Here is a 56933-nt window from a genome sequence, read left to right as displayed (position 1 = left end):
GGTTGGTCGGGCCGGTGCCGGGCGGCTGGGCGTGCGCCTTGACCTCCAGCAGGCCGACCGAGGCAGCGCCACTTTGCAGCAGCACCCGCAGCCGGGTGGTGCTGACCTGGTTCCCGGAGGTGACCAACCATGCCCTCTTCCGCCCTGTCCCGCCGCGCGCTGTTGCAGACCGGGGCCGCCGTCGCGGTCGGCACCGCCGTCGCCGGAACGCTGCCGGCCGCGCCGGCCGCCGCCGCCCGGACCGACATCGGCGTATCCGCGTACCCGTTTCCGCTCTCCGCGGTCACCCTGCTCGCCGGCCCGTTCCAGGCGAACGCCGGCCGCACCCAGGCGTACCTGACCTTCCTCGACCCGGACCGACTGCTGCACACCTTCCGGCTCAACTACGGGCTCTCCTCGTCGGCGACCCCCTGCGGCGGCTGGGAGTCGCCCAGCACCGAACTGCGCGGCCACTCCACCGGACACCTGCTGACCGCGCTGGCCCAGGCGTACGCGAACACCGGGCAGGCGGCGTTCCGGACCAGCGGCGACTACCTGGTGGCGCAGCTGGCGATCTGCCAGAACCGGGCCACCGCCGCCGGGTACAACGCCGGCTACCTGTCGGCGTACCCGGAGGGCTTCATCGACCGGGTGGAGGCCCGGCAGCAGGTCTGGGCGCCGTACTACACGCTGCACAAGATCATGGCGGGCCTGCTCGACATGCACCTGCTGGCCGGCAACGCACAGGCGCTCGACGTGCTGACCCGGATGGCGTCCTGGGTCAAGTTCCGCAACGACCGGCTGAGCCAGACCCAGCGGCAGAACATGCTGGACACCGAGTTCGGCGGGATGAACGAGGTGCTGACCAACCTCTACCAGCTCACCGGGAACCCGGACCACCTGAGCACGGCCCGCTACTTCGACCACGCGGAGATCTTCGACCCGCTGGCCGCGAACACCGACGCGCTGAACAACTACCACGCCAACACCCAGATCCCGAAGATCCTCGGCGCGATCCGCGAATACCACGCCACCGGCATCACCCGGTACCGCGACATCGCAGTCAACTTCTGGGACATCGTGGTCGGCCGGCACACGTACGTGATCGGCGGCAACTCCAACGGGGAGTACTTCAAGGCGCCGAACCGGATCGCCAGCGAGCTGTCGGACAGCACCTGCGAGTGCTGCAACACGTACAACATGCTGAAGCTGACCCGGCAGCTCTTCTGCACCGACCCGGCCCGGCTGGACTACCTCGACTACTACGAGCGGGCGCTCTGGAACCACCTGATCGGGGCGCAGAACCCGAACTCGTCGCACGGCTTCCACTGCTACTACGTGCCGCTGCGGGCCGGTGGGACCAAGACCTACAGCAACGACTACAGCAACTTCACCTGCTGCCACGGCACCGGCATGGAGACGCACACCAAGCTCGCCGACAGCGTCTACTTCCACAACGGCGAGATCCTCTACGTCAACCTCTTCACCGCCTCCCGGCTGGTCTGGCCGGGGCGGGGGATCACGGTGCAGCAGGAGACCAACTTCCCGGAGTCGTCCACGAGCCGGCTCACCGTGACCGGCTCCGGCCGGATCGACCTGCGGATCCGGATCCCCGGCTGGGCCGGCGGGGCGCAGGTGCGGGTCAACGGTGCGGTGCAGCCCGGGGTGCCCGCCGGCAACTTCGCCCGGATCGACCGGAGCTGGGCCTCCGGCGACGTGGTCGAGATCAGCCTGCCGATGGCGCTGACCCGGGAGGCGACCCCGGACAACAGCACCGTGCAGGCGGTCAGGCACGGGCCGATCGTGCTCGCCGGGGCGTACGGCACGACGAACCTCTCCGCGCTGCCCACCCTGGACCCGGCCAGTCTGCGCCCGACCTCGAACCCGTTGCGGTACACCGGGACCGCCAGCACCGGCACGGTCACGCTGCTGCCGTTCTACCAGATGCACGGCCAGCGCTACACGGTCTACTGGACGGTGACCGGCACCCCGCCGGCACCGTTCGTCGCGCACTACCGGTTCGACGAGACCGCCGGCACCGCCGCCGCCGACGCCACCGGCAACGGCCGGACCGGCACCCTGACCGGCGGCGCCGGCTGGACCACCGGCCGGACCGGCAACGCGGTCAGCCTGAACGGCACGAGCGGGCACGTCAGCCTGCCGGCCGGGCTGCTCGCCGGAGCCACCGCCTTCACCGTCGCGACCTGGGTACGCCGGACCGCCGCCGCGACCTGGGCCCGGGTCTTCGACTTCGGCACCGGGACCGGGACGTACCTCTTCCTCACCCCGCAGAGCAGCGCCGGCACGGTCCGGTTCGCCGTCACCACCGGCGGCGCCGGAGCCGAGCAGCAGCTCAACGGCCCGGCCGCGCTGCCGGTCGACACCTGGACGCACGTCGCGGTCACCCAGACCGGCAACACCGGCGTGCTTTACGTGGGCGGCGTCGAGGTGGCCCGGAACACCGCGCTGACGGTACGCCCGTCCGCGCTCGGTTCGACCACCAACAACTGGATCGGCCGGTCGCAGTACGCCGGCGACCCCTACCTGGCCGGGGCGGTGGACGGCTTCCGGGTCTACGCCCGGGCGCTGAGCGCGGCCGAGGTCGCCGAGCTGCACTCGACCGGCCAGTGACCCCCCGCCCGTCCCGCCTGACCACCACCCCCACACCGAACAGGAGAGCAGACAGTGCGCAGCAGACGATGGTTCCGGGTCGCGGCCGGCGGGGTCGCCGGGTTGCTGGTCGGGGCCGGCCTGGCGATCCCGGCCGGTCCCGCCTCGGCGGCGAACCCGATCATCACCAGCATCTACACCGCCGACCCGGCGCCGCTGGTCGTCGGCAACACCATGTACATCTACGCCGGCCGGGACGAGGCGCCGGTCGGGGACAACAACTTCCGGATGCGGGAGTGGCACGTCCTCTCCTCGACCGACGCCAACACCTGGACCCAGCACGGTGCCCGGGCCTCGATCGCCACCTTCGGATGGGCCGGCGCGGACGCCTGGGCCAGCGAGGTCGAGCCGCGCAACGGCCGCTACTACTGGTACACCTCGGTCAACGGCCGGGGCGCCGGCTGGATGGACATCGGGGTCGCGGTCGCCGACAGCCCGCTCGGCCCGTTCACCGACGCCAAGGGCGGGCCGCTGATCAGCGACAGCACCCCGAACTCCTCCGGGCTGAACATCGACCCGACGGTCTTCGTCGACGACGACGGGCAGGCGTACATCTACTGGGGTGGCTACTGGGGTGCCCGGGCGGCCCGGCTGAAGTCGAACATGATCGAGCTGGACGGGCCGGTGGTCACGCCGCAGGGCCTGACCAACTTCTGGGAGGCCCCGTGGATGTTCAAGCGCAACGGCCTCTACTACCTGATGTACGCCGCCAACGACACCAACGGCTGCGTCACCTCGTCCAGCTACGCCTGCCAGCGGTACGCCACCGCGACCAACCCGATGGGGCCGTGGACGCACCGGGGCATCGTGCTCGGTCAGGTCTCCTCGACCACCAACCACGCCGGCGTGGTGGAGTTCAACGGCCAGTGGTACATCGTCTACCACACCGCCGACGCGCCCGGCGGGGGCAACTTCCGCCGCTCGGTAGCGGTGGACCGGCTCTACTTCAACGCCGACGGCACCATGCAGCGGGTGGTGCAGACCGGGCCCGGTCCCGGCCCCGGTCCGGGCGGGCCGCCGGCCGGCACCAACCTGGCCACCTCGGCGACCGTCACCACCTCGTACGTCTCGGCCTGGGAGAGCCTGGCGGCGCTGAACAACGGCGGCGTACCGGCGAACTCGGCCGACCGGAGCAACCTGGCGTACGGCAACTGGCCGCAGCAGGGCACCCAGTGGGTCGAGTACACCTGGCCGTCGGCCCGCACGCTGAACCGGATCGCCACGTACTGGTTCGACGACGACCAGGGCATCGACCTACCCGCCTCCTGCCAGGTGCAGTACTGGACCGGTAGCGGGTACGCGAACGTGCCCGGCCAGTCGAGCTGCGGGGTGGCCGGCAACACCTACAACGTCACCACCTTCGACTCCGTCACCACCACCCGGCTGCGGTTGAACATCACCTCCCGGTCCGGCTTCTCCACCGGCCTGCTGGAGTGGCTCGCCTACCAGCCCTGACCCCGGCCCGTCGCGGGACAGACCCCCTCCGCCCCGCGGCGGGCCGGTCCATCCCCCCACCACCGACCCCCTTTGGAGGTGACCCGATGCGGTTCGCACCGGGAAGCAAGCGGAGATCCTGGGCCGCCGGACTGGCGGTCGTGCTGGCCACCGGCGCCCTGGTGGCGCCGGGCGCGCCGGCCACGGCCGCGCAGACCATCGGCTTTCCCACGTTCTCCGGACCGGCCGTCCCGGCCCCGCCGGTCGGCTACCGCACCGGCAACACCATGCAGGCGATCTACGACGCCGAGAGCGGCGGCACCGACTTCTGGCTGGACCGGCTGCTGGCCCGGCCCGGCAACGACCCGGCCGGCACCTGGCTGATGACCAGGGGCCGGGGCATGTTCATGTACACCCACAACCCGTCGGTGATCGGCTTCGGCGGCAACGCCGCCTACTGGGACAACATCAGCAGCCAGCCCGCGTACACGGTCGTGGTCAGCCCGGGCACCTTCACCGAGCAGGTCTCCAGCCGGTGGCAGTCGCCGAGCCACTGGCGGGGCGTCTACACCAGCGGGTCGGTCCGGGTCGAGGTGTCGAAGTTCATCACCGCGCAGAACGTCGCGGTGACCAACCTGACGGTGCGGAACACCGGCTCCGGCTCGACCACCGTGCAGCTGCGGGCCACCTCGCCGTACGCCACCTCGGGCAGCGGCAGCGAGCTGACCGGGACCAGGGCGGTGAAGAACAACCTGAGCACGCTCTATCCGCGGCTGTCCGGGGACGGGTTCACGGTCAGCTCCGGCGGGCTGAACCGGTCGGTGACGCTCGCCGCCGGGCAGTCGGTGAGCACGAAGGTGCAGCTCGGGTTCGTCGCCAACGAAATACCGGAGTCGTTGACCGAGTACACCGCCTACCGGGGCTACACCCCGGCGACGGCGTTCGCCACCCACGTGCGGGCGTACAACCGGTGGTGGGCGGAGAACATCCCCTACATCGACGTGCCGGACGCGGCGATCAAGAAGAACATCTACTACCGCTGGTGGTTGATGCGCTTCAACTATCTCGACGTGGACATCCCGGGCCAGGACTTCCAGTTCCCGACCTCTGTGGAGGGGGCGCTCGGCTACAACAACGCGATCGTGCTCACCCAGCCGATGCACATCGACGACCTGAAGTACCTGCGCAACCCGATCTACTCGTACGGGCCGTGGACCTCGATCGGCCAGGTCTCCCGCAACGGCCGGTTCACCGACAATCCGGGTGACCCGGAGAACTGGTCGAACTCCTACACCCAGTACGTCTCCGAGGCGGCCTGGCGCAGCTACCAGATCCACGGCGGCCAGCCGGCGATCGTGGCGAACCTGGCCCGCTACGCCGAGCAGGACGTCAAGGGGCAGCTCGCCACCTACGACACCAACAACAACGGTGTGATCGAGTACGACTGGGGCGCGATGACCGGCAACGACGCCGACGCGGTGTCGTTCCACTGGCGTTCCGGCAACCTGGACCGGGCCGAGGGCGCGTACGTCTGGAGCAACGCCATGGCGGCGGTGCAGGCGTACACCCTGCTGGGCAACACGGCCAAGGCGAACGAGATGCAGGCGATCGCCGACCGGATCCGCACCGGCATCGTCAACGTGCTGTGGAACCCGTCCCGGCAACTACTGGAGCACAAGCACGTCTCGACGAACACGCACGTGCCGTGGAAGGAGATCAACAACTACTACCCGTACTCGGTCGGGCTGATGCCGAACACCGACCAGTACCGGCAGGCGCTGCGGCTCTTCGACGATCCGGCCGAGTACCCGATCTTCCCGTTCTTCACCGCCAACCAGCGGGACAAGGCCGCGGCGGCGGCCGCCGGGCAGCCGGGCAGCAACAACTTCTCCACCATCAACTCGACCGTGCAGTTCCGGCTCTACTCCTCGGTGCTGCGCAACTACCCCAACCAGTGGATGACGGCCGAGAACTACAAGCAGCTGCTCTACTGGAACGCCTGGGCGCAGTACATCGGCGGCAACACCCAGTGGCCGGACGCGAACGAGTTCTGGGCGGACTGGAACCCGTCGGGCCGGACCATCAACTACCGGTCCTGGATCCACCACAACATCCTCGGCAGCAGCAACTGGACGGTGATCGAGGACGTCGCCGGGCTCCGGCCACGCACCGACAACACCATCGAACTCTCCCCGATCGACATCAACTGGTCGCACTTCGCCGTGAACAACCTGCGGTACCGCAACATGGACCTCAGCGTGGTCTGGGACGACCCGGCCGACGGGGTGACCCGGTACTCCGGCGTCCCGCAGGGCTACTCGGTCTATCTGAACGGCACCAGGGCGTTCACCGTGGACCGGCTGACCCGGGTGCTGTTCAACCCGGCGACCGGCGCGGTCACCCTGCCGGCCGGCGGCACGACCAACTTCAGCACCGCCGTGCCCGGGCTGCAACTGCCGCAGCAGGTGGTGCAGAACAGCGCCCGGATGGTGGACATCTTCGCCAAGGCCGGCGCCGACCTCAGCTCGACCACGCCGAACCTGGCCCAGGGGGCGACGGCGACCGCCTCGTACACCGCCGCCGGCACCTCCACCGGGGCGGCGATCGACGGCTTCCCGATCAACGAACCGATCTGGGGCGCCTACGGGACGCCGAACGGCACCGACTCGTACGAGCTGAACCTCGGCCAGGCCCGAGCGGTCGACGAGGTGCGGCTCTGGTTCCGCAACGACCGGGCGACGAACCGGTACCGGCCACCGGCCTCGTACAACGTGCAGTACCACAACGGCAGCGCCTGGGTGAACGCCGCCGCCCAGGCGAAGACCCCGGGCACGCCGCAGTCCAACTACAACCGGGTCAGCTTCACCCCGGTCAGCACCTCCCGGCTGCGGGTGCAGTTCACCCACGCCGCCGGATCGGCCAGGACCGGGCTGACCGAGATCAAGGTCTACCACCGGGGCGGCACCGACCCGGATCCGGACCCCGAGCCGGGTGGCAACGTGGCGGGGGCGGCGACGCCGTCCGCGTCGTACACCTCGCCCTGGGAGTCGGTGGCCGCGCTGAACGACGGGATCGACCCGCCGAGCTCCAACGACACCGTCAACCCGCGCTGGGGCACCTGGCCGAACACCGGCGCCCAGTGGGCGGAGTTGACTTGGCCGACCAGCCGCACCCTGAACGCCGCCGAGATCTACTTCTTCGACGACAACGGCGGGGTACGCCTGCCGGCCTCCTGGAAGCTCCAGTACTGGACCGGCAGCGCGTACGCCGACGTGCCGGGTGCCAGCGGCTACCCGATCGCGGTCGACCGATACAACCGGGTGACCTTTCCCGACCTCGACACCACCCGGTTGCGGGTGGCGCTGACCAGTGGCCAGGGCTCGGTGGGGCTGTTGGAGGTGAAAGCCTTCAGCCCCTGACCCCGGCACCGACGAACCGACCCCGCACAGGGGCGCCCGGACCGCCCACCACCCGGGGGCGGTCCGGGCGACCCGGGGCGGGGTCGGCGGCCATGACCTGCTGTCCCTCACGGTCAGGCCTCTACGCTACGGGGAACCGCATGTCACCATTGCCGCCGGACGAAGGAGGCACGGATGACCGAACCGGAGGCGGGCCCGGCCGCTGAGCCGGACGCCCACGAGGGCGGAGCGGCCTGTGGCGAGCACGTCCGGGCCTGCACGGTTCGTGAGGTTCTGGACCGGGTGGGCGGAAAGTGGAGCATCGGGATCATCATCGAGGCGAGCCGGGGACCGGTCCGCTTCACCGAACTGGAACGCTCGGTCGAGGGGATCAGCCGACGGATGCTCGCCCTCACCCTGCGCAACCTCGAACGCGACGGGCTGCTGATCCGGACCACCTATCCCACCGTTCCACCCCGGGTCGAGTACGTCGCCACCGAGATGGCCCGGGAACTCTACGACTCCCTGCTCGTGCTGACCGGCTGGGCGGAACGGCACCGGCGGGCGATCGCCGCCGCCCGGGAGGCGTACGACCGCCGCAACGCCGGCACACACTGAGTCAGGTGCCCCTCTTGTTGCTTCCTCCACAAGAGGGGCCCTTCCTGGCACCGCAGGCGGGTCAGCGCTCGCTCGGGTCGATCCGGGCGCGTACCTCGGCGTGCTCGGCCAGCAGGTGCAGCAGGTTGGAGCCGTCGATCAGCTCCAGCGGCTTGCCGGAGGCGAACTCGAACGAGTCGGGGCCGTAGCCGCTGGTCGTCACGAGGATGCCCTTGGTCGCCCCCTCGCCGAGCACGGTGCCGAAGAGGCCCCGCACCGCCGAGACGTCCATGGTGCCCGGAGGGCGCCGGGCCTGGATCACCACCTTGCCGCCGAAGATCGGGCGGGGGTCGAACGCCACGCAGTCGACCCCGCCGTCCGGCGCCGTCCGGGTCGTCCGGGTCTCCAGGCCGAGCTTGCCGAAGAGGTTCCGGATCAGGTCCTCGAACTCGGTCGGGCTCAACCTGAGCAGGTTGGGTCGGTGGTCCAGATCGGCCAGTACGTCCACCTCGTCGACGAAGCGCTTGTCGACGACGTCGAACTCGAGCACCGGGCGCACCGGCACCAGCTCCTCCGGCCGGGCGGAGAGGGTGGCCCGCAGGTGTCGCAGGCAGGCCGTCGGGTCGACCTTGGCCAGATTGATCGCGGTGAAGGCGTCCCGGCTGGTCCGCAGGGTCACCAGGCAGGGCCGGACCGCCTGCCCCGTGCCCGGGTGGGTGGTCTCGACGATGCCGTTGAAGACGATCGTCTCCACCAGGCGGGTACGGTCGGCCTCGAAGAGCTCGTGCACCGTACGCAGCGCCACCTGGATGATGATGTTCGTGTACCGCTGCCGGATCTCGTCCGCCGGGCGGGCCACCGTCTGCACCTCGTCGTCGGCCTTGACGTAGCGGTACTCCCGAACCTTCGGCACCACCGCGACGGTCGGCAGCAGGTACTCCACGACGATCAGCCGGGAGTCCGGGACGTAGGCGAGGCGGTAGCGCTGCGGAAAGTCCTCCGGGTAGACCGAGTTGCCGAGCACCAGCCCGAAGTACTTCACCACGGCGTTCGGTTCGGCGGCGGCCAGCGCGGCGCCGAACCTGTCGATCCCGGCGTTGTGGTCGGCGACCTGGGCGTCGAGTTGCCGGCAGTGCTGGTCGTACTTCCGTCGGGCCTGGGCGAGCCGCTGCTGCCGGGCCGTCTCACCGGCCGCGTGCTTGGCCTTGGCCTTCTCGAACGCCTGCTCCGCCTCGGTCAGCAACTGTTGGTAGCGGGTTTCGCCGCCGAACATCTTGCCGAGCGCGTTCGGCGGGGGCGGCGCGAACCGTCGCCAGTCCGGCGCCCGCAGCGGCATGCCGAGCTCGCCCGGTGTGAACTCCGGATAGCTGGCCCGCTTCTTCAGGCGTTCGAGGTCGATGTGGTCGTCGATGGCGAGGGTCGTCTGGAGCAGGTTGTCCAGCTCGTCCAGCTGGGACTGGAGGTTTGCGTTGGCGGCCTTGACCCGGGCCGTCCGGGCCTCCAGGTAGAGCCGTCGGCGTTCCCGCTCGTCCGCCTCCGCCGCCCGTTCGGCGGCCCGCCGGGCGTGCTCGGCCTCCCAGAGCATCTGCTGGTGCTGTTGGTACGGGGTGGTCGACGCTCTTTGCTGCGCGTGCACCTGTTGTGCGTGCGCCCGCTGCATCTGCCCCATGATGCCCATGTACGTCCCCGATCACCGTCCAGCACCGTTCACCGTCGGTGACCGGTGGCGTCCCATCCCCCGCGCTGCCGTCCCCTCTTCCGGCCCGCCGTCGACCGTCATCGCTTCGATGCACATTTTGGTCCCGGTCCGACGGGTCCGTCCAGCGGGGACCCCAGGGTAACGTGCGGGGCGAACCGCCGATCGGGGCCGAAAACACCCCTGGTGGCGGCGGGGGTGGCCGGACCGGCGGCCAGGTCCGTCGGTGCTAGGGTGCCCCGGGTGACCGACGCAGATGTGTACCTCGTCGCCCAGCCGCGCCTCGACACCGTCGTGACGGAGTTCTCCGCAGACGCGCGGCGGCTGCGCAGCGACTACGCCGGGATGGCCTGGATCGGCGACCGCCCGGATCCCGACAGCGGCCAGTTGGGGCCCGACTACCGGCAGCGGGAGGTGGACTCGCAGCTCTTCCTGCCTGACACCCACTGGTACGACGTGGACGGGCTCGACGACGTCGAGGTGCAGGTCACCGCGGCTCTGCTCCAGGTGGCCAGCACCGCGATGCGGACCCAGGGGCTGGTCGGGGCGATCGCCGAGCCGGTGGTCGAGTTCTTCGAGCACCCCGAGGGACTGCCGGGGGTGGGGCTCTGCCTCGACCTGCGGGGCCAGATCTTCTCCAACCTCGGCGTCTCCTACCGGGTGACCGTGCTCTGCGCCCCCGAGGCCGTACTCCGGCGCGGCGAGTCCGCACAGCCGGACGAGGAGACCGATCAGCCGGACGAGGAGACCGCGTAGGGCTGGATTCGGGGCGGCGGCCAGCCGGTCCTCCCCGTCGTCGGTGCGGGCTTCACTCGCGTAGCCGCCACCGCCTCACTCGTGCAGCCGCCACGCCCGGCCGCCGCTCGCCGCCCGCTTGCCGGAGGGTGCACCGGAGGCTGCCGGGTCGGCAGGCGTGCCGGCCGCCGGCTCCGTCGGGGAGGAATCGCCGTCGGACGCGGCCGACGCGGTCTCCGCCCGGTCGGCGTCGGTGGCCCCGCGCCGGGGACGGCGCAGGTACAGCCAGGCGGCGACGGCCAGCCCGAGGATCAGCCCGGCGACCAGGCCGGTGGTCAACGAGCCGAGGCCCTGGTCCGGCTCGTCAACCGCCGCGTCGCTCCCCGGCGGACCCGCCCCGGGCGCCGCTGCGGCGGTCGGGCCGGCTGCGGCGGCGGGCGGGGCCAGGGTCAGCACCGGCGCCGGGAAGTCCGGCTGCGGGACCTCGGCCGACGGCGGCTGGTTCCAGTTCGTGACATGACCGTCCGAGTACGTCTGTACCAGGTGGAACGTCATCTGATCGGTCCGGGGCAGCGGGCCGAGCGAGACGACCAGCTCGGCCGGGCCGCCACCCGGCGCGGGTGCACCGGCCCGGGTCCAGACGATGCTGCCGACCACCTCGGTGACCTGCCCGTGGTGCACACCGTCGAGCGTCTGGTCGACCTTGCGCATCGTCATCCGGGGCGCCCACTGCGGGTCCGACATCGGGTACGTCTCCGCGACCGGAGCCGACTCCGGCATCAACAGCTCGATCTTGGTGGTGTACGCCGGCGCCCGGTCCTCGGTGACCCGGAAGACCAGCTTCGCCGCATCACCCTGTACCGCCTGTCCGGGGGTCACCGTCACGTCGGCGATCGCCGCCCCGGCGCCCAGGGTGGTACCCGCGACCATGGCGGTGACCAGGGCGACGATCCAGCACATTGCCCTGTGACGCACAGTGATGTCCCTTCGTCCGGCCGACACCCTGTGGTTCGGCTGTGGGGCGAGAAAGGTTCAACCAACGGGCCGGAATGTTACGCCGTCCACGCGCGGTGTCTCCGCGGCCGGTGACGAACTATCCTCGAAGCTCCGAGTTTCTTCCGTTAGTCGCCGGACGGCCCGGATCCTGGGCGGAGGCCCGACGTTATGCAGAACGTGCATCGAAACGTACGCCCTCTCGCCGTCGCGGCCGTCTCGGTGGCCGCCATCCTCCTCACCAGTTCCTGCGGGACCGACCCGGAAGCCGGCTCGGCGCCGCCGACGCCGACCACCGCCGCCGGCACGCACGGTGGACCGCACGGCACGGTCGACATTCCCCCGGCCGCGCCGCTGCGGCCGGGGGAGCGGTTCGTCAACCTGGGCATGGCGCGGCCGTACCGTCCGGCGGCACCGAACGGCGGCACCGACGAATACCGCTGTTTCCTGGTAGACCCGGACCTGACCGAGCCCGCCTTCCTGACCGGCAGCCAGTTCCTGCCGCAGAACGGCGACATGGTGCACCACGCCATCTTCTTCCGGCTCGATCCGGCGGAGGTGGAGGCGGCCCGCAAGCTGGACGGGGAGACCCCCGGCGACGGCTGGACCTGCTTCGGCGACGCCGGGATCGGCGACGCGGCCTGGGTGGCGCACTGGGCGCCGGGCGCGAACGAGACACTGCTCGCACCCGGTCTCGGCTATCCGATGCCGCCCGGCAGCCAGCTGGTGATGCAGGTGCACTACAACCTGATGGGCGTCCGGGCCGGCGCCGACGACACCGACCGGTCCGGCATCCGGCTCCGCCTCGTCCACGGCGCCGAGAAGGTCAACCCGCTCTCCACCGAGCTGCTACCGGCCCCGGTCGAGCTGCCCTGCGCGGCCGACGAACGGGGCGAACTGTGCCAGCGCGAGTCCGCGGTCCGGGACGTGGCGCAGCGGTTCGGCGCCGAGGCTGGTGCGCAGGCGGAACAGCTCAACCGGTACTGCAACCAGGGGCGTGCCCCGGCGGCCGGCGACACGCAGCACTGCGACCACCAGGTCAGGGAGGCCGGAGTGGTGCAGGCGGTCGCCGGCCACATGCACCTGCTCGGCAGGGCGATCAGGATCGAACTCAACCCGGGCACCCCGAAGGCGCGGACGCTGCTCGACATCCCGACGTACAACTTCGACGAGCAGGCCAACCGGCCGCTGCCGCAACCGGTCGCGGTCAGGCCCGGCGACGTCTACCGGGTCACCTGCACGCACGATGTCACGCTGCGGCAGCGCCTGCCCCAACTGCGCAACCTGCCGCCCCGGTACGTCGTCTGGGGCGAGGGCACCAGCGACGAGATGTGCCTCGGCATCGTCATCCTGTCCCGACCGGCCTGAGCTGCTGCCTCCGGTCCCGCCGCAGCATTGAGCGCGCCGTGGCTGGACCCCGAGGCGTCCCGGGCCTCGGTCGGCGATCTGCGGCAGCGCCAGGGGATGCGTCGCGCCTCCCGGTGCCGCCAGCGGGCCGGCAGGACCGCCAACACCCGGTCGGAGAGGACCAGGTGGGCGCCGTCCACCTCGGCCGTCGCCATCGTCAGTGCCAGGCGGCGCTGGTAGCCGTCGCCGGCGCGCAACTGCGCCAGTACGCCGGCGAGGGTGCCGTCACCGGCTATCGCCCCGGACGGCCGGAGCCAGCCGGCGGAGTCGCTCCGGGTACGGCAGTGGGTCCAGTTCGCGGAGCAACCGCTCGGTAGGGGTGGACACGGTGATCCATTGTGCCGACCCGGACCGGCGATGTGTAACCGGCACCGGGTTTCTAGCATGGTGGGGACCTGCCGCCGTACCGGCGGTGTCGGAGGCGGCGAGCGGATGTTACGGACCGAGGGACAGATGGCACAGACCGGTGGCGGGGGACGTCCGTCGACACGATCCACCCGGCTTCCCGCCGAGCCGGCGGCGAGCGGCGGGATCATCGAGCGGGCCGGTCGCATCGCCCGGCCCCACCAGCGGCTCGGCCAGCTCGTGCCGCGCCGCCCCGGGGGCATCACCGGCAATCAGTGGAACGCGGCGAGCCGGGGTCTCTTCGACTTCGTCGTCTCCGACCCGGACGGCCGGACGGCGCCGTACGCGGTCGAGTTGGTCGACACCAGCTTGCAGACTGCGCAGACGCAGCGGGACGAGCGGATGAAACACGCCGTCTGCGACGCGGTCGGCCTGGAACTGCTCCGGATTGAGTCGGCGACGCTGCAGCCGGCCACGCACGGCCGGCGGATCGTCGAGTACGTCATCGACGCCCGCGCCTTCCTGGCGGCGACCGGCGACCCGGCCGAGTATGCCGACCTCGCCCCGGACGCCCCGCGCAGCTACCGGGACATCGTCGGTCGGCTGCCGGACGGCAGCGACGGCCACGTCAACGACCTCGGGGCGGTCGCCCGGACGTCCGCGGTGGACGCCTACGTCAACCGGGAACTGGTCGACCCGATCCTGCGCAGCCTGCACCTGGACTGGAAGGACGGCTCGGCCGAGGGCTGGGCCTGGCTCCAGGTGCGGCCGGGGGCATACCTCTTCGAACGGGTCCGGGTCTGGCAGCACCGCTTCTCCTGCGGGGTCGAGCCGGGCCGGTTCGCCGAGGATCTGGCCACGATGGCGGTGGGGGAACGGCTCCGGCTGCGCGAGACCGTCGAGTTGCCGCTGACCGGCCGGGAGCGGTTGGCCGGCGAACTCGACGGGTTGCGCCGGCGCCGTGACGAGCTGCTCAACCCGTACGCCTTCGAGCACGTCTCGTTCGATTGACATCCTCTGGCGCGCTTGCCGGCCGGGACCCGGCCCGCTGGGGCGGGGGCCGGGTCGCCGCGGACCCGGCCGGAGGGATCAGGTGGCGGTGCAGGTCAGGGTCGGTACGGCGTTGCTGCCGGTCTGCGACCCGAGGAAGCCGAAGCTGGTGCTGGCACCGGCGGCGAGACTCCCGTTGTAGTCGGTGTTCCGGGCGGTGACACTGGATCCGCTGGTGGTGACCGTCGCACCCCAGGAGTTGCTGATCTGTTGCCCGTTGGCGAAGGTCCAGGTCACCGTCCAGCCCCGGATCGCGGCGCTGCCGGCGGTGACCCGTACGTCGGCCTGGAAGCCACCCGACCAGCTACCGGTGACGGCGTACGTCGCCGAGCAGCTACCCGTGCCGCCGGCCGGCGGGGTGCGGGTCGGAGTGGTCGTCGGCGGCGGGGTGGTGCGGGTCGGCGTCGGGGTGGGGGTACGGGTCGGGGTGGCGGTCGGCTGCGGGTTGCTGCCGCCGAAGTTCACGTCGCTGCACCAGTAGTAGTTCTGGTCGGCGTGGCTGGCCTTCCAGATCACGAACACGATGTGCCGGCCGGTCCGGCCCGGCGCGCTCACCGGCATCGTGATGGAGACGCCGTTCAGCACGGGGTCGCCGTTCTCCCGGGTGCCCTCGCCCGGGGCGTACCGGCCGGTCTCCCGGACAAGTTCGAGGTTGCTCCAGCCCAACCGCTGGGTGAGCGGGTTGAACCCCTGCCGGGTGACGTAGATCAGGAAGTAGTCCGCCCCGTGCAGCGCCTGGTCGTGCACGGTGACGTTGAAGTTGGTGCCGACGTTGGTGGCCTGCCAGTTGCCCGGGTTGTCCAGTGCGGCGTACCGGACGCCGCCGGTCTCGCCGGCACTGCAGAGTTGGCCGCTCGGCACGGCGGCCTGGTGGTTGCCGTTCACGCCTTCCCGGTAGAGGCCGTTCCAGTTCCACATGGCGTTCGGGTCGGCCTGCCAGGCCTGCCAGCACATTGGGTCCTGGGTGGCCATCGCCGGGTTCTGGAAGTCGTTGCCCCAACGCTTCCAGCAGCCGTAGTTGCGTGAGGCCGGGTTGATCGTCGAGCCGTGCGCGCTCGCGGTGTCCTGAGTGATCGCGAACGCGGTGGCGAGGAGGACGACCGCGGTCGCCGCGACCGCGAGGATCCGCAGGACCATCGGGGTGCGGTGCCGGGCCGGATTCAGAGGTTGGGCGAGTGAAGACATGGGATCCCCAGACGTCGATTGCACGAGCGAGCGAGAACGCGGGAGGCTGCCCGGTGCTCCCGCACCATTCACCCGGCTCCGGCGATGGTGTCCCTGGAGAGAGATTCACATCGCTGAATGGTGCTTGTCAATAGTTTGGGATGCCAACAAAATGCGTTCGACGCGGGCTCAGGGGCGGGGCTGGCCGCGCCGCTGCGCGGTGCGCTGGCGTACCTCGTCGAGGTGTTCGTTCATCGCGGCGACCCGGGCCGCGAGCCCCGGATGGTCGGCCCGGAGGTGCCGCTGGGCGTCCGAGAGCGGCCGGACCAGTGCGTTCGGGTCGGTGCCGCCGAGGGCGTCGTGCAGCCGGTCCAGGCTGGACCGGGCCGCCGAGCCGAGATCGGTCAGTGCGGTGATCTGCCCGGCGAGCTGGCGCAGGTCGGCGCCGTTGTCCCGGGCCCAGCGGGCCGCCGCGCGGTCACCGGCCCGGCGGTCCCGCTCGGCGCGTACCCGGTCGTCCCGGGTCTGCGGCGCGGCGTCCTCCTCGGCCGGACGGAGTCGCAGGTAGCGGCGCTCGGCGGCCTGCCGGCTCGCCACGCCGAGGGCGGGGGCCAGCTCTGCCCAGCTCGCACCGCGCTGCCGGGCGGCGACGATGAGCCGTGGCTCCCAGGACTCGAGTTCCGTGCGCAGGTGCCGGAGCAGGGCGAGCGCGGTGAGCACCTGGTCGAGCGTCACGGCGACCTCGCCGGTGTCCGTGCCGGTGCCCTCGCCGACCCGGGTGGTGACATCCTGCACCCGATCGAACGCCGTACCGGTCGGCGTCTGCTGGTCCATCCCGCTCCCGTCCTCGATTGACGTCATCGGTTAGATGACGATTCCCCTTGTCATCGTTACGACGACATGATACAACCGAGGTGTCGCGCATTGACAGCACTGTCGCCAGCACTAGGAGGTGGATCCGATGTTGATGCGCAGCGACACCTTCCGCGAGCTCGACCGGTTCGCGCAGCAGGCCCTCGGCACGCTGAGTTCGGGAACCTGGTCCCGGCCGACGGCCATTCCGATGGATGCTTACCGCAACGACGAGGAGTTCGTCGTCGCGTTCGACCTGCCCGGGGTCGCCCCGGACGCGATCGAGATCAACGTCGAGCGCAACCTGCTGACCGTCCGCGCCGAGCGCCGGCCGCCGAACCTCGGCGAAGGCGCCCGCATCCAGGTCGCAGAGAGGCCGCTCGGGGTCTTCTCCCGGCAGCTCTTCCTCGGCGACGGACTGGACACCGACCGGATCGAGGCCAGCCACGAGAACGGTGTGCTGGCCGTACGGATTCCGGTGAAGGAGCAGGCGAAGCCGCGCCGGGTGGCGATCACCTCCGGCGGATCCCGGCAGAAGGTCATCAGCGCCTGACAGACACAGCCCAGCCGGACCGGCGGTTCGCCGGGCTCCGGCGCGATCGGCGGTGGGGGTGACGGGGAGATGCGCAGCGGCGTACGACATGGGGTCTCGACACCCCGTTCGGTCCACGAGGCATTCGTCGAGCTGGTGCAGCGGGACGACGACCTCATGCGGGCAGAGTTCGAGGCGCTCGTCGACGCGTGCTGGAACCAGCCTCCTCCTCCGCCGCCGGCTCGGCCACAACCGGGGCCACGCCCGCCACTGTGGCCCGTCGGACCGCCCGATGGCGTGCGGTTCGTTGCCGTCGAAGCAGGTCCCGCCGCCAACCGATGGCGCCGGCAGCGGGGCCCTCCGGGAACTCGGACGGGCCCACCGGCAGACTGAACCTTTTTCAACCTGACCGCGCGGCGCTCAGACACCGCGTCCGACCTTGCGCTCCGACGGACCGCAAGGGGAGGTTGAAAGGTTCACTGAGGCAGGTGATGACTCGACCGTATCTCTCGTCGGCTTTCTCTCCCTGGGTGCCGGCGGACGGCAGCTCCGGAGGCGCGGCGGCGGTCCCAGACACCGCGCCAGGCGCGTAGGCGTACGGCCGTGCCGGCACCCGACAACAACCATCGGCCCGGTCCTCCTCGGGAGGGCCGGGCCGATGCGCTTGTCCGGCCACTTCCGGACGTCGCCACCGGATAGGGTGGGGCCGTGCGCCTGGTGCTGATGGCGGACACCCACGTGCCGAAGCGCGCCCGAGACCTTCCGCCGCAGCTGTGGGCGGCGGTCGACGAGGCCGATGTGGTCATCCACGCCGGGGACTGGGTGCACGAACCGCTGCTCGACGCGGTGGAGTCCCGCGCCACCCGACTCGTCGGGGTCTACGGCAACAACGACGGCCCCGAGCTGCGGGCCCGACTGCCGGAGATCGCCCGGGTCGAGCTGGCCGGCCTGCGGGTTGCCGTGGTGCACGAGACCGGTCCGGCCGGTGGCCGGGAACGCCGGTGCGCGGCCCGGTTCACCGACTGCGACCTGCTGGTCTTCGGCCACTCCCACATCCCCTGGGACAGCGAGGCCCCGGGCGGGCTGCGGCTGCTCAACCCCGGCTCGCCGACCGACCGGCGCCGCCAGCCGTACGCCACCTATCTGACCGCCGCGATCTCGGGCGGCCGGCTCGACGACGTCGTACTGCACCGCCTGCCACGCCGGACCTGACCCGGAGAGGAGTCGACCGTGCATGCCGAACTAATCGGGTACGCACGGCAGGTGCTCGGCTCCGCGCAGGTGGTCGCGGACCGGTCGTGGCGGCACGGTGCGGCGGGCGTGCTGGAGGTGCGGGACGGCAATGGAACCGTCTGGTTCGTGAAGGGACACGGCGACCCGGAGCGCTACCGGCGGGAGCTGACGGCGTACCAGCGCTGGGTGTCGGGGCTCGGCGGATGCGCACCGAGACTGCGGGCGTACGACGACGAGCGGCTCGCGCTGGTGCTCTCGGTGGTGCCGGGCGAGCCCGGCACCGCGTACGTGACGGATCCGGAGGTGCAGCGCGAGGCGGGGGTACTGCTACGCCGGCTGCACGAGACCGAGGCGCTGCCGCCGTGGACCGACCTGGTCGACTGCAAACTCGACGAACTGGACCGGCTCTCGGTCCGGGCGCACGGGCTGCTCGAACCCCGGGAACTCGACTTCGTCCGGGCCGAGCTGCGCAACCTCTCCGGTGTTCCGGCACCGCCCCGGGTGCCGTGCCATCTCGACTACAGCCCGCGCAACTGGCTCGTCGCTCGGGACGCCCGGCACCGGCCCGAGGGCCGGGTGCAGGTCATCGATTTTGAGTGGACCGCGCCGGAGGTCTGGGTCAACGACCTGAACCGACTCTACTTCGGACCGTGGCGGGACCGGCCGGATCTCGCCGACGCGTTCCTGGCCGGCTACGGGCGTACCCTCGACGACGCCGACCGGGCGGTGCTGCACGCCTGCGGGGCGCTGACCGCGGTCTTCATCGTGGTCTGGGCGCACGGGCGCGGGGACCCCGGTTTCGCGCAGGCGTGGCGGCAGAACCTGCACCGGTTGATGGACGGGTGGCGGTGAACGGGTGGCCGCGCAGGGTAACCGGCCGATCGGCCCGGAGCGGTCCGATCACCGGTTTGCCAGACTGTAGGGATGCATGACTTCGACGTGCTGGTGATGGGTTCGGGACCGGGTGGCCAGAAGGCCGCGATCGCGGCGGCCAAGCTCGGCCGCCGGGTGGCGGTGGTGGAGCGGCAGCACATGGTCGGCGGGGTGTGCATCAACACCGGGACCGTCCCGTCGAAGACGCTGCGCGAGGCGGTGCTCTATCTGACCGGGCTCAGCCAGCGGGAGGTGTACGGCCAGAGCTACCGGCTCAAGGACGAGATCACCGTCGCCGACCTGACGGCGCGGACCCAGCACGTCATCGGCCGGGAGATCGACGTGGTCCGCAGCCAGCTGACCCGCAACCGGGTACGCCTGATCACCGGTACCGCCCGGTTCGCCGACCCGCACACGGTCACCGTGACCGACCCGGCCGGGCGCGAGTCGAAGGTGACCGCCGAGAAGATCATCGTCGCCGTCGGTACCCGGCCGGCGCGACCGGCCAGTGTGGACTTCGACGAGCGTACGATCGTCGACTCGGACGGCATCATCAACCTGGAACGGGTGCCGAACTCGATGGTCGTGGTCGGTGCCGGGGTGATCGGCATCGAGTACGCCTCGATGTTCGCCGCGCTGGGCACCGAGGTCACCGTGGTCGAGCGGCGCGCCAACATGCTCGACTTCTGCGACCTGGAGATCGTGGAGGCGTTGAAGTACCACCTCCGGGACCGGGCGGTGACGCTCCGGTTCGGTGAGACGGTGGCGGCGGTCGAGCGGCACTCCCGAGGTGCCATCGCGGTGCTGGAGAGCGGCAAGCGGATCGCCACCGACACGGTGATGTACTCGGCCGGCCGGCAGGGGCTGGGCAGTGAACTCGACCTGGAGAACGCCGGTCTGGCCGCCGACGCGCGGGGTCGGATCGAGGTCGACGCGGAGTTCCGGACGGCGGTGCCGCACATCTACGCGGTCGGGGACGTGATCGGCTTTCCGGCCCTCGCCTCCACCTCGATGGAGCAGGGCCGGCTGGCGGCGCACCACGCCTGTGACGAGCCGGTGCGGGCCCTCTCCGAGGTGCAGCCGATCGGCATCTACACGATTCCGGAGATCAGCTTCGTCGGCCGGACCGAGGACGAGCTCACCCGGGACAGGGTGCCGTTCGAGGTGGGCATCTCCCGCTACCGGGAACTCGCCCGGGGCACGATCAGTGGCGACTCGTACGGGATGTTGAAGCTGCTGGTCGCCCCCGACAGCGGTCGGCTGCTCGGGGTGCACATCTTCGGCAGCGGAGCCACCGAACTCGTGCACATCGGACAGGCCGTGATGGGCTGCCAGGGCACCGTCGACTACCTGGTCGACACGGTCTTCAACTACCCGACGCTCTCCGAGGCGTACAAGGTCGCCGCGCTGGACGCGATGAACAAGATCCGGCACCTCGCCCGACTCCGAGACTAGGTTGTGGACGGCACGGAGGCTGTCGAGCTGGGTGCATGGATGGGGCACGCGGCGCCGGAGTTGCCGCCCCAGGCGGCGACGACCTGGATGGGCGACGACCTGGGGCGGGCCGTCATCCCGACCCGGCGTCCTGTCCACGATCTGTCACCTGACTGTCGTGTCGCGGCTGGCGTTGGCCAGTTGCATCGGGTGACGGGCATTGGCCGTAGCGGACCGGGGAGGCGCGACGATGATGATCCGACGGTACGGCGTGGTGGCCTCCGTGGTGGCATTGCTGGCCGCCGGGGCGGGAACGGCCCGGATCGCCTCCGGCAACGCCGAGCGCAACGACGACGACCCGGAGCGCCGAGGCGTCCTGCGGGAACGGCTGACCGGCTACCAGGAGGACCCGTTAGCGATCTCGACAAGTGGCGACGGTGGGTTCCGCCTCGCCGTGGACGAGGCGGGGCAGGAGCTGACCTACCGGCTGCACTACCGGGCGTTGGAGGGAGAGGTCACCCAGGCGCACATCCACGTCGGTGGCTGGGCCCGCAGCGGCGGGATCAGTGCCTTCCTCTGCACCAACCTCGGCAACGGTCCGGTGGGCACCCAGCCCTGCCCCGCCGCGCCGGCCACGATCAGCGGTACGGTCCGACCGGCCGACGTGATCGGGCCGACGGCCCAGGGGATCGCGCCGGGAGAGTTCGGCGAACTGGTCGCGGCGGTACGGGCCGGTGTCACGTACGTCAACGTGCACAGCTCGCGCCATCCCGGTGGCGAGATCCGGGCCCAGCTCTGGCGGCATCGGCACTGACCGGCACGCGCTACCATCGTCGGCCGCCCCGGGCACGCCGGCCCGGTAGCCACCAGTTCCGGTCCCCGAGAAGCTGCATGGCCGCCGGTACCAGCACCAGCCGGACGATCGTGGCGTCCACCAGTACGGCGGCGGCCCGCCCGACCCCCATCGCCTGCAGTGCGCGGTCGTCGAAGGCGTCGAACGCGGCGAAGACGCAGACCATGATCGCGGTAGCGGGGGTGATCACCCGGGCCGTCGCGGAGAGCCCGTCGGCGACCGAGCTGGCGTTGTCGCGGGTACGCAGGTACTCCTCCCGGATCTGGGAGAGCAGGAACACCTCGTAGTCCATCGACAGTCCGAAGACCACCACGAAGAGCATCGTCGGTACCCAGGCGTCGACCGGGCCACCGTCGCCGGTGCCGAGCGGCCCGGCCAGCCAGCCCCCACTGGAAGATCGCGACGATCACCCCGTACGCCGCGCCGACCAAGCGCAGGTTCACCAGCACCGCCTTGAGCGGTACCAGCAGGCTGCGGAAGACGACGGTGAGCAGCAGGAACGAGGCGACGAGTACCGTACCGGCCAGCCACGGCAGCCGCCGGACGGTCAGTTCGGCGAAGTCGATCCCGGCCGCGTTGGCGCCGGTGACCAGGATCGGAGAACCGGGCTCGGCGAGGCGGCCCGCAGCCCGGTCGTCCCGGCAACGTCGGTCGGGTCAGTGCCGGCGGGCGGGTCGGCGGCGACCAGCAGCAGCGGACCGTTCGCCCCCGGTCCGAAGCCGGCGGTGACCAGGTCGTACGCCCGCCGGGTGGTGTCCGGCTCGCCCGGGCCGCCGCCCACGACGTGTAGGCCTGCAACACGCCGACGCCGAGTACCGGACCGGTGTCCACGGCCCAGGCCGGTGCGGTCAGCCCCCGCTCTCAGTCCACCTCCGCACCGTAGCCAGCGTCGGCACCGCCGGCATCAGCCGCCCGGCGTACCGCCGCTACCGCCGTCGCGGTACGCCCTGACCTGCTCACCTGCGGCACGCGGGGCAGGTTACCCGGGCCGGGTCCGTGGACGTTCCCTCCGTCGGCGACAGCTTCGCCACCACCTCACCGCAGGCCGTCCGCCGGGCGCCGGCCGCCTGAATCCGGTGCACAACCATCCCGGGTCTCCTCTCGTCAGTCAACGCCGGACCAACTGGATCACACCAGCCGTCCGAGCGTGGGCCGGAGACCGGTCTCCTCGGCGTCGACCCGGCGGCGTACCGCGCCGAGCAGCGCCAGGCAGCCGCCCCGGGGCGCACAATCGCGACACCGGCCGCCGCCCCGGTGCTGGCGTTCGACCTCGACGTCGGCCCGCCACCGGGCTTCGATGTCGTCCACGTAGTTCCCCTTCTGGTACGTGGCGCCCCGGGATCCCGGATCACTGGACGCTGGCGGCCTCGCCAATCTCCGGCACATCGCCCGGCCTGGGGTCGGTAGCTCCGGAGAGGCAGGCGGGTGCTCGTGTCGTTTGCTCGGCCTACCGCTCGCGGTCATCGTGCTGACGAGTTGGCGCACCTGCAGCGCTGGGAGTTGCATCCCGCTCCCTACCGACGTAGTCCGGAGGCTTTCGCAAGGTGGACGCGCCGCACTCCGGGCACCACCGCTCTTTGACCTTGAGGCTGAACAGTCCTGCCAGGAATCCCAGCATTATGGCGCTGATCAGAGCACCAAGCGTCATCACGGGTCACCCTTCGCCTGCTTGAGGGTGGCTGCCGGACGGACACCGTTGCCGCAGGCCGTCCGGCAGCCTCGAGAGAACCTCGTCACCGAACGGACAGACGTTTGGTACGTCCGTTCTACCGAAGTTCCGACATGACGGTATGAGCGGGCCGTCAACGGCGTCCATGATGTTGCGAAGTATTGCGACCCTACTTGCCAGGTTGGTCGATCGTGCGGCTGATCAGCGCCCGTGCCTCGGGGCCGTACAGGGCCGACACCTGAAGGCGGTCGAACATCCGGGCATACAGCTCGATCTCATGTGGCCGGGTTACCTCGATACTCGCCGTGGGCGTCTCCAAGGCAACCAGCAGGTTGTCGAACATCCAGAAGCCGGTGGAAGCGACCGCAGGGCGTTCGGTCATCAGGGGAATGATGCCCACCGAAACGTTCGGCAAGGACATCACCGCGAGCAGCCGGTCCAGCTGCCCGGCCTGGGTGGCGGCGTCCCCGAACCAGGTACGCAGTGCCTGTTCCTCCAGCACCACAACGAACCGTTTGCCGCGCTGGTAGAGCACCCGCTGACGTTCCATCCGCACCGCCACGGCCTCGTCCAGATCGTTGGGTGTTTCCAGGAAGTCGATCCAGAACGACAGCATCGCCGCCGTGTAGTCGGCGGTCTGGAACAGCCCGGGGATGGCGTTGTGCTCGTAGATCCGGAACACCGACGTCTGCTCGTACAGGGCAACGGTGTGCGCGCCAAGCACCCGCTTCATGCCCGCCCGGCTGTGGCGCCGGAACTCCAGGTACGCCGACTCCACCGCGCGCAGCGTGGCGGTCAGATCCGGGATTTGGTCCTCGGCGTTGCACGCCCGGCACCAGGCGCGGATGTCACTGTCGGTCGGCGGCTGGACGCCATGCTCGATCTTGCTGACCCGCGTGAAGTGCTGGTCGGTCAAGGCCGCCAGCGCCCGCCCCGTGAGCCCTGCTTCCTTGCGCAGCTCACGGAGGCGGACACCGAGCGCCTCTTGGCCCTGGCGGGCAGCGCTAGACGGGTTGGTAGTCACGGTGCGGGATGGCCAACTTCCATACATCCTCGAACGCCGACCGGCACAGCCGCAGGTCGTGGGGATCGGTGGATGCCACCCGGTCGACGGCCAGGCCGTTGCCCGCGTAGATAAGGAAGACCGCCAAGCGATCGTCGAACAGGTAGTAGTCGTTGCCCGGCAACGCCAGCGAGGACACCAGGCGACGCGGCACCCAGCGGATGCACTCGCCCGCGTCCACCATGGGCGCAGCGATGCTGTACGACCAGCGCTGATAGTCGCTCAGCGGCTCGGAGACAATACGCGCCCGGCGCACCGATCTACCTGCCTTGACGTGCTCGCGCAGGCTTTTGCACCAGCCCTCCAGCCACGTCAGGTCATCCGGCTCGCCGGCGGCCCACTTGGCCATGTACGGCAGCTCGACCGCAGTGCCGTACGCATCGCGCGTCTCCAGGTGGATGGCATCGCGTTCGAAGCTCACCAGCAGCCGCTCGAACTCGTCCTCACTGATCGAGGTCACGATCCCCCTGCCTGAAGAACTGGAGCATCCGGTCCGGGATCTCCACGCAGGACTCACCCTCCGGGATGCTCATCTGTGCCAACGCCGCTGGATCCGACACCACCCAACCCTGCACCACCCAGCTCTCCCGGTCGGTGCGGTACACCGTGGGCGAGCCGGTCGGGTTCGACTCCGGATCCTTACCGATCAACGTTAGGCGCATGGTCCACTCCCTGTCCTGCTGATTGCGGGATGTTGCGACGTGGCCATCCTGAGGGTAGGGGCGCAAGACGTCAAGGAGTGACTTTCGACTTACGGATAGCGATGGGTGGGTGGGGCGCTTCGCCGCGCAGCCCGTCGCGCCACGACACGACGCGCGGACCGATCCCATCACGCACAGTGCCCTCCCAGGTCACGGCTGGGGTCGTTGCGGCCGGTAGGGGCTGGCCTCCGCCGTTCCGGCGGAATTGACGCCGGTCACACTGATGCTCTTGACGGAACGTGGCGCCGTGGTTAATGTCCGGTAACTTTGTGACCCGCGCCACAACCGAGAACCGGGGGTTCCCGGATGCTGCAGGTGCGCAATCTGGAGGTCGTCTACGACGACGTGATGCTGGTGCTGCGCGGGGTGAGCCTCGCCGTGCCGCCCGGCGGGATCGTCGCGCTGCTCGGCGCGAACGGCGCCGGCAAGACCACCCTGCTGCGGGCGGTCAGCGGCCTGCTCGGCGTCCACGACGGCGCGGTCACCAAGGGCACGGTCACGCTCGACGGGGAGCCGATCCACCGGCTCCGCCCGGCCGCCGTGGTCCGCCGAGGCGTCTGCCAGGTGATGGAGGGACGCCGGATCTTCGCCGAGCTGACCGTGGAGGAGAACCTGCGGCTCGGCGGGCACACCGCGCACCGGCAGGTCCCGACCCGACTGGAGTACGTCTTCGGGCTCTTCCCGGCGCTGGCCCGGCGCCGCCGGCACACCGCCGGATACCTCTCCGGCGGCGAGCAGCAGATGCTCGCGATGGGCCGGGCGCTGATGGCGCAACCGCGCTACCTGCTGCTCGACGAGCCCAGCCTCGGGCTCGCCCCCCGGCTGGTCGACCAGGTCCGGGAACTGATCACGGCGATCAACTCGACCGGTGCCGGAATCCTGCTGGTCGAGCAGAACGCCACCATGGCACTCTCGCTGGCCACCCACGGCTACGTGCTGGAGACCGGCCAGGTGGTGCTGGACAAGCCGGCCGAACAGTTGCTGGCCGACGACGACATCCGGGAGTTCTATCTCGGGCTCGGAGCCGCCGCCGGTGCCGGCCGGCGGTCGTTCCGGGAGGTCAAGCACTACCGGCGGCGCAAGCGGTGGTTGTCGTGACGACCGGGGCGGCGACCGGCCGGGCGGCGGGCCGGGCCGAGCAGACCGGCAACCAACGCGTCGACGGCGACGCGGACCCGATCCTGCGCTTCGAGGACGTCCGGCTGCACTTCGCGGGCGTACGGGCGATCGACGGAGTGAGCTTCACCGTCGGCCGGCACGAACTCTTCGCCATCATCGGGCCGAACGGCTCGGGCAAGACCTCCATCTTCAACGTCCTCTCCGGGGTCTACCGGCCGCAGACCGGGCGGGTCCTCTTCGACGGGATGGATCTGGTCGGCCTCCGGCCGCACGCCATCGCGGCGCTGGGCATGGCCCGGACCTTCCAGAACGTCGAACTCTTCGGCAACCTCACCGTGCTGGACAACCTGCTGCTCGGCCGGCACCCCCACATCGGCTACGGCCCGCTCGCCGCGATCGCCTGGCTGGGCCGGGCCCGCCGGTCCGAGATCGCCAACCGGGCCGCGGTCGAGGAGATCGTGGACTTCCTCGAACTCCAACGGTGGCGGCGGATGCCGGTCGGACTGCTGCCGTACGGGGTGCAGAAGCGGGTCGAACTGGGCCGGGCCCTGGCGATGGAGCCGAAACTCCTGCTGCTGGACGAGCCGGTCGCCGGGATGAACCTGGAGGAGACCGAGGACATGGCCCGGTTCGTCCTCGACATCCGCGACGAGTTGGACATCCCGATCGTGCTGGTCGAGCACGACATGGGTCTGGTGATGGACCTCGCCGACCGGGTGCTGGTGGTCGACTTCGGCCAGGTCGTCGCGACCGGCGACCCGGCGGAGATCCCGCACCACCCGGACGTCGTACGGGCCTACCTCGGCGGGACCGGCGACATCCGACGGGAGGAGCCGCGATGAAGGAGCCCGGCGGTGCCCCGGCCACCACCATCGCGGTACGGGTCCGCGACCGCGCTCTCGCCACCCCGGAAGCCGTGGCGATGCGGGAGAAGGACCGGGGTATCTGGCAGGAGGTCACCTGGGCCGGCTACTGGGACGCGGTGCAGACCGTGGCGCACGGGCTGCTGGCCCTCGGCGTGCAGCCGGGCGACCGGGTGGCGATCCACGCGGAGAACCGTCGGGAGTGGCTCTTCACCGACGTGGCGGCCGTGGCGCTGCGGGCGATGACGGTCGGCCTCTATCCGACCAACCCGGCGCCGGAGGTCGGCTACCTGCTCTCCCACTCCGGTGCCCGGGTCCTGGTCGCCGAGGACCAGGAGCAGGTCGACAAGGCGCTGGAGGTCATCGGCGACTGTCCGGAACTGGAGCGGATCGTCTATCTCGAACCGCGCGGCATCCGGCACCGCTACCGGCACCCCGCCCTGCTCGGCTGGGACGAGCTGCTGGCGATCGGTGCCGAGCACCGGGCGGCCGAGCCCGGGGCGGTGGCCGCGCGGATGGCGGCGGCCACCGCCGAGGACGTCGCCACCCTGATCTACACCTCCGGCACCACAGGTCCGGCCAAGGGCGCGATGCTCACCGTCGCCAACGTGGACTTCGCGATCCGGGTACTGGTCGACGGCGGCGGGTTCGCCGACCCGCCGCCGGGGCCGGACGACCTGCTCCTGTCGTACCTTCCGCTCTGCCACGTCGCGGAGCGGATCTTCACCACCTGGTTCAACGCCGGTGCCGGGGTGCAGGTGGCGTTCGCCGAGTCGATCGACACGGTGCAGCCGAACCTGCGGGAGGTGCAGCCGACGATTCTGTTCGGGGTGCCCCGGATCTGGGAGAAGATCCTCGCCGGGGTGACCATCCGGCTGGCCAACGCCTCACCGGTCAAGCGCTGGAACGCCCGGCTCTGGCTCGGGGTCGCCGACCGGATCGCCGGAACGCTGGTCCGGACCGGTGGCCGGCACACCGTCGGCACCCGGGCGGCGTACGGGATCGGCTGGCTCTTCTGCTACCGGGCCCTGCGGGTGCGGATCGGGATGCGCCGGGTCCGGTACGCCGCCTCCGGCGCCGCCCCGATCGCCCCGGACGTGCTGCGGTTCTTCATGGGCATCGGCGTCCGGATGCACGAGGTGTACGGGATGACCGAGAACACCGCGGTGGCCACCGGAAACCGGCCGGGCCGGGTCCGGCTCGGCACGGTCGGCGAGCCGCACCCCGGCGTCGAGTTGCGGATCGACGAGGAGACCGGGGAGATCCTGACCCGGCACGGGGGCGTCTTCGCCGGCTACTACCGGGATCCGGGCGCGACGGCGGCGGTGCGCGACGCCGACGGATGGCTGCGGACCGGCGACATCGGCGAGTGGGTCGCCGGCACCCATGTGCGGATCACCGACCGGGCCAAGGACATCATGATCACTGCCGGTGGCAAGAACGTCGCCCCCTCGGAGATCGAGAACGCGCTGAAGGCGTCGCCGTACGTCAAGGAGGCGATCCTGGTCGGCGACCGCCGGCCCTACCTGACGGCGCTGGTCGGGATCGAGCTGGAGACCGTGGGGGAGTGGGCACAGCGCCGGGGGCTGGCGTACACCACCTATCGGGACCTGGCCGGCAAGCCCGAGGTCCGGACCCTGGTCGAGGGGCTGGTCGCGGCGGTGAACGCCGGCCGGGCCCCGGTCGAGCAGATCCGGCGCTTCACGCTGCTGCCCAAGGAACTCGACCACGACGACGGCGAGCTGACCGCCACCCAGAAGGTACGCCGGGCCGCCGTCGCCGCACGCTTCGCCGAGGAGATCGACGAGCTGTACCGGCGCGCACCGGCCCGGACCGGTCCGGGGGAGGCGGGATGACGGAGCTGGCCGAGAGCCTGCTGCGCGGCCTGGGCACCGGCAGCGTCTACGCCCTGCTCGCCCTCGGGTTCGTGATCATCTACAAGGCGACCCGGGTGATCAGCTTCGCCCAGCCCGCCTTCATGCTGGCCGGTGCGGTGCTGGTCACCTACCTGGCCGGGCCGGTCGGCTTCTGGGCGGCGGTGCCGGTCGCCGCGGTACTCACCGCCGGGCTGGCGCTCGGGGTGGAGCGGGTGGCGGTGCGGCCGATGGTCGGGCGCCCGGCGTTCGTGGTCGCCATCATCACCCTCGGGGTGGACGTCGCCGTCCGGGTGGTGGTCAACGGCTTCATCGGGCTGGATGTCCGGCACGTCGGCGACCCGTGGGGACTGCGTACCGTGACCATCCCCGGCACCGGGATCGACCTGCAACAGCGGCACCTCGCCGCGCTGCTCGCCACCGCCGTGCTGATCGTCGGGCTCTTCGCCTTCTTCCGGTACACCCGGATGGGGCTGGCGATGCGGGCCGCCGCCTACGACCAGGAGGCGGCCCTGGCCCAGGGCGTCTCGGTCGGTGGGGTCTTCGCACTCTCCTGGGGGCTGGCCGGCGGCCTGGCGGCGGTCGCCGGCACCTTCGCCGCCGCCGGCGCCAGCGTCGACGCGGCGCTCTGGCTGATCGCGCTGACCGCGCTGCCGGTGATCATCCTGGGTGGACTCGACTCGCTGCCCGGCGCGGTGGTCGGCGGGCTGGCCGTCGGGACGATCCAGGAACTCACCGCCAGCTACCAGCAGCACGCGCCCTGGCTCGGCGGCAACGTCTCGGTGATCAGCCCGTACGTGCTGATGCTGCTGGTCCTGCTGGTCCGCCCGTACGGGCTCTTCGGCACCAGGGAGGTCGAGCGGGTTTAACCCTTCCCTATGGCTGGAAGCCGGGGGATCTCTGGCTCAGACCGCACGAGACCACCGCCCTGGAAGGAGGTGATCGCATGTCTTATGTCGTCGGCGCCGGCCGATGTACCCGGCTGCGCGGACGTCCCGACCTGCACACCTCGTACGCGCAAGAGTTGAGCCTTTTCGACACCCCGGCCAAGCGGGCGGCGATGGCGGTGCTGCTGGTCGCCGCCCTCCTGATGCCGTTCCTGCTCACCGACGAGGTGCTGCAACTGCTGGCGCTGGGCTGCGTCGCGGCGATCGGGGCGATCGGGCTGGGACTGGTCACCGGGTACGCCGGCCAGGTCTCGCTGGGGCACGCCTTCTTCCTCGCCGTCGGCGCCTACACGGCGGCGGCGATCAGCGGCGACCCGGACGGCCGGGTGATCGGGTTCGGGGTCACCAACATCCTGGTCTGGCTCCCCGCCGCCGGCCTGGTCGCCGGGCTGGCCGGGGTGCTCGTCGCCCCGCTCGCCACCCGGCTGCGCGGGCTCTACCTGGCGATCGTCACCCTCGGCCTGGTCTTCATCGGGCAGCACGTCTTCAGCGAGTGGTCGGCGCTGACCGGCGGTGCCGGGGTCGGCCGGCCGGCGGCCACCCTGGAGTTCTTCGGGCAGCCGATCGCCGCCACCGGTCCGCTGGGCACCCGGGACCAGAAGCTCTACTGGCTGATGCTGCTGCTCCTGCTCGGCTTCGCGCTGGCCGCCGCCAACCTGGCCCGGTCGAAGGTGGGGCGGGCGTTCACCGCGATCCGGGACCGGGACATCGCGGCCGGGGTGATCGGGGTGAACCTGGCCCGGTACAAGACGATCGCCTTCGCCGTCTCGTCGGCGTACGCCGGCTGCGCGGGGGCGCTGCTGTACACCATCACCGGGTTCTTCGACCCGGGCTCGTTCAGCCTGCTGCTGTCGGTGCAGTACATCGCGATGGTGCTGATCGGCGGTGCGGGCACCATCTCCGGCGCGATCGCCGGGGCGTTCTTCATCACCCTGCTGCCCCGGTTCACCCGGGAACTGCAGGCGTGGGTGCCGTTCCTCAGCGCCCAGCCGAACGAGGTGCCGAACGTCTTCCAGGTGGAGACGATCCTCTACGGCGTACTCCTGGTCGTCTTCCTCATCTTCGAGCCCCGGGGCCTGTTCGGGATCTGGGTACGGGTCCGCAACTACTGGAAAACCTGGCCGTTCTCCTACTGAACTCCAGTGAGGTAGCCATGGGAAGGAACAGACCGTCCGCTGTCGAACCGCGTCGGGTCGCCGCCGCGACCGTCGCCCTGCTGCTCTGCGCCGCACTCGCCGCATGTCGCGGCGGGGACACCGAGACCGACGCGTCCGGGGTGAAGACCGACGTCGGGGTCACCGCCGAGCCGTGCCCCGAGGCGGTGGACCAGAACAAGGGGTGCATCTACCTCGGGATCATCTCCGACCTGACCGAGGGGCCGTTCCGGGCACTGGCGGTGCCGATCACCGACGCCCAGAAGGCGTTCTGGAAGCGGGTGAACACCGCCGGCGGGATCGGCGACTACGAGGTCGACGTGACCCGCTGGATCCGGGACAACAAGTACAACCCGCAGACGCACAACCAGGTGTACCAGGAGATGAAGCCGAACGTGCTGGCCCTGGCCCAGACCCTCGGCTCGCCGACCACCGCCGCCATCCTGGCCGACATGAAGGCCAGCAGCGTGGTCGCGGCGCCGGCCGCCTGGACCTCGGCGTACGCCTTCGAGGACGTGATCGTCGAGTCCGGCGCCAACTACTGCCTGGAGTCGATGAACGCGCTCGACTACGCCCGCGAGGCGCACGGGGTGAAATCGGTGCTGGCCGTGCACCTGGCCGGCGACTACGGCGACGACGCGGCGGCCGGCGCCAAGCTCGGCGCGCAGAGCCTGGGCATGACCTTCAGCGCGGTGAAGACCGACACCGGCGCGGACAAGCAGGCCGGCGCGATCCAGGCGATCCTCTCCGGCCGACCCGACCTGGTGATCCTGACCATGGGACCGGCCGACGCGGCGGCGATCGTGGGCCAGGCGGCGGCCCGGGGCTTCACCGGTCGGTTCATCGGCACCAGCCCGACCTGGAATCCTGCGCTGTTGCAGAGCGCCGCCGCGCCCGCCCTGCTAGCCCGCTACGAGCAGACCGCGCCGTGGGACGCCTGGGGTGCCGACACCCCGGGGCACCAGGCGCTGCGCCAGGCGCTGGGCCAGGTCACCCCGAACGACGGGTACACCGCCGGGTGGGTGTGGTCGTATCCGATGAAGGCGGCGCTGACCAAGGCGGTGGCCGACGGCGACCTGACCCGGGCCGGGCTGCTGGCCGCGGTCAAGTCGCTGACCTCGGTCGACTACGAGGGCATGCTGCCGGCCGGCGCCGGCAACTACGCCGCCGGCCCGAGCGACGGCGCGGTCCGGGTCACCGCGGTGTACCGGCCGGACCGGGCCGCCCCGACCGGGGTGACTCAGGTCCGGCCGTTGACCGTCGGGCCGACCGCCCAGGCGTACGCCCTGGACCGGCCCTGCTACGAGAAGCTCTGAGCCGCCCCGCGTCAGCGAGAGCGGCGTGCGGGATCGGGCCGGCCGCGGGCGACCGGGTCACCGGGCCAGTCGGTCGACCGCGGCCACCACCGCGCCGGCGCCGTCCTCGGCGGCCAGCCGGTCGGCGAGGGCCCGGGCGCGGTGCCGCAGGCCCGGCTCGGTCACCGCCGCCCGGATCGCGGTGGCGAGTCCGGTCTCGTCGAGCCGGCGGAACGGCAGTACCGCCGGGCCGACCCCGAGGGCGACCAGCCGGGCGGCCCAGAACGGCTGGTCGGCGAGGATCGGTACCGGCACCGCCGGCACCCCGGCCCGGAGTCCCGCCCCGGTGGTGCCGCAACCGGCGTGGTGGACCAGCGCGGCCATCCGGGGAAAGAGCCAGTCGTGCGGTACGTCCCCGACGGTGAGCAGGTCACCCTCCGGCTGCGGCCCGGCACGGCCCAGCCCCTGCAGAACACCGCGTACGCCGGCCCGGCGTAGCGCCCCGGCGACCAGCGCGTGCAGTCCGGGTCGGGTGTCGGCCAGGCTGCCGAAGCCGACGTAGACCGGGGGTGGGCCGGCGGTGAGGAAGTCGACGAGTTCGGTTGGCGGGCGCCAGCCGGTGCGGGCCAGCGGCCACCAGTAGCCGACCACGTCCAGCCCGGTCGGCCAGTCCGGTGGCCGGGGGAGCACGGTGGGGCTGAACCCGTGCAGCACCCCCCAGCCGTCGGCGGTGGCGCCGCGCTCCAGGCGGGCGAGTCCTGCCGGTGGCAGGCCGAGTTGGGCGCGCAGCCGCCGGGAGGCGTCGGCGTACACCCGGTGGGCCAGTCGCCGGCCGAGCCGTCCGGCGAGCCGGTTACCCCAGCCACCCAGTGAGCGCCGGCCCAGCACGATCGGCGGGAACGCACTGGTGGGAGTGGTCGGCTGGAGGAAGACACCGAGGCTCGGAATGCCGTGGTACTGCGCCACGGAGTAACCCAGCGGCGCGGTCGTGCTGGACAGCAGCAGTACCTCGGTCTCCGCCCCGGCGGCGGCCGCGATGCCGGTGCCGAGGTCGCGCACGAACCGGCTGCCGAGCCGGACGAAGTCGACCAGGCCGGGAGCGCCCGGCACGGTCCAGGACCGGTGCTGCCCGGCGGTGGCGGCCCGGATCGCGGACAGGTCCCCACCGATCGGCCGGAACTCCAGGCCGGCCCCGGTGACCAGGTCGGCGTAGGGGGTCGGGGCGGCGACCGCCAGCCGGTGACCGGCGGCCCGCAGTCGGGCGCCGAGGCCGGTGTAGGGGGCGACGTCGCCGAGGGAGCCGGCGGTGACGATCAGTACCCGCATGGCGACCTCCGGGTGGGCCGGGGCTCCGGCCGCGGTGTGGAGTTGGCGTCGGCCGGGCGTCGCGGGATACCCGGAGTCTACGTCCTGCTCCGGTCTCCGGGCCGGGCTCTTGGCGGAGAAAGGGGTGCCGGTGAGGGGTCGGGTCCGCCCGGCGGTAGCCGGTGGGGTGTTCCGAGGATTCTTCGCACCTCCTGTGGGTAGATGGCCGGATGACGTTGAGATCCGGGCGGTACCAGGCGGACCGCAAGGAGGCGTCCGAGCCGCCTGCCCGCGGCGTCGGTGGGGGGCGACCGCGCGTAGTGATCATCTATGCCAGTGCGGGCGCCGGACACGACGGCGCGAGCCAGGAACTGGCCAGCCGGCTGCGCGGACGCGGGCTGCAGGCGGACTGCGTCGACCTGGCCGACATCTTCCCGTGGGGACTGGGCCGGCTCCTTCGCGGTACCTACCACGGGATGTTGAGCCGGCTGCCGTGGATCTACGGGCTGCTCTTCTCGATCGCCGGCAACTTCAGTCGGGCCGCGCCGATCACCCGGACGCTGCTCCGACCGGTGTGGCCCCGGGTGCTCCAGACGCTGCCCCCGGATACCCGGGCGGTGGTGTCGACATACCCGGTGGTCAGCCAGATCGTCGGTCCGCTGCGCCGGGAGGGGCGGCTCGCCGTACCGGTGATCACGTATCTGACCGACTTCGCGGTGAACCCGATCTGGGTCTCACCCGGCATCGACGTGCACTGCGCCGCGCACCACACCACCCGGGTCGAGGCCCGGGCGCTCGGTGCCGGTGAGGTCCGGATCGCCGGCCGGCTGGTCTCGGCGGCGTTCCGTCCCGGCTCCACGGCGGAGAAGCGCCGCGCCCGCGAGCGCCTCGGCCTGCCCGTCGACGCCCGGCTCGCCCTGCTGGTCGCCGGCTCCTGGGGGGTCGGCGCGGTGGCGCGGACGGCGGCCGAGATCGCGCGTACCGGTGCGGCGGTCCCGGTGGTGGTCTGCGGCCGCAACGAGGCGCTGTTCCGCCGGCTGGAGCGGCGCCGTACCGGATACGTCTTCGGCTGGGTCGACGACATGCCGGAGCTGCTGCGCGCCGCCGACGTGCTGGTGGAGAACGCGGGTGGGCTCACCGCGCTGGAGGCGATGGCCTGCGGTCTGCCGGTCGCGACCTACCGGCCGATCCCCGGACACGGCCGGGCGAACGCGGCGACCATGGCCCGGGCCGGGGTGGCGACCTGGGTGCGCCGCGCCGCCGAGCTCGGTCCGACCCTGCGCCGGCTCGCCGACGGTACGGCCGGCCAGCGGCAGCGGGCGGCCGGGCTGGCCCTGTTCGCGACCGATCCGGCGGCCGTGGTCGCCGAGGTGGCCCGCGGGGGTGCACCGGCCGGCCCGGCGTCCCTGCGCCGGGGACCGGCGTCCGACGCCGGCACGGTCGCCGCGACGTCGCTGGTCGACGAGCCGCTCGGCGCTGCCGCTCTGGTTGACGTCCCGGCGCTGGTCGATGCTCCGGCCCCGCTCGACCCCCCGGGCCCGCTCGACGCTGCCGCTCTGGCCGACGCTCCCACCCCGTTCGACGCTGCCGCTCTGGTCGACGGTCCCACCCCGTTCGACGCTGCCGCTCTGGTCGACGGCGCGGTACCGGCTGGTTCGGAGGTGCCGGTCGAGGTTGCGGCCGGTATGGCCGGAGCGCCGTCCCGCCGGACGCCGACCCGCTGGGTGGGGCTGCGGGCCAGGCTGCGGATCGGCGCGGACCAGCCCCGGGCCGACGGTACGCACCCGGCGAACCGTCCGGACCGGCAAGGCTGACGTGCGGGCCGCCCATCACGGCGCCCGGCCCACCACGGCGGCGGGACGCTCCGGCACCGGGACGCCCCGGCGGGTCCGATCCGGGGCTGCGTCCCGGTGAACGGCATCGCCATCCTGCTCGGACTCGCCTCGGCCGCCTGCTTCGCGGTGAGTTCGGTAGTGGAGCAGCGCGCCGCCAAGCGGGAGCGGCCGACCCGGACCATCGACCCGCGGCTGCTGATCCGGCTGCTGCACCGGCGGCTGTGGCTGCTCGGCACGGTACCGGACGCATTCGGCACCGTGCTGCAGGCCCTGGCACTGCGCTTCGGCGCACTGGCCCTGGTCGAGCCGCTCCTGGTCAGCGGGCTCTTCATGGCGATTCCGCTGGAGGCGGCGATCGAGCGGCGCCGACCACACCGCCGGGACATCCTGGTGGTGGTGATCGGGGTGGTCGGACTGACCGGGTTCCTGTTCGCCGCCGACCCGCGCGGCGGGGTTGCGGAGCCGAAGACGTGGGCCTGGATCGGGGTCGGCGCGGCGGTCGGCGGACTGGTCGCCATCTGCCTGTTGGTGGCCTGGCGAACCCAGGACGCGGCCCGGGGGCTGATGCTCGGCATCGCCACCGGACTGCTGTACGGGACGGCCGCCGCCCTGGTGAAGAGCGTCACCGAGAAGCTGCCGGGCCATCCGGTCGGGATCTTCACGGACTGGCACCTCTACGCCCTCGTCCTGGTCGGCGGTACCGCACTGGTCCTGAACCAGAACGCCTTCCAGGGTGGCCCGATCGCCGCCCCGCTGACCGCGATCGCGCTGCTCGACCCCTTCACCGGCGTGCTGATCGGGGTCTTCGCCTTCGAGGAGGAACTCTCCCTTGAGGGACCCCGGCTCCTTGCCGGGCTGGTCGCGGTAGCGGCGATGATCATCGGCATCTGGATGGCCCGGCGTACCCGGTCAAGCTGACACGCCGACGCGACCGTCGATCCACCCGGCCGTCCGTGCGGATCGGGGGTGCGCCGCGACGGATGGTCGAACACGCCGAGAGGAATTCGCCAGGCCGCGCCGCCGACCGTGGGAATTTCGGTACTCTCGGTGAAGATTACTTAGCGCGAGTGGTGGGTTACGACCAATCCGGCGCGGCGGTCTGGCGCGGCCCCGCTGAGCCGGCTGGACCTCGCGAGAGGCGGCAGCGTGCTTCATCTGACCGACGACGCTCCCGATCATCCGTCCGCGGATCGACCGGGTGGGCGCCGGCAGCCGGACACCGTACTGGCCGGGGAGAACTTCCCGGTCGCACTGCGCGTCCTGCCGGCACGGATCCGCCGGCACCTGCTCGCCCTCTACTGCTACGCCCGGTACGTCGACGACCTCGGCGACGAACCGGACCGGAGTGGCCGGGACGAGACGCCGGCCGCCCGGCTCGCCGCGCTGGACCGTTTCGACCGCGAGGTACGCGCCCTCTACCACGGCCGGCTGCCCCGGCACCCGGTGCTGGTCCGGCTGGCCCCGACCGTGGTCGACTGCCGGCTGCCGGTCGACCCGCTGCTCCGGCTGATCGAGGCGAACCGCCGCGACCAGGTGGTGAGCGGCTATCCGACCTTCGGCGCGCTGGTCGACTACTGCCACCTCTCCGCCGATCCGGTCGGCGAACTGGTGCTGCACGTCTTCGGCGCCGCCACGGCGGACCGGATCCGGCTCTCCGACCGGATCTGCACCGCCCTGCAGGTGATCGAGCATCTCCAGGACGTCGCCGAGGACCGACGCCGGGGCCGGATCTACCTGCCGGCCGAGGAACTGGCGGCGGCCGGGGTGTCCGAGGCGGACCTCGACGCGCCGCGGGCCGACGACCCGCTCCGTACCGTCGTCCGGCGTCAGGCGAAGCGCGCCGCCGACCTGCTCGACGCCGGTGCGCCGCTCGTCGGCGACCTGCGCGGCTGGGCCCGGCTCGCCGTCGGCGGGTACGTCGCCGGTGGGCGGGCCGCGCTCGCCGCCCTGGCCCGGGCCGACCACGACCCGCTGCCCGGGCCGCCGAAACCGACCCGGGGCGGGATCGCCGCCGCCTGGATCAGGTCGTACTGGCCGTCCCGGGCCGCCCTGCGGCCGAGCGGGGTGCGCGGATGACCGACGTCGGGCTGGAACGCGCCTACCGGGAGTGTGCCCGGGTCACCCGTAGCCAGGCGCGCAACTTCTCGTACGGGATCCGGCTGCTCCGGCCCGACCGTCGCGCCGCGCTCTGCGCGGTGTACGCGGTCGCCCGGCGCATCGACGACATCGGCGACGGTGACCTGCCCGCCGCCACCAAGCTGGCCCGGCTCGACCAGATCCGGGCGGCGCTGCACCGACTGCCGGAGGCCGGCGGGGATCCGGTACTGGTAGCCCTCGCCGACGCCGCGTCCCGGCTGCCGATCCCGGTGGCCGCCTTCGACGAGCTGGTCGACGGCTGCGTGGCGGACGTCCGGGGCGCCCGCTACGAGACCTTCGAGGAACTGGTCGGCTACTGCCGTTGCGTCGCCGGGTCGATCGGCCGGCTCTCGCTGGGCGTCTTCGCACTCCGGCCCTCGGTGGACCGGGCGGCCGCCGCCGAACTCGCCGACACGCTGGGCATCGCGCTGCAACTGACCAACATCCTGCGGGACATCGTGGAGGACCGGGCCGCCGGCCGGGTCTACCTCCCCCGCCGAGACCTGGAGCGGTTCGGCTGCACCCTGGACCTCGGCCCGGACGGCGGACTGACCGATCCGCCGGACCGCCTCGCCGCGCTGGTCCGCTGGCAGGCGCACCGGGCCGAGCGGTACTACCAGACCGGGCTGCGGCTGCTGCCGCTGCTGGACCGGCGCAGCGCGGCCTGCGTGGCGGCGATGGCCGGGATCTACCACCGGCTGCTGGCCCGGATGGTGACCGACCCACTGGCGGTGACCCGGCGGCGGGTCTCGCTGCCCAGCTGGGAGAAGGCGTACGTCGCGGCGCGGGCGATGACCCGGAGCGCACCGTGACCGACGGCGACGTCTGCGTGGTCGGGGGTGGACTGGCCGGCATCGCCTCGGCGGTGCGGCTGCTCGACGCAGGGCACCGGGTGACCCTGGTGGAGGCCCGTCCGGCGCTCGGCGGCGCCACCTACTCGTTCCGGCGCGGCGAGCTGACCGTGGACACCGGACAGCACGTCTTCCTCCGCTGCTACCAGGAGTACCGCGAGCTGCTCGCCCGGCTCGGCAGCGCCGGCCGGGCGCCCGTGCAGGACGGGTTCGCGGTACCGGTGGTGCGGGTCGGCGGTCCGCCGCACGTACTGGCCCGCAGCCGCCGGCTGCCGGCCCCGGCCCACCTGCTGCCGGCCCTGCTCGGCTACCGTCCGCTGCGGGTCGGGCAGCGGCTGGCGGCGGTCCGGGCCGCGTCCGCGCTGCGCCGGGTCGAGCCGGACGACCCGGCCGCCGACCGGGTCAGCTTCGGCGCCTGGCTGGCCGCGCACGGGCAGGACGCACCGACCGTGGCCCGGCTCTGGGAGCTGATCTGCACGGCGGCCCTGAACGCTCCACCGGAGCGGGCCTCGCTGGCGCTGGCGGCCCGGGTCTTCCGGACCGGACTGCTCGACCGGGCCGACGCCGCCGACATCGGCCGGCCGACCGCACCACTGGCCGAACTGCACGGTGCCCCGGCCGCCGCACTGCTCCGGCAGCGCGGCGCGACGGTCCGCACCGGGGTACGCGTCCAGCGGATCAATGCCGACCGGGGCCGGTTCCAGGTCACCGGTGACGGCGTCGCACTGACCGCCGACGCGGTGGTGTTGGCGGTGCCGCATCCGCAGGCCGCCCGGCTGGTGCCGGCCGAGGCCGCTCCCGACCGGGCGCGCTGGGCCCGGCTCGGTGCCGCGCCGATCGTCAACGTGCACGTGCACTACCAGCAGCGGGTCACCGAACTGGAGTTCGCCGCCGGGCTGGACACCCCGGTGCAGTGGGTCTTCGACCGGACCCCGCCCGGCGGGTCCGGTCAGTACCTGGTGGTCTCCATCTCCGCCGCTGAGCAGGTGCTGGGCGTCCGGGCCAGCGAGCTGGTCCGGACCTATCTGGCCGCGCTGGCGGAACTCTTCCCGGCGGCCCGGCAGGCCCCGGTCCGGGACGCGTTCGTGACCCGGGAACCCAGGGCGACGTTCCGGCAGGGGCCGGGGTCCCGCAGCGCCCGGCCACCGGCCCAGACCCGGGCACCCGGACTGGCCCTGGCCGGCGCGTGGACCGACACCGGATGGCCGGACACGATGGAGGGCGCGGTACGCAGCGGCCACCGGGCCGCCGACGTGGTCCTCGCCCACCTCGGCTCGGCACCGATCGAGACGAAAGGCGCCGGCCTGACCGGGCGCGACGAGGAGAAGACATGACCGTGATGCTGCCCAGCGTCCTCGCCCAGGTGGACGAACTCGTCCAGCCCGAGATCCGGGCGACGCTGGAACGGATCGACGAGCGCACCCGACTCGTCGCCGGCTACCAGCTCGGCTACTGGGACGCGTCCGGCGAGCCTGCCGGCCGGAGCGGCAAGGGACTGCGTCCCGCGTTGGCGCTGCTCTCCGCACAGGCCGCCGGTCAGCCGGTACGCCGGGGCCTGCCGGCTGCGGTCGCGGTCGAGCTGGTGCACAACTTCTCGCTGCTGCACGACGACGTGATCGACGGTGACCTGGAGCGGCGGCACCGGCCGACGGCCTGGGCGGCGTTCGGCGTCGGGCCGGCGATCCTGGCCGGTGACGCCCTGCTCAGCCTCGCCGACGAGGTGCTGGCGGACGACTCCACCCTGGACGTGCGCGCGGGGCTGGCCACCATGCACACGGCGATCCGCCGGCTGATCGCCGGGCAGGCGGCCGACGTGGCCTTCGAGTCCCGGGCCGACGTCACCCTCGACGAGTGTCTCGGGATGGCCCGGGACAAGACGGCCGCGCTGCTCTCCTGTTCCGCGACGCTCGGCGCGGTGCTCTGCGGCGCCCCGCCGGCGCTGGTCGACGGCCTGGCCCGGTACGGCGAACGCCTCGGCCTGGCCTTCCAACTCGTGGACGACCTGCTCGGCATCTGGGGCGAGCCGGCGGTCACCGGCAAGCCGGTCCTGGCCGACCTGCGGGCCCGGAAGAAGTCGGTCCCGGTGGTCCGGGCCCTCACCTCGGGCGGTCCCGCCGGTGAGCAGCTCGCCGAGCTGTACGCCCGGCCGGACGACCTCTCCGACGCGGACCTGAGTCTGGCCGCCGTGCTGATCGAGGAGACCGGCGCCCGGGACTGGACCGAGAAGCGGGCCGACCGCCTGCTCACCGAGGCGCTGGCCGAGCTGGACCAGTTGGGCGAGCCCCGTTCGGACCAGTTGACCGAGCCCGGCGCGGACCGCCAGCCGTCGGCGGCCGCGGTGCAGCCGGCGGAGCGCTCCGCCGTGCACGCCGACCTGGTGGCGATCGCGCACTTCATGACGGGACGGGACCACTGATGGGCGCGACGGTCTCCACCAGCGACGGCAACCCGACCAGCTCCCGCCCCACCCCACCCGAGGTGCACGGAAGGGCCCTTTCTGCACCAGAAAACGATGAAAGGGGGCCCTTCCTTTCCGCGGAGGCGGCTCTGGACCGGGCGCGGGACCTGCTGCTCGCGCGGCAGCAGCCGGGCGCCTGGTGGCAGGGCGAGCTGGAGACCAACGTGACGATGGAGGCCGAGGACCTGCTGCTGCGGGAGTTCCTGGGCATCCGTACCGAGGTGGAGACCGCGCCGACGGCCCGGTGGATCCGGTCGAAGCAGGGCGCGGACGGCGCCTGGGCGACCTTCCACGGCGGGCCGGGCGACCTCTCCACCACCATCGAGGCGTACGCGGCGCTGCGGCTGGCCGGCGACCCGCCGGATGCCGAGCACATGTGCCGGGCCCGGGAGTTCGTCCTCGCGCAGGGCGGCATCGAGCGGAGCCGGGTCTTCACCCGCCTCTGGCTGGCGATGTTCGGCGAGTGGCCGTGGCATCGGCTGCCGGCGATCCCGCCCGAGGTGGTGCTGCTGCCGTCGTGGTTCCCGCTCAACGTCTACGACTTCGCCTGCTGGGCCCGGCAGACCATCGTGCCGCTGTCGATCGTCCGCTCGCTGCGCCCGGTACGCCCGCTCGGGTTCTCGCTCGGCGAGCTGCGTACCGGTCTGCCGGCGGAACCGGAGGCGCGGCGTGGCAGGGGACGCTGGATGCACCGGCTCGACGCGGCACTGCGCGGCTACGAACGCCACCCGGTCGGCCCGGTACGCCGCAACGCGCTGCGCCGCGCGGCGGAGTGGATCGTCGCCCGGCAGGAGGCCGACGGGTCGTGGGGCGGCATCCAGCCGCCGTGGGTCTACTCGTTGATCGCACTGCACCTGCTCGGCTATCCGCTCTCCCATCCGGTGCTGCGCAGCGGTCTGGCCGGGCTGGAGCGGTTCACCGTCCGGGAGGAGACCCCGGACGGCCCGGTACGCCGGCTGGAGGCGTGCCAGTCCCCGGTCTGGGACACCGCGCTGGCGATGGTCGCGCTCGCCGACGCCGGCGTGCCGGCCGAGCATCCGGCGCTGACCACCGCCGCCGAGTGGCTGCTCGCCGAGGAGATCCGGGTCCCCGGCGACTGGTCGGTGCGTCGGCCCCGGGTCGCACCGGGCGGCTGGGCGTTCGAGTTCGACAACGACGGCTACCCGGACACCGACGACACCGCCGAGGTGTTGTTGGCGCTGCGCCGTGCCGGCGCGCCCGCCGCGGTGCGGCCGGCGATGGAGCGCGGCGTCCAGTGGCTGTGCGGGATGCAGTCCGCCGACGGCGGCTGGGCCGCGTTCGATGCGGACAACACCCGGGCGATCGCCCGTGACCTGCCCTTCTGTGACTTCGGCGAGGTGATCGACCCGCCCAGCGCGGACGTCACCGCGCACGTGGTGGAGGCGCTCTGCGCGGAGGGGCTGGCCGGCTCGATACCGGTCCGCCGGGGCGTGGCCTGGCTGCTGCGCCACCAGGAGGGCGACGGTTCCTGGTTCGGCCGGTGGGGTGCCAACCACGTCTACGGGACCGGCGCGGTCGTACCGGCACTGATCGCCGCCGGGGTGCGTCGGGACGACCCGAGGATCACCCGGGCGGTCTGCTGGCTGCACCGACGGCAGAACTCCGACGGCGGCTGGGGCGAGGACATGCGCTCGTACCGCGATCCGGCCTGGCACGGCCAGGGCGACTCCACCGCCTCGCAGACCGCGTGGGCGCTGCTGGCCCTGCACGCCGCCCGTTCCGAGGACTCGGCGTCGATTCGGCGCGGGGTGGAGTGGCTGGTGCGTACCCAGCGGCCGGACGGGGGCTGGGACGAGCCGCACTACACCGGCACCGGCTTTCCCGGCGACTTCTACATCAACTACCACCTGTACCGGCTGGTGTTCCCGGTCAGCGCCCTCGGCCGGCTGCTACGCGACCCGGACGACATCGCCCGGCTGCGCACCGATCCGGGAGAGCCCAGTTGAGCGACGCGAACTGGGTGCTGTTCGCACCGATGCGGGCGGAGGCACTCGCGCTGCGGCGCGGCCTGCCGCCGGGTGCACCGCTGCGGCGTACCGGTCGGGGGCCGGCCCGGGCCACCCGGGTGGCCGCCGGCTTCCGGGACACCGCCGCGCTGGCGGTGGCCGGGATTGCCGGTGGCCTGGTGCCGACGCTGCGCACCGGGGATGTGGTGGTGGCCACCGAGGTACGTCGGGCCGGCGTGGTCGGCGGTGCCCCGGTCCCGTGTCCGGCCGCCCCGATGCTCGCGGCGGCGCTGCGCCAGCGCGGCCTGACCGTCCACCTGGGACCGGTGGCGACCAGCCGACGGATCGTGGACGGCGCCGACCGGGCCCGGCTCGCCGGTACCGGCGCGATCGCGGTGGACACCGAGTCGGCAGCGTTGCTGGCCGGCGCCGCCGGACGGCCGATCGCCTGCGTCCGGGTGGTCGCGGACGTGCCGCCGCATCCGCTGTACCGGCCCGCGACGCTGCGCCGGGTGGTGGCGGCGCTGCGGGTGCTGCCGCGGCTCGGCCCGGCCCTGTCGGAGTGGGCGGCGGCAACCACGGCCCGGCAGGTGGTGCTGGCCGCGCCCCGGTCGTTCTGTGCCGGGGTGGAGCGGGCGATCAGCGTGGTGGAGCAGGCACTGGAGCGGCACGGCCCGCCGGTCTACGTCCGCAAGCAGATCGTGCACAACCTGCACGTCATCGCCGACCTGCAACGCCGGGGCGCGGTCTTCGTCGACGAACTGGCCGAGATCCCGGACGGGGCGACGACCGTCTTCTCCGCGCACGGGGTGGCGCCGGCCGTCCGGCAGATCGCCGCCGACCGGGGGCTGCCGGTGATCGACGCGACCTGTCCACTGGTGACCAAGGTGCACAGCGAGGCACGCCGGTTCGCCGGGCGGGGCAACACGGTGCTGCTGATCGGGCACGCCGGGCACGAGGAGACCGAGGGCACCCTCGGCGAGGCGCCCGGCCGGATCACCCTGGTGGAGTCGGTCGGTGACGCCGAGCGGATCGAGGTCGCCGACCCGGACCGGGTGTCGTACCTGGTGCAGACCACCCTGGCCGTGGACGAGGTGGCCGGGGTCCTCGACGTACTCCGGCGGCGGTTCCCCGCGCTGACCGGACCAGCCTCGGACGACATCTGCTACGCCACCACCAACCGGCAGGCGGCGCTGCGCGAGGTGGCCGCCGTCGCCGACGTGGTGCTGGTGCTCGGCTCGGCCAACTCGTCGAACTCCCGGCGCCTGGTCGAGGTGACCGAGCGCGGCGGCACTCCGGCGTACCTGGTCGACGACGTCGAGCAGGTCGACCTGCGCTGGCTCGCCGGTGCACGGACGATCGGCGTGACCGCCGGTGCGTCGGCGCCGCCCTGGCTGGTCGACCAGACCGTGGCGGCACTGGTCGGACTCGGCGCCGACGCGGTACGGGAGCACACCACTCAAACCGAGGATGTGCACTTCACCCTTCCCAAGGAGATTCGAACGCCATGACGGGGACCAGTTCGCGCAGTGCCGCGTGGGACCGCCGCGCGCCGATCGACCGGCCGACCGGAACGGGGTGCTGACCATGGGAATGCCACTACGCCAGAGCCTGCGGGTCGGCCGCTACCTGATGGGGCAGAAACTGCGCCGGAGGACGCACTTTCCGCTGCTGGTCGAGTTGGAGCCGCTCTTCGCCTGCAACCTCGCATGTGCCGGCTGCGGAAAGATCCAGCATCCGGCGGACGTGTTGAAACGACGGATGCCGGTGGAGCAGGCGCTGGCCGCGATCGAGGAGTGCGGGGCGCCGATGGTCTCCATCGCCGGCGGCGAGCCGCTGATGCACCCGGAGATCGACCGGCTGGTCGACGAACTCGTCAAGCGCCGCAAGTACGTCTTCCTCTGCACCAACGCCGCGCTGCTGCGCAAGAAGCTGCACAAGTTCACTCCGTCCCGGTACTTCTCGTTCGCCGTGCACATCGACGGGCTGCGGGAGCGGCACGACGCCTCGGTCTGCAAGGAGGGGGTCTTCGACGAGGCGGTCGAGGCGGTGAAGGAGGCGAAGCGGCGCGGCTTCCGGGTCACCAGCAACACGACCTTCTTCTCCACCGACACCCCGCAGACCGTGATCGAGGTGCTCGACTACCTCAACGACGACCTGGGCGTCGACCAGATGATGCTCTCCCCGGCGTACGCCTACGACAAGGCGCCGGACCAGGAGCACTTCCTCGGCGTCGCGGAGACCCGGGCGATGTTCAGGAAGGCGTTCGCCGAGGGGCGCCGGAGGAAGTGGCGGCTGAACCACTCGCCGCTCTTCCTGGACTTCCTGGAGGGAAAGGTCGACTTCTCCTGTACCGCCTGGGCCATCCCGTCGTACTCGCTCTTCGGCTGGCAGCGCCCGTGCTACCTGCTCGGCGACGGCTACGTGCAGACGTACCAGGAGCTGATCGAGACCACCGACTGGTCGGCGTACGGCCGGGGGCGGGACGCCCGCTGCGCCAACTGCATGGCGCACTGCGGGTACGAGCCGACGGCGGTGCTCGCCACCATGTCCTCGCTGCGCGAGTCGATCCGGGCGGTTCGGGCCAACTGAGGTGCAGGGAATGGGCTCAGCCGAACCGGTCGGCGAGGCGTCGGTAGGTGGCCGGCAGGGTGGCCCGGACCGCGATCGGCAGCACCATCCAGCGCGGCAGGCAGACCTCGTGCCGGCCGGTGAGCATGGCGGTGAGCAGGGCGTCGGCGGCCCGCTCCGCCGGCACGGGCCGGGGGTGACGGCGTGGGTACGGCCGGCCCCGGCGGGCGAAGAACGGGGTGTCCACCACGGCGGGGACGAGTTCGGTGACCACGATGCCCCGGCCGGTCGTCTCCTTGCGGAGGCTGTCGGCGAATACGCTCAGCCCGGCCTTGGTACCGGCGTAGACCGCCTCCTCCCGTACGCCGAGCCGCCCGGCGATGGAGCCGACGAAGCCGAGCCGGCCGCTGCCCCGGGCCAGCATCCCGGGGAGCACCGCCCGGACGAGCAGCATCGGGGCGGTCAGGTTCGCCGCCACCAGCGCGTGGATCTCGGCGTCGGTCATCCCGGTGAGTGGCCCGGCGAAGCCCTGGCCGGCGTTGTTGACCAGGACGTCGACCCGGCCGGCGCTGTCGAGTACCCGGGCGGCGAGTTCCGCGGTGTGGTCGGGGTCGGTGAGGTCGCACGGGATCGCCGTACCGCCGGACTCGGCGGCGACCGCCGCGAGCCGTTCCGGGTCGCGGCCGCTGAGGAACACCCGTGCGCCGGCACCGGCCAGCCGTCGGGCCGCTGCGGCGCCGATCCCGGAGGATGCGCCGGTGACCAGGGCGACGGCGCCAGCCAGGCGGCGGGAGGTCATACCGGTAGTGTGGCCCATCCGCGGCCGGCGGACCGGACGGAGCGCCGAATGCGTTGCGGCTCAGGAGGCGAGGTCGGCGAGGATGGCGCGGAGGAACGCCGGGGTCTCGGTCGGCGGGACGGCTTCGACGCAGAGCCGTTCCATCGCCGCGGCGTAGTAGTCCACGTCGTCGCGCTTGTCGAGGTAGAGCGCGCTGGTGAGCTGTTCCATGTAGACGACGTCCGGCAGTTCCTGGTCGGGGAAGCGGAGCAGGCTGAACGCGCCCCCGGCGGCGGCGTGCCCGCCGGCCCGGAACGGGATCACCTGGACCGTGACGTTGGGCAGCCTGCCGGCCTCGATGAGGTGCTCGATCTGGCCGCGCATCACACCGGCCCCGCCGATCGGCCGGCGCAGGGCCGCCTCGTCCACCACGGCCCACAGTTGCGGCGCACCGGGCCGGGTCAACACCTTCTGCCGGTCCATCCGGAGCTCGACCCGACGCTCGATCTCGTCGGGCGGTGCCCCGTCGTGGGCGAGCAGCACGACGGCCCGGGCGTAGTCCCGGGTCTGCAACAGCCCGGGGATGTACTGCACCTCGTACGCCCGGATCAGCGCCGCCGCCGCCTCCAGCCCGAGGTAGGACTGGAACCAGTTCGGCAGTACGTCGCCGTACCGGTGCCACCATCCGGGGTTGTTGGCCTGGCGGGCCAGGGCCAACAGCGCGGACCGTTCGTCCTCGTCGGTCACCTGGTAGAGAGTCAGCAGATCGGCTACGTCACGTTCCTTGAATCCCACCCGGCCCAGCTCCATCCGGCTGATCTTGGACCCGGACGACCTGATCTCCCAGCCCGCGTCGTCGCGGCTGACGCCCCTGGCCTCCCGCAGTTTGCGCAACTGGCTTCCGAGCAGGATCCGCAGCACGGTGGGGCCGCCCGCCATTCCGGGGTCGGCGGCTCCGCCCGCGAAGACCGGTCCACCGTCGACGGCCGATCCACCGTCGGCGACCTCGCCGTCGGGGACCGAACCACGGCCGGATGGAGCCATCGTCACGTGTCGCCTCCACACATGCTCGACGCAGCCCGCCGGGGGCTGGGCAAATCCGTCGGTAAGCATGCCATGCCCTGACGGTGAGGAGGGTAGACCCAACGCGCTAATTTTCGCGACTCTCGGCCAGTCGCCGGTCGCGGAGACGTGTCGGGGTGGTGGCGAACGGTGTTGGCGTACCGGCGCCGGAGGCGCCGCTGTTCAGCCGATGAGGTTGTCGAAGTCCCCGTCGCGGGCACCGAGGATGAAGGCGGTGATCTCGTCGACCGTGTAGATCAGTGCCGGCCCGTCGGGGTCACGGGAGTTGCGGACCGCGATACCGGCGCCGCCGGGCAACTCGGCCATCTCGACGCAGTTCCCGCTGGGGTTGCTGCGGCGGCTCTTCTGCCAGGCGAGGGTCGGCAGCTGGCCGGTGGACATGCCGTTGTACGTCTGAATCATCGCCAGTCTTTCTGGAGGTTCCGGAGGGCTGGGGGCGGTGGGCGTCGCGTAGGCCCGACTGCGTACTTGATTCCTCCCCGTGGACGCGTCCTCAGCCGTGACGGTGCGTGGAACACCGCGTCTGGTCATCTCTGCATGACCATCTGCACGTGCATTCGCTCTTGCGTCTGCACCTGACAGCGAGCATGATAGCGCGGTAAGGGTGTGTCCGTTTGTTCACTTTTCGTGATGGAGGCGGGGGGCCGTTGCCAGCGCAATCGAAGCGTCGGGGACCAGGCAAGATCGCTCGCGTGCCCGCCTGCCTGGGCAGATGGTCGCCAACACATCGCGACGGCACGGTTTCCGCCCGTGCTGGGGTAGGCGAACTTGGATCACGGACAGTCACCGTTTACTCTCCGCTACCAGCCATCGGACAGCGGCCCGGTCCGGCCCACGACCCGTCCCCGAGCCGGGTCTCCTGAAGGGACACGGCACTGTGGATCCCTTCACCGTCGCGGCCGGCGCAGCCGCGGTAGCCGGCCTCGGCACGGCCTGGCGGATGCGCGGACGGATGCGGATGGCCGAGGCGGAGGTGGCCCGGCTCCGCGAGGAGTTGCAGTCGGAACGGCACGCGGCCACCCACGACCCGCTGACCGGGCTGCTCAACCGGCGGGCCTTCTACCAGGTCGGCGCCGCGCTGGTCGCCGATCCCGGCCGGCCGCCGCTGGTCGCGGTGGTCCTGGACCTCGACGACTTCAAGCAGGTCAACGACCGGTTCGGCCACGCCGCCGGTGACCAGGTGCTCATCGCGGTGGCCTGGCGGTTCGCGGCGTACGCCGGCAACAACCTGGTGGCCCGGCTCGGCGGCGACGAGTTCGCCGGCCTGCTCGCCGGCGCCCGTGCCGACGGGCGCTGGCTGCACCAGTCCGCGCGACGGCTCGCGGAGCTGCTCTCCGCACCGATCCAGGTGGCCGAGCGTGACCTGCGGGTCACCGCGTCGATCGGACTGGCTCCGGTGCATGGCTGTACACAGTTGACCGATGCGCTCAACCACGCCGACGCCGCGATGTACCGGGTGAAGACCCAACGGGCCAGACTCGCCCCGGCCGATCTCGACGCAGCCGGTTGCGTCGGTCCGTCCGGGGGGTACGTCCGAGGCCAGGCGCACCTGGGCCTGTCGAGCGGTACGACCGGCGAGGCCACCGGCACGCCGGCCGTGCCCCGTGAACTGATCGAGACGACACCCGGTGCCGAGTCAGGAGGGCAGTGACAAAATGCCAGTACCCAACGTGGATCCGCACCGACGGGACCCGGCGGAGATCGACCCCGCCGCGAGTTACCGGCCGACCGATCCGGTATGGGTCTACCGGTCCGGCACCTGGCGCGCCGGGGTGGTCGAGGCGGCCTCGGCGCTGGCCGCGACGGTCACGTACCGGCCGAACAGCGCCCGGGGCACCGGGGTGGACACCCTCACCGCGCAGTACATGATCCGGCGGCAGGAGCCGGACCCACTGCTGGACGGCGAACCCGCCGGCCGGCGCTAGGACTGCCGCCCCGGTGTTCCACGGGCCCGGACTCCGTCGACTGCTCGGCGGGCGCCGGAACCCGCCCCGTCGACTGCTCAGCGAGCGCGGGGACCGCCTCGAGTGCTCAGCGGGCGCCGGAACCTGCCCGTCGGTGCTCAGCGGGTGCGGGTGCGGGTGCGGGAGCGGCGGCCCGCGTAGGCGCCGAGCGCCGCGACCGGGCCGGCGCCGAGCGCCGAGCCGAGCGCCACGAGCACCGCACCGATCACCCAGAGCCCGTCGCCGTCCGGGTCCGTCGCGGCGTCGACCGAGAAGGCCACGGTGAGCACCGCCGGTACCACGACGCCGGCCAGCCACGGCCGGCCCCGGCGCCCCGTCTCGAAGACCAGTAAGGCCAGTACCAGCCCGAGACCGAGTACCTGCCACGCCGAGTACGGACCGGTCTGCGCCCCGGTCACCGGGTCGGTCTCCTTCTGCTGGTCCCAGCCGAGGAACGCCCAGTAGGCCAGTGCGGTGAGGCCGGCGAGCCCGACGATCCAGAGCGGGGTGTGCCGGCGGTGGCCCGGCTGCCGTCCGGTCATCAGGAGCCGCCCGAGTGATTCCCGGCGGTAGCCGTGTGGAGGGACGGGCGGTCGGTTGTCGGCATGGCATCGGCTCCTCTGGCTGGGTGGAACTGTCGAATCCGGCTCGGATGCTTGCGAGCAGACCTCCCCGGCTGCCAACCGTGGGAGGTGCTGAACCCGACTCTCCACCACCGACGTCTGGCGCGACCCGAGTACCCCTACTCAGTCCGTGCGCTCGCTCACCCCTTCAGTCCGGAGGTGGCGACGCCCTGCACCAGGAACCGCTGGAAGAACAGGAAGAACGCGATGACCGGCACCAGGGCCAGCATCGACATCGCCATCAGCGCACCGTAGTCGGAGATGGTGGTCTGGTCGATGTAGAGCTGCAACGCCAGCGGCAGCGGGTACTTCTCCGGGGTGCTGAGGTAGATCAGCGGGCCGAAGAAGTCGTTCCAGGTCCAGATGAAGGTGAAGATCGCGGTGGTGACCAGGGCGGGCCGGGACAGCGGCAGTACGATGTGCCAGAACGTGGCCCAGTGTCCGGCGCCGTCGATCCGGGCCGACTCGTCCAGCTCGGCCGGGATGGTCCGCATGAACTGCACCATCAGGAAGACGAAGAACGCCTCACCGGAGAGGAACTTGCCGACCAGCAGCGGCAGGTAGGTGTCGACCAGGCCGAGCCGCTGGAAGACCGCGTACTGCGGAATGATCAGGACGTGGAACGGTAGCAGCAGGGTCGAGATCATCAGCCCGAACATGGTTGCCCGGCCCCGGAAGCGCAGCCGGGCGAAGGCGTAGCCGGCGAGCGCCGACGAGGCGACCGTGCCGACCACCGAGAGCCCGGCGAGCAGCGCCGAGTTTCCGAAGAACCGCAGCACGCCGATTCCGGCCAGCCCGTCGGCGGCCCGCTGGTAGTTTGCCACCGTCGGTTCGTTCGGCAGCAGGTGCAGGCTGCCGAGGATCGACTGGGACGGCTTGAACGAGGCGGCCACCAGCCAGCCGACCGGGTAGAGCAGCACGGCCAGGATCGCCAGCGCGCCGAGGTGCCAGGCCAGGCTGGCCCACCGGCGGCGGGGCGCGGAGCGGCCCGCGACCGCCGTCCGGGGCGGCGAACCGGTCCGGGGTACCTCGGTGGTGGTCATCGCTGGTCTCCGGCGTAGTGCACCCAGCCCCGGGCGGTCCGGAACAGGAACGCGGTCACCAGGCCGACGCCGAGCAGCAGCATCCAGGCCAGCGCCGAGGCGTAGCCCATCTGGAAGTCGGCGAAGCCCCGGTCGTAGAGGTAGACGGTGTAGAAGAGTGTCGAGCCGGCGGGGCTGCCGTTCCGGCCGCCGATGACGTACGCCGAGGTGAAGATCTGGAACGAGTTGATGGTCTCCAGCAGCAGGTTGAAGAAGAGCACCGGCGAGATCATCGGCAGTGTCACCGACCGGAATCGGCGCCAGCGGCCGGCGCCGTCGACCTGGGCGGCCTCGTAGAGTTCGGCGGGCACCTGCTTCAGCCCGGCCAGGAAGATCACCATCGGCGCGCCGAACTGCCAGACGGCCAGTAGCACCAGCATCAGCAGTGAGAGCTCGGGATTGCCGACCCAGCCGCCGACCTCCGCCCCGACGGCGCGGAGCAGCCGGTCGACCACCGCGTCGTCGCTGAACAGCGCCCGCCAGACGATCGCCACGCTGACGCTGGCCCCGATCAGCGACGGCCCGTAGAACGCCGCCCGGTAGAAGCCCCGGGCGCGGCGACGCTGGTGCAGCAGCAGCGCCACCGCCAGCGCGGCGGCCAGCTTGACCGGTACGGCGATCAGCACGTACCCGCCGGTGACCCGGATCGACTGGAGCCAGCGCTGGTCGCCGAACATCCGCCGGTAGTTCTCCAGCCCGATCCACTCCGGTTCGGTGAAGAGGTTGTAGTCGGTGAAGGAGAGGTAGAGCGAGGCGGCCATCGGTCCGACGGTCAGCAGCAGCATGCCGAGGATCCACGGAGACAGGAACAGGTAGCCGGCGGGTCCGTCGCCCGGTCGCCGGGGCCGCCGCCCCGGTGCGGCGCCGACCCGGCGGGAACGCGGCGCCGGACCGGCCGGTTCGTCGGGGCGTACGGCGCTCTGGCTGGTCGCCATGCGCTGCTGGTGCTCCTTTCGCTTCAGGAACCGAGCTTCTGCCCCGCCTCGGTGAAGAACTCGTCCACCGCCCGGTCGACGGAGATCCGGCCGTAGTGGAGTTCCTCGCTGATCCGGATGAAGGTCGCCTCGACACTGCCGGCGCCCTTCGGCGGCGCCGGGGGAGCCTTGGTCAACTGGTCGGCGATGCTCTTCTCGTAGGCGGCGACCTCGGCCAGCGGACCCTGGAGCTGGGCGGCTGCCCGCTGGGCGTTGGTGGCCGGCAGACCGCGGTTGGCACCGAAGATCCGGCCGACCTCCGGGTCGTTGATCAGGAACGAGATCAGCTCGGCGGCCTCCTCCGGGTGTTCGGTCCGGCTGGCGGCGCTGAGCAGCATCGCCGGTTTCAGGTACTGGCCGAGCTGCCCGGGGTTGTCGGTCGGCACCGGTGCGAGCTTCAACGGGGTCTTGACCTCGGCGGCGTACCGGACGAGGAAGTTGTCCCAGCCGAGTTCGGAGGCGATCAGGTCGTCGACGAAGCCGGAGCGGGGTTTGATCTGCACCGCCTTGTCCACCGGCAGCACCACCCCGGCCTTGATCAGCTCTTGGCCCTCGGTCCAGAACGCGCCGAGCTGCTCCCTGGTGAAGCCGAGCCTGCCGTCCGGGGTGAAGAGCTGCCCGCCCTGCTGGCGGAGCCGCACCTCCAGGTTGTAGATGATGCCGGTGTAGTTGCCGCCGCCGTAGCTGTCGGTGGCCTCGGTGATCTTCGCCATGCCGTTCCGGTAGTCCTGCCAGGTCCAGCCGGCGGCCGGTTCCGGCACTCCGGCCTTGGCGAAGATCGCCGGGTTGTAGTACATGCTCCAGGTGTTGCCGCCCACCGGTACGCCGTACAGGGCGCCGTCGACCTCGCCGGCGCCCTGGAAGCCGGGGAGCAGGTCGTCGAGGACGAGATGGTCGCCGGTCTGCTTCTTCAGGTCGAGCAGCACGCCCCGGTCGGCGTACTCGCGCAGATAGGAGAAGTCCATCTGAAGTACGTCCGGGGCGTTGCCGCCGGCCGTCTCGGTGGCCATCTTCTGCCAGTACGCCTCGTACTCCTGGAAGCTCGGTGTGATCTTGATGTCCGGGTTCTTCGACTCGAAGAGCGCGATCGCCTGTTTCATCAGGTCGGCCCGTTCGGCATTGCCCCACCAGGAGTACCGGAGGGTGGCCGGCCCGGACTCGGAGTCGCCGCCGCAGCCGGCGAGCGCTGTGCCGAGACAGGCGAGGGCGACGCTGCCGGCGACGATAGTTCTGAAACGTTTCATCATTGCCGTGAAACCTCCCGGGCCAGTTCGCGCGGCATCGGACGGGGTAAGGGTGAGCCTGAGAAGCCTGCCAGGTACGTTAGGAGACTGATTTACATTCGTCAATGACTGAGTAAAAACGTTCCAAGGCAACGCTCCCGGCACCCCCGTCACCGGTGCGTTGCAGGGGTCGGACGCACCGAGAGGGACAACGCCCCGGCGAGGGCACCGGACACGGCGGTAGGGATACTCAGGCAACCCACATTTTTCCGGTTTATCGGGTGTTACGGTCGAAATCGGCAGTGTTGTTCGGGTCACGCCGAAACCTGAAAGAGGGCCGGACATGCCCAGCCAAGAGGTCGCCGGGGAGACCGGATCGCGGATCCGGTCGGCCGGACCGCAGCCGCAGCCGCAGCCGAGCGTGACCGCCGGCCCGAATCAACGTCCCGGTACCGTCACCGCAGCCTCCCTGTCCGAACTGGTCGGTTACCGGGCGGCGGTGGCGGAGTTGGTCGCCGGGGTGACCGGCCAGGCCGGCCGCGACGACCTGCCCAGGCTGGAGCGGACTCTGACGGACCGGATCACCGGCCCCGACTTCCGCGCGGTGCTCGGGGTACTCCCCGGTGGTGCCGCAGAGGCGGCGAGCCGGCTGGTCCGGGAGATCCGGGACTACCGGCCGAACAACCGCGGCGGCGCCGGCAACCTCGCCGGGCTGGTCCGGATCTACCTGCTCTCCCGGATCGACGTCATGTGGTGGGGACACCTGCCCGGCTTCCCGACCGACGCCGACCTGCACGACTCGGCCGAACTGGTCGACCTCGACGCGCTCCGCCGCACCGGCCTGCTCCGGTTCCGCTACCGGCGCCCGGCCGAGCACCCGCTGACCCGGGCAGCCCGGACGGTGCGGCGCCGGGTCCGGCCGCGCTCGGGCGCGCCGGCAGGTCGCGCCGCGCCACCGGCCACCGGTGGTGGACCCCGGACCACCCGGACCCGACCCGAGGTGGTGGCGTTGCTGAACCAGCTCGCCGCGGACCTCGCCCGGCGCCGTCCGGGACCGACCCCGCCGCTCCGGGTGACAAGCCTCGCCCGCAGCCTGGAACACCAGCATCGGCTCCGGGCCCTCGGGTACGCGGCCATGCTGCCCAGCGGGCACTGCCCCGGGTACGCGATGGATCTGGAGATGTCCTGGCTGCGCCGCTTCGACGCGCCCGGCATGGTCGCGGCCCTGCTCCGGGAGCGGCAGGGCTGGGGTGACGTCAACGTGATCGACGAGGGTCAGACCTGGCACGTCTGTGTCAGTCCGCGCGCGGCCAACCGGCTGCGGCGCGACTTCCTGACCGCACTGGGAGGTTGAGCGGAGTGTCCGGCATCGTCCTACTACTCGGCCCCGGCGCCGACCGCCGCACCTTCCACCGGATGATGGCGGAACTCACCCCGCGCGGCGACCTGGTGGAGACCCGGCTCGGCCCCGACCTGCTCGCCGGCGTCCGGCGGCTGCGGATCGTCGATCGGGAGCGCGCGGTACAACCCTGGTGCTCCGCCGACGGCCGGTGGCTGCTCTGCTACAACGGCGAGGTCTACAACCACCGGGAACTCGCCGCCGAACTGCTCCGGCTCGGCCGTCCACTGCGCACCGCCAGCGACACCGAGGTGGTGCTGGAGGCGTTTCTGGCCTGGGGGCCGGAGGCGGTCACCCGGCTGCGCGGCGAGTTCGCCTTCGCCCTCGCCGACACCGCCACCGGGCGGCTCTACCTGGCCCGAGACCCGCTCGGGGTACGGCCGCTCTACTGGTCCCGACACCTGCGCCGGCTGCATGTCGCCTCGGAGATCAAAGCCCTGGTGCCGGTCGGCGCACCGGTCTCCGAACTGCCGCCGGGGCACCATGGCTGGGCCGACGCCGTCAGCGGGCCGGAGCTGGTGCCGTACCTGGACCTGGCCCGGATCGGCGCCGGAGCGCCGCCGGTCCGCGACGCGGCGCAGGCGGCGGACCTGCTCCGGGAGGCGGTCCGGGACAGCGTCCGGGCCCGGGTCGACACCGACCTCACCGTCGGGGTCCTGCTCTCCGGCGGCGTGGCCAGCACCCTCGCCCTGCTGCATGTCCGGCAACTGCACCACGACTGCGTGGCGTTCACCGTCGGCACCCCGGACAGCCCGGACGTGAGGTGTGCCCGTCGCATCGCCGCCGAGGTCGGCGTGCACCACGAGGTGATCGAGATCCAGCCCCGGGAGATCCAGCTCGACGACATCCGGGCGGCCATCCGGAGCTCCGAACTGACCGAGTACGCCGATTTGATCGACGCGGTCGTCTCGGTGCCGCTGTTCCGGCGGGTCCGGGATCTCGGCGTCCGGGTGGTCCTCACCGGTGACGGCGCAGACGACCTCCTCGGCGTGCAACCCGGCTCGGACCGGGTCGGCCCCGAAGCGGCCGGCCGGCTCTTCCGGCACCGGCTGCGCAACCTCTGCCGTACCCGGTTGCAGCGGCTGGACCGGACCAGCTTCGGGCACGGGGTGGAAGCCCGGCTGCCCTTCCTCGACCTGTCGCTGGTCGAGCTGGCGCTGCGGTTGCCGGCCGAGCTGGGCCGGGACGGCGGGCAGCGCTCGCTGCTCCGGCAGGCGCACGCCGACCTGCTGCCCGCGTACGTCCGGGACCGGCCCAGGGAACCGATGGCGTACTCGTCGGGGCTGTACGACGGGGTGCGACCGTACCGGGCGCTCTTCGCCCGCCAGTACCGGGCCTTCGGCTACGAGTTGCTGGAACCGGTACGCCGGGACTTCGACACCGTACTGGTGCGCTGCGGCCACGACCTCGACCGTGCGGTCGCCAGGGGCGCGGCCCCGCCGGACGTCTTCGAACACGCCCGTGACCTGGCCGGGATGGCGAGATGGAAGGTCGGCCCGGCCTGGCGTCGGCTGACCGGCTCCGGCCGACAGAACTGAGCCCTCGCCGGCTGGTGCCGCCGCTGGGCGCCCGGCAGCGGTCCCCGCGCAACCGAGAGCGCTCGCCCTTCAGCCCGGCAACGGGGTGGACCGCTCCGACAGTCCGGCGGCCCGGTACGCCCCGGCGAGCCGGCGCACCCCCTCGACCAGCGTCTCCGGGTCGCACATCGAGTACGACAGCCGCAGGTAACTGTGCCCGGCGTCGGCCACGAAGAACTGCCGCCCGGGCACGTACGAGACGCCGGCCGCCTCGGCGTGCGGCAGTAGTTCGGTGCCGCCGTACGGGTGCGGCAGCCGCAGCCAGAGGAACCAGCCACCGTCGGGTACCACGAACTCCGCCTGCGGCAGCTCGGCGCGTACGGCGGCGACCAGCGCGTCGCGCTGCCGGCGGTACCGGACCCGGATCGCCTCGACGTGCCGTCGGTACGCGCCGGACGCCGCGAACTCGGCCAGGGCCAGCGCGGCGGTGTGGTTGACCCCGCCACCACTGTCCACATAGCCTCGCGCGGTCACCGCCGCGACCAGCGACGGGGCTGCGGTGAGCCAGCCGAGCCGAAGTCCCGGCGCGACGCTCTTGGCGAACGATCCGATCCGGACCACCGTCCCCGGCTCGGCACCGCTGAACAGCGAGGCCGGCGCCGGCGCCGGGTAGGCGAGTTCCCGGTAGGTGTCGTCCTCCACCACGGGTACGCCGCTGCGGGCGGCCACGGCCAGCAGGGCGGAGCGGCGCTCGTTCGGCAGCGACCGTCCGGTCGGATTGTTGAACGTCGGCACCAGGTAGAGCATCGCCACCCGCCGGCCCCGTCGGATGATCGCTCGGATCAGCTCGGCGGTGGCGGTGGGGTCGAGTCCGTCCTCGTCCGCGGGAGCGGGCACCATCTCGACCCGGTGGTCGGCGACGATCCGCAGCGCCAGGTGGTAGGTGGGGGAGTCGACCAGAACGACGTCGCCGGGCCGGCAGAGCAGCGCGGCGACGAGGTCGAGGGCGTGCGACGCGCCCCCGGTGACGAAGACCTGAGCGGGCTCGGGCGGCCCGGCGTCCACCTCGGCCAACCGTTCGCACAGCCACTCGATCAGCGGACCGGGGCCGGCGGCGTAGCCGTAGGTCAGGGCGGCGGCACCGTACCGGCGCAGCGCGGAGTGGGTGGCCTCGGCCCAGGCGTCCACCGGCAGCGCCGCCGGATGCGGATGGCCCCAACCGAGGTCCACACAGCCGGCCCGGCTGTGGAACTGCACG

At 71.9% G+C, this 56933-nt stretch carries 49 protein-coding genes and 2 pseudogenes (1 of these 51 running past the window's edge); 32 read left to right on the top strand and 19 right to left on the bottom strand.

Going from position 1 to position 56933, the window contains the following annotated elements; all coding sequences use genetic code 11:
* Nucleotides 1-129 precede the first annotated feature (129 nt).
* The 4 genes from ABNF97_RS25140 to ABNF97_RS25125 all read left to right on the top strand — a co-directional run bounded on the left by ABNF97_RS25140 (nt 130) and on the right by ABNF97_RS25125 (nt 8099).
* Complete coding sequence (locus ABNF97_RS25140) at nt 130-2610, top strand: glycoside hydrolase family 127 protein (RefSeq protein WP_349340021.1); 2481 nt, start codon at nt 130-132, stop codon at nt 2608-2610.
* 54 nt (nt 2611-2664) lie between these two features.
* Nucleotides 2665-4104 (top strand): glycoside hydrolase family 43 protein, encoded by a 1440-nt coding sequence (locus tag ABNF97_RS25135; protein WP_349340020.1) that lies wholly within the window; start codon nt 2665-2667, stop codon nt 4102-4104.
* 86 nt (nt 4105-4190) lie between these two features.
* Nucleotides 4191-7502, top strand: a complete 3312-nt coding sequence (locus ABNF97_RS25130; RefSeq protein WP_349340019.1) for an MGH1-like glycoside hydrolase domain-containing protein — start codon at nt 4191-4193, stop codon at nt 7500-7502.
* Between the two features lie 174 nt (nt 7503-7676).
* On the top strand, nt 7677-8099 hold the full coding sequence (locus ABNF97_RS25125; protein WP_130463245.1) for a winged helix-turn-helix transcriptional regulator: 423 nt from the start codon (nt 7677-7679) through the stop codon (nt 8097-8099).
* A 61-nt stretch (nt 8100-8160) separates the two neighbouring features.
* Here the strand turns inward: ABNF97_RS25125 and ABNF97_RS25120 are convergent, their stop codons facing one another.
* Nucleotides 8161-9738, bottom strand: coding sequence for a restriction endonuclease (locus ABNF97_RS25120; protein ID WP_130463244.1), 1578 nt, complete (start codon nt 9736-9738; stop codon nt 8161-8163).
* Between the two features lie 279 nt (nt 9739-10017).
* Between ABNF97_RS25120 and ABNF97_RS25115 the strand changes: the two genes are divergently transcribed.
* A complete protein-coding gene (locus ABNF97_RS25115; RefSeq protein WP_130463243.1) occupies nt 10018-10530 on the top strand; it encodes a hypothetical protein in 513 nt (170 codons plus the stop codon).
* Between the two features lie 75 nt (nt 10531-10605).
* Here ABNF97_RS25115 and ABNF97_RS25110 read toward each other — a convergent pair whose 3' ends face one another.
* Nucleotides 10606-11484 carry a DUF1775 domain-containing protein gene (locus ABNF97_RS25110; protein WP_130463242.1) on the bottom strand — a complete coding sequence of 293 codons (879 nt, stop codon included), beginning with the start codon at nt 11482-11484 and terminating at the stop codon, nt 10606-10608.
* Between the two features lie 189 nt (nt 11485-11673).
* Between ABNF97_RS25110 and ABNF97_RS25105 the strand changes: the two genes are divergently transcribed.
* Together ABNF97_RS25105 and ABNF97_RS25100 are read left to right on the top strand one after the other, a co-directional pair.
* A complete protein-coding gene (locus ABNF97_RS25105) occupies nt 11674-12870 on the top strand; it encodes a monooxygenase (protein ID WP_349340018.1) in 1197 nt (398 codons plus the stop codon).
* Nucleotides 12871-13362: 492 nt separating this feature from the next.
* Nucleotides 13363-14265 (top strand): DUF2726 domain-containing protein, encoded by a 903-nt coding sequence (locus tag ABNF97_RS25100; protein WP_349340017.1) that lies wholly within the window; start codon nt 13363-13365, stop codon nt 14263-14265.
* A 78-nt stretch (nt 14266-14343) separates the two neighbouring features.
* Here the strand turns inward: ABNF97_RS25100 and ABNF97_RS25095 are convergent, their stop codons facing one another.
* Together ABNF97_RS25095 and ABNF97_RS25090 are read right to left on the bottom strand one after the other, a co-directional pair.
* A complete protein-coding gene (locus ABNF97_RS25095; RefSeq protein ID WP_349340016.1) occupies nt 14344-15441 on the bottom strand; it encodes a lytic polysaccharide monooxygenase auxiliary activity family 9 protein in 1098 nt (365 codons plus the stop codon).
* Nucleotides 15442-15657: 216 nt separating this feature from the next.
* Nucleotides 15658-16329, bottom strand: coding sequence for a type III effector protein (locus tag ABNF97_RS25090; protein WP_207230536.1), 672 nt, complete (start codon nt 16327-16329; stop codon nt 15658-15660).
* A 100-nt stretch (nt 16330-16429) separates the two neighbouring features.
* On the opposite strand from ABNF97_RS25090, the gene ABNF97_RS25085 reads away from it, so the two are divergent.
* From ABNF97_RS25085 to ABNF97_RS25065, 5 genes are all read left to right on the top strand, one after another.
* The gene (locus ABNF97_RS25085; protein ID WP_130463238.1) at nt 16430-16873 is read left to right on the top strand and encodes an Hsp20 family protein; all 444 of its coding nucleotides are present in this window, start codon (nt 16430-16432) and stop codon (nt 16871-16873) included.
* Nucleotides 16874-17560: 687 nt separating this feature from the next.
* Entirely contained in the window at nt 17561-18064 is a 504-nt protein-coding gene (locus ABNF97_RS25080; RefSeq protein ID WP_130463237.1) for a YfcE family phosphodiesterase, read from the top strand.
* Nucleotides 18065-18082: 18 nt separating this feature from the next.
* On the top strand, nt 18083-18937 hold the full coding sequence (locus tag ABNF97_RS25075; protein WP_349340015.1) for a phosphotransferase: 855 nt from the start codon (nt 18083-18085) through the stop codon (nt 18935-18937).
* A 72-nt stretch (nt 18938-19009) separates the two neighbouring features.
* Nucleotides 19010-20413: a Si-specific NAD(P)(+) transhydrogenase gene (gene sthA, locus ABNF97_RS25070; protein ID WP_349340014.1), complete on the top strand. Its 1404-nt coding sequence runs from the start codon at nt 19010-19012 to the stop codon at nt 20411-20413.
* 229 nt (nt 20414-20642) lie between these two features.
* Nucleotides 20643-21206, top strand: a complete 564-nt coding sequence (locus ABNF97_RS25065) for a CHRD domain-containing protein (RefSeq protein ID WP_349340013.1) — start codon at nt 20643-20645, stop codon at nt 21204-21206.
* A gap of 10 nt (nt 21207-21216) precedes the next feature.
* Here ABNF97_RS25065 and ABNF97_RS25060 read toward each other — a convergent pair whose 3' ends face one another.
* The 6 genes from ABNF97_RS25060 to ABNF97_RS25035 all read right to left on the bottom strand — a co-directional run bounded on the left by ABNF97_RS25060 (nt 21217) and on the right by ABNF97_RS25035 (nt 24639).
* Nucleotides 21217-21624: an MMPL family transporter gene (locus tag ABNF97_RS25060; protein WP_349340022.1), complete on the bottom strand. Its 408-nt coding sequence runs from the start codon at nt 21622-21624 to the stop codon at nt 21217-21219.
* A 168-nt stretch (nt 21625-21792) separates the two neighbouring features.
* Entirely contained in the window at nt 21793-22026 is a 234-nt protein-coding gene (locus tag ABNF97_RS25055; protein ID WP_349340012.1) for a hypothetical protein, read from the bottom strand.
* Between the two features lie 347 nt (nt 22027-22373).
* Complete coding sequence (locus ABNF97_RS25050) at nt 22374-22553, bottom strand: hypothetical protein (protein WP_349340011.1); 180 nt, start codon at nt 22551-22553, stop codon at nt 22374-22376.
* A 530-nt stretch (nt 22554-23083) separates the two neighbouring features.
* Nucleotides 23084-23938, bottom strand: coding sequence for a helix-turn-helix domain-containing protein (locus ABNF97_RS25045; protein WP_349340010.1), 855 nt, complete (start codon nt 23936-23938; stop codon nt 23084-23086).
* Complete coding sequence (locus ABNF97_RS25040) at nt 23919-24437, bottom strand: DUF6879 family protein (RefSeq protein WP_349340009.1); 519 nt, start codon at nt 24435-24437, stop codon at nt 23919-23921. The genes ABNF97_RS25045 and ABNF97_RS25040 overlap by 20 nt, the downstream gene beginning before the upstream one ends.
* The gene (locus ABNF97_RS25035; RefSeq protein WP_349340008.1) at nt 24421-24639 is read right to left on the bottom strand and encodes a hypothetical protein; all 219 of its coding nucleotides are present in this window, start codon (nt 24637-24639) and stop codon (nt 24421-24423) included. The genes ABNF97_RS25040 and ABNF97_RS25035 overlap by 17 nt, the downstream gene beginning before the upstream one ends.
* Nucleotides 24640-24984: 345 nt before the next feature.
* On the opposite strand from ABNF97_RS25035, the gene ABNF97_RS25030 reads away from it, so the two are divergent.
* The 6 genes from ABNF97_RS25030 (at nt 24985) to ABNF97_RS25005 (ending at nt 31951) form a co-directional block, all read left to right on the top strand.
* Nucleotides 24985-25776 (top strand): ABC transporter ATP-binding protein, encoded by a 792-nt coding sequence (locus ABNF97_RS25030; RefSeq protein WP_349340007.1) that lies wholly within the window; start codon nt 24985-24987, stop codon nt 25774-25776.
* Nucleotides 25773-26639: an ABC transporter ATP-binding protein gene (locus ABNF97_RS25025; protein WP_349340006.1), complete on the top strand. Its 867-nt coding sequence runs from the start codon at nt 25773-25775 to the stop codon at nt 26637-26639. The genes ABNF97_RS25030 and ABNF97_RS25025 overlap by 4 nt, the downstream gene beginning before the upstream one ends.
* Nucleotides 26636-28516: an AMP-binding protein gene (locus tag ABNF97_RS25020; RefSeq protein WP_130463230.1), complete on the top strand. Its 1881-nt coding sequence runs from the start codon at nt 26636-26638 to the stop codon at nt 28514-28516. The genes ABNF97_RS25025 and ABNF97_RS25020 overlap by 4 nt, the downstream gene beginning before the upstream one ends.
* Nucleotides 28513-29403 carry an ABC transporter permease subunit gene (locus ABNF97_RS25015; RefSeq protein WP_130463229.1) on the top strand — a complete coding sequence of 297 codons (891 nt, stop codon included), beginning with the start codon at nt 28513-28515 and terminating at the stop codon, nt 29401-29403. The genes ABNF97_RS25020 and ABNF97_RS25015 overlap by 4 nt, the downstream gene beginning before the upstream one ends.
* Before the next feature lie 77 nt (nt 29404-29480).
* Nucleotides 29481-30617: a branched-chain amino acid ABC transporter permease gene (locus ABNF97_RS25010; RefSeq protein ID WP_349340005.1), complete on the top strand. Its 1137-nt coding sequence runs from the start codon at nt 29481-29483 to the stop codon at nt 30615-30617.
* A gap of 17 nt (nt 30618-30634) precedes the next feature.
* A complete protein-coding gene (locus tag ABNF97_RS25005) occupies nt 30635-31951 on the top strand; it encodes an ABC transporter substrate-binding protein (protein ID WP_349340004.1) in 1317 nt (438 codons plus the stop codon).
* A gap of 57 nt (nt 31952-32008) precedes the next feature.
* Here the strand turns inward: ABNF97_RS25005 and ABNF97_RS25000 are convergent, their stop codons facing one another.
* Entirely contained in the window at nt 32009-33256 is a 1248-nt protein-coding gene (locus ABNF97_RS25000; RefSeq protein WP_130463227.1) for a nucleotide disphospho-sugar-binding domain-containing protein, read from the bottom strand.
* Between the two features lie 299 nt (nt 33257-33555).
* Between ABNF97_RS25000 and ABNF97_RS24995 the strand changes: the two genes are divergently transcribed.
* From ABNF97_RS24995 to hpnH, 10 genes and pseudogenes are all read left to right on the top strand, one after another.
* Nucleotides 33556-35049: an MGDG synthase family glycosyltransferase gene (locus ABNF97_RS24995; RefSeq protein WP_349340003.1), complete on the top strand. Its 1494-nt coding sequence runs from the start codon at nt 33556-33558 to the stop codon at nt 35047-35049.
* A 96-nt stretch (nt 35050-35145) separates the two neighbouring features.
* Nucleotides 35146-35988, top strand: coding sequence for a DMT family transporter (locus tag ABNF97_RS24990; RefSeq protein WP_130463225.1), 843 nt, complete (start codon nt 35146-35148; stop codon nt 35986-35988).
* A 228-nt stretch (nt 35989-36216) separates the two neighbouring features.
* Complete coding sequence (gene hpnC, locus ABNF97_RS24985) at nt 36217-37146, top strand: squalene synthase HpnC (protein WP_207230534.1); 930 nt, start codon at nt 36217-36219, stop codon at nt 37144-37146.
* Nucleotides 37143-38018 carry a presqualene diphosphate synthase HpnD gene (gene hpnD, locus ABNF97_RS24980; RefSeq protein WP_130463224.1) on the top strand — a complete coding sequence of 292 codons (876 nt, stop codon included), beginning with the start codon at nt 37143-37145 and terminating at the stop codon, nt 38016-38018. Before hpnC ends, hpnD begins: the two co-directional genes overlap by 4 nt.
* Nucleotides 38015-39391, top strand: a complete 1377-nt coding sequence (gene hpnE / locus ABNF97_RS24975) for a hydroxysqualene dehydroxylase HpnE (protein WP_130463223.1) — start codon at nt 38015-38017, stop codon at nt 39389-39391. Before hpnD ends, hpnE begins: the two co-directional genes overlap by 4 nt.
* Nucleotides 39388-40473 carry a polyprenyl synthetase family protein gene (locus ABNF97_RS24970; RefSeq protein ID WP_130463222.1) on the top strand — a complete coding sequence of 362 codons (1086 nt, stop codon included), beginning with the start codon at nt 39388-39390 and terminating at the stop codon, nt 40471-40473. The genes hpnE and ABNF97_RS24970 overlap by 4 nt, the downstream gene beginning before the upstream one ends.
* On the top strand, nt 40473-42482 hold the full coding sequence (shc, locus tag ABNF97_RS24965; RefSeq protein WP_349340002.1) for a squalene--hopene cyclase: 2010 nt from the start codon (nt 40473-40475) through the stop codon (nt 42480-42482). The genes ABNF97_RS24970 and shc overlap by 1 nt, the downstream gene beginning before the upstream one ends.
* Before the next feature lie 29 nt (nt 42483-42511).
* A pseudogene (locus ABNF97_RS34305) lies at nt 42512-42946 on the top strand (phosphorylase family protein); the annotation flags it as partial.
* A gap of 90 nt (nt 42947-43036) precedes the next feature.
* Nucleotides 43037-43993 carry a 4-hydroxy-3-methylbut-2-enyl diphosphate reductase gene (gene ispH / locus ABNF97_RS34300; protein ID WP_502930550.1) on the top strand — a complete coding sequence of 319 codons (957 nt, stop codon included), beginning with the start codon at nt 43037-43039 and terminating at the stop codon, nt 43991-43993.
* Nucleotides 43994-44069: 76 nt separating this feature from the next.
* Complete coding sequence (gene hpnH, locus ABNF97_RS24955; RefSeq protein ID WP_130463220.1) at nt 44070-45074, top strand: adenosyl-hopene transferase HpnH; 1005 nt, start codon at nt 44070-44072, stop codon at nt 45072-45074.
* A 16-nt stretch (nt 45075-45090) separates the two neighbouring features.
* Here the strand turns inward: hpnH and ABNF97_RS24950 are convergent, their stop codons facing one another.
* From ABNF97_RS24950 to ABNF97_RS24940, 3 genes are all read right to left on the bottom strand, one after another.
* Entirely contained in the window at nt 45091-45852 is a 762-nt protein-coding gene (locus ABNF97_RS24950) for an SDR family NAD(P)-dependent oxidoreductase (RefSeq protein ID WP_130463219.1), read from the bottom strand.
* 60 nt (nt 45853-45912) lie between these two features.
* Nucleotides 45913-46770: a Sco1979 family transcriptional regulator gene (locus tag ABNF97_RS24945; protein WP_130466041.1), complete on the bottom strand. Its 858-nt coding sequence runs from the start codon at nt 46768-46770 to the stop codon at nt 45913-45915.
* 306 nt (nt 46771-47076) lie between these two features.
* The gene (locus ABNF97_RS24940) at nt 47077-47316 is read right to left on the bottom strand and encodes a DUF397 domain-containing protein (protein ID WP_130463218.1); all 240 of its coding nucleotides are present in this window, start codon (nt 47314-47316) and stop codon (nt 47077-47079) included.
* Between the two features lie 475 nt (nt 47317-47791).
* Between ABNF97_RS24940 and ABNF97_RS24935 the strand changes: the two are divergent.
* Nucleotides 47792-48379: pseudogene (locus tag ABNF97_RS24935) on the top strand (GGDEF domain-containing protein); the annotation flags it as partial.
* 190 nt (nt 48380-48569) lie between these two features.
* Nucleotides 48570-48839: a hypothetical protein gene (locus ABNF97_RS24930; RefSeq protein ID WP_130463216.1), complete on the top strand. Its 270-nt coding sequence runs from the start codon at nt 48570-48572 to the stop codon at nt 48837-48839.
* Between the two features lie 137 nt (nt 48840-48976).
* Here ABNF97_RS24930 and ABNF97_RS24925 read toward each other — a convergent pair whose 3' ends face one another.
* The 4 genes from ABNF97_RS24925 to ABNF97_RS24910 all read right to left on the bottom strand — a co-directional run bounded on the left by ABNF97_RS24925 (nt 48977) and on the right by ABNF97_RS24910 (nt 52783).
* The gene (locus ABNF97_RS24925; RefSeq protein ID WP_349340000.1) at nt 48977-49399 is read right to left on the bottom strand and encodes a hypothetical protein; all 423 of its coding nucleotides are present in this window, start codon (nt 49397-49399) and stop codon (nt 48977-48979) included.
* A 221-nt stretch (nt 49400-49620) separates the two neighbouring features.
* Nucleotides 49621-50523, bottom strand: a complete 903-nt coding sequence (locus ABNF97_RS24920; protein ID WP_349339999.1) for a carbohydrate ABC transporter permease — start codon at nt 50521-50523, stop codon at nt 49621-49623.
* Nucleotides 50520-51497 (bottom strand): carbohydrate ABC transporter permease, encoded by a 978-nt coding sequence (locus ABNF97_RS24915; protein ID WP_349339998.1) that lies wholly within the window; start codon nt 51495-51497, stop codon nt 50520-50522. Before ABNF97_RS24915 ends, ABNF97_RS24920 begins: the two co-directional genes overlap by 4 nt.
* A 23-nt stretch (nt 51498-51520) precedes the next feature.
* Nucleotides 51521-52783 (bottom strand): ABC transporter substrate-binding protein, encoded by a 1263-nt coding sequence (locus ABNF97_RS24910; RefSeq protein WP_349339997.1) that lies wholly within the window; start codon nt 52781-52783, stop codon nt 51521-51523.
* Between the two features lie 319 nt (nt 52784-53102).
* Between ABNF97_RS24910 and ABNF97_RS24905 the strand changes: the two genes are divergently transcribed.
* Nucleotides 53103-54113: a hypothetical protein gene (locus ABNF97_RS24905; RefSeq protein WP_349339996.1), complete on the top strand. Its 1011-nt coding sequence runs from the start codon at nt 53103-53105 to the stop codon at nt 54111-54113.
* Nucleotides 54114-54118: 5 nt separating this feature from the next.
* Nucleotides 54119-55696: an asparagine synthase-related protein gene (locus ABNF97_RS24900; RefSeq protein WP_130463210.1), complete on the top strand. Its 1578-nt coding sequence runs from the start codon at nt 54119-54121 to the stop codon at nt 55694-55696.
* Between the two features lie 69 nt (nt 55697-55765).
* On the opposite strand, the gene ABNF97_RS24895 is transcribed toward ABNF97_RS24900, so the two are convergent.
* Nucleotides 55766-56933 carry the 3' portion of an aminotransferase-like domain-containing protein gene (locus tag ABNF97_RS24895; protein ID WP_349339995.1) on the bottom strand. 32 nt of this gene lie beyond the right edge of the window, so the window shows 1168 of its 1200 coding nt (coding positions 33-1200); its start codon lies beyond the right edge, outside the window; its stop codon occupies nt 55766-55768.

This window comes from Plantactinospora sp. B6F1 (assembly GCF_040120695.1).
In the GTDB taxonomy this organism is placed as follows: domain Bacteria; phylum Actinomycetota; class Actinomycetes; order Mycobacteriales; family Micromonosporaceae; genus Plantactinospora.
This window is presented reverse-complemented; position numbering and strand designations above follow the sequence as displayed.

Excerpts from the sequence above, each read along its gene's own strand:
- ABNF97_RS25140 (WP_349340021.1), top strand. The coding sequence starts at position 130 with ATGCCCTCTTCCGCCCTGTCCCGCCGCGCGCTGTTGCAGACCGGGGCC.
- ABNF97_RS25130 (WP_349340019.1), top strand. The coding sequence starts at position 4,191 with ATGCGGTTCGCACCGGGAAGCAAGCGGAGATCCTGGGCCGCCGGACTG.
- ABNF97_RS25125 (WP_130463245.1), top strand. The coding sequence starts at position 7,677 with ATGACCGAACCGGAGGCGGGCCCGGCCGCTGAGCCGGACGCCCACGAG.
- ABNF97_RS25120 (WP_130463244.1), bottom strand. The coding sequence starts at position 9,738 with ATGCAGCGGGCGCACGCACAACAGGTGCACGCGCAGCAAAGAGCGTCG.
- ABNF97_RS25105 (WP_349340018.1), top strand. The coding sequence starts at position 11,674 with ATGCAGAACGTGCATCGAAACGTACGCCCTCTCGCCGTCGCGGCCGTC.
- ABNF97_RS25100 (WP_349340017.1), top strand. The coding sequence starts at position 13,363 with ATGGCACAGACCGGTGGCGGGGGACGTCCGTCGACACGATCCACCCGG.
- ABNF97_RS25095 (WP_349340016.1), bottom strand. The coding sequence starts at position 15,441 with ATGGTCCTGCGGATCCTCGCGGTCGCGGCGACCGCGGTCGTCCTCCTC.
- ABNF97_RS25090 (WP_207230536.1), bottom strand. The coding sequence starts at position 16,329 with ATGACGTCAATCGAGGACGGGAGCGGGATGGACCAGCAGACGCCGACC.
- ABNF97_RS25085 (WP_130463238.1), top strand. The coding sequence starts at position 16,430 with ATGTTGATGCGCAGCGACACCTTCCGCGAGCTCGACCGGTTCGCGCAG.
- sthA (WP_349340014.1), top strand. The coding sequence starts at position 19,010 with ATGCATGACTTCGACGTGCTGGTGATGGGTTCGGGACCGGGTGGCCAG.
- ABNF97_RS25065 (WP_349340013.1), top strand. The coding sequence starts at position 20,643 with ATGATGATCCGACGGTACGGCGTGGTGGCCTCCGTGGTGGCATTGCTG.
- ABNF97_RS25035 (WP_349340008.1), bottom strand. The coding sequence starts at position 24,639 with ATGCGCCTAACGTTGATCGGTAAGGATCCGGAGTCGAACCCGACCGGC.
- ABNF97_RS25030 (WP_349340007.1), top strand. The coding sequence starts at position 24,985 with ATGCTGCAGGTGCGCAATCTGGAGGTCGTCTACGACGACGTGATGCTG.
- ABNF97_RS25020 (WP_130463230.1), top strand. The coding sequence starts at position 26,636 with ATGAAGGAGCCCGGCGGTGCCCCGGCCACCACCATCGCGGTACGGGTC.
- ABNF97_RS25015 (WP_130463229.1), top strand. The coding sequence starts at position 28,513 with ATGACGGAGCTGGCCGAGAGCCTGCTGCGCGGCCTGGGCACCGGCAGC.
- ABNF97_RS25010 (WP_349340005.1), top strand. The coding sequence starts at position 29,481 with ATGTCTTATGTCGTCGGCGCCGGCCGATGTACCCGGCTGCGCGGACGT.
- ABNF97_RS25005 (WP_349340004.1), top strand. The coding sequence starts at position 30,635 with ATGGGAAGGAACAGACCGTCCGCTGTCGAACCGCGTCGGGTCGCCGCC.
- ABNF97_RS25000 (WP_130463227.1), bottom strand. The coding sequence starts at position 33,256 with ATGCGGGTACTGATCGTCACCGCCGGCTCCCTCGGCGACGTCGCCCCC.
- hpnD (WP_130463224.1), top strand. The coding sequence starts at position 37,143 with ATGACCGACGTCGGGCTGGAACGCGCCTACCGGGAGTGTGCCCGGGTC.
- ABNF97_RS24970 (WP_130463222.1), top strand. The coding sequence starts at position 39,388 with ATGACCGTGATGCTGCCCAGCGTCCTCGCCCAGGTGGACGAACTCGTC.
- shc (WP_349340002.1), top strand. The coding sequence starts at position 40,473 with ATGGGCGCGACGGTCTCCACCAGCGACGGCAACCCGACCAGCTCCCGC.
- hpnH (WP_130463220.1), top strand. The coding sequence starts at position 44,070 with ATGGGAATGCCACTACGCCAGAGCCTGCGGGTCGGCCGCTACCTGATG.
- ABNF97_RS24950 (WP_130463219.1), bottom strand. The coding sequence starts at position 45,852 with ATGACCTCCCGCCGCCTGGCTGGCGCCGTCGCCCTGGTCACCGGCGCA.
- ABNF97_RS24945 (WP_130466041.1), bottom strand. The coding sequence starts at position 46,770 with ATGGCGGGCGGCCCCACCGTGCTGCGGATCCTGCTCGGAAGCCAGTTG.
- ABNF97_RS24940 (WP_130463218.1), bottom strand. The coding sequence starts at position 47,316 with ATGATTCAGACGTACAACGGCATGTCCACCGGCCAGCTGCCGACCCTC.
- ABNF97_RS24930 (WP_130463216.1), top strand. The coding sequence starts at position 48,570 with ATGCCAGTACCCAACGTGGATCCGCACCGACGGGACCCGGCGGAGATC.
- ABNF97_RS24925 (WP_349340000.1), bottom strand. The coding sequence starts at position 49,399 with ATGACCGGACGGCAGCCGGGCCACCGCCGGCACACCCCGCTCTGGATC.
- ABNF97_RS24920 (WP_349339999.1), bottom strand. The coding sequence starts at position 50,523 with ATGACCACCACCGAGGTACCCCGGACCGGTTCGCCGCCCCGGACGGCG.
- ABNF97_RS24915 (WP_349339998.1), bottom strand. The coding sequence starts at position 51,497 with ATGGCGACCAGCCAGAGCGCCGTACGCCCCGACGAACCGGCCGGTCCG.
- ABNF97_RS24910 (WP_349339997.1), bottom strand. The coding sequence starts at position 52,783 with ATGATGAAACGTTTCAGAACTATCGTCGCCGGCAGCGTCGCCCTCGCC.
- ABNF97_RS24905 (WP_349339996.1), top strand. The coding sequence starts at position 53,103 with ATGCCCAGCCAAGAGGTCGCCGGGGAGACCGGATCGCGGATCCGGTCG.